This window comes from Pseudocolwellia sp. AS88 (assembly GCF_030551755.1).
Lineage (GTDB): Bacteria > Pseudomonadota > Gammaproteobacteria > Enterobacterales > Alteromonadaceae > Pseudocolwellia.
In genome coordinates, this window is record NZ_JAUPEC010000006.1 from 1 (window position 1) to 57,671 (window position 57,671).

The following is a 57,671-nucleotide window of genomic DNA, read 5'->3' on the forward strand; positions in this document are numbered from 1 at the left end:
GGATGAGGTAAAACTAATTCAGTCAACCAGCGTAAATGTTGATTAGACCAATTATCTTTTACATCACATTTTATGTTATTCCTTAAGAACAGTCCTTTAAGTTGAAACTTTGCATCTTTTAAATCTTTCATTGCGGTTTCACGAGCCCGAGATAAATCGCGTATGGCTTCGTCTTCCGCTTCAGGTACATAGATGGTTGTCAGCTCTTCTGCTTTAAATAGTTTGGCAAGTTTTGCTGCATCACGTTTATCTGTTTTGACTTTGTCGCCTGGTTTTTTAGGGATAAGGGAAGGGGCGATGATGTAGCAACAGTGCCCTAAACTTGTGAGCAGTCGATAAATCCAATAACCACAAGGGCCGGCTTCATAAATAAAATGCAGAGTAGCTTTTGGGTATTGAGATTGTAGTTGCCTTGCGAGTTTAATAAAGGCTGCTTTATTGGTGTTTATTTTACCTAACGAGTCGGGTTTAGCGCCACGTTCGTCTTTTAAAACAGCGAGTTGTGTAAATGTTTTATGAGTATCTAATCCGATAAAAATTATGCTATTGTTATTCATGCTAGCCTCCGCTTTAGTTATTTAACAAACTAATTATGGCTCTGATTTTAAATTAACCCACGATATGGAGGCTAGCGCCTCGTGGGGAGTCATTATGTCTAGGGGGCTTAAATGAGTAGCGCAGGAGCACAAGCAAATAAATTCTATGAAGAGGTATCATCGAATAAGTCTTTATGGTTTGCTGAAAACTCCGAAGGCACTGCACTTGAGTTCGATGTTAGCGAGGACAAAGTGTCCTTTCCTCTTTGGTCGTCTAAATCTCGGATTCTGAGGCTTAAAAAGTTAAACCCTGAATTGTTGTCTGAATTTACGCCAAGAGAAATATCTTGGGATTCATTCAAAGAAGTGCTTGTCCCAATACTCAAGAATAAAGATAGAGTGGTTGGCGTAAATCTTAGTGGTAAAAATATGTCCGGTTTCGATATGCCAACAGAAACCGTAATAAAACAAGTGGAGGCTTTTTTGTGAGTTCTGCTCCTAACAAAGCCAGCAAATCTGACCTCCGTAAACTGTCTTCTTTTTTGCAAAAACACGCAAAAAAGCAGCCAATTCACTCCGGCAGTTTCTGGCGGCGTTGAGGCTGTAGAATTTATAGTTTTGTGTAAAACAGGTGAAAATTAAGCTCCTGTAATGCAAAATAAGATACAAACACGAAGTGGGTAATGCATTTGATACCCTGATTTAGAGGTGTTTTTGTTATTTTTTATAAATTCTACAGCCTCGTTAGCATTCAGTGTAAATAATTAAGTATGGAGTTTTTAATGGATTTAGTAGTAAAGAAGACACTTCTTGAATTTGAAATATCAGAAACTGGGCATCAATTTGTTGAAGCAAAAATTAATGGTAAATTATTGCGTTTTATTTTGGATACTGCGGCTGGAGCATCTGTTTTAGATAGAGCATGTCTTTCCGAATTGGGCATAGAAGAAAAAACGAATAAGGAAAATGCGGGAGGGCTGGGTACTTCAGATCATGAAATGGGAGATATAGAGGTACCCGCAATTGAACTGGGTGGTACCTTGTATGAAAATCCAAGTTTTATTTCTTTAAATCTAGAGCATGTGCAAGTCGCGGGCGGAGAAAAAGGTGTCCATGGATTGTTAGGCTCCCCATTTTTATCTAAATACAAAGCAGTAATTGATTTTGGCGTAAATAAAATAGTACTTACTTCTACTTAAAACAATTAACCAACATGCTAACAACACGCCCTGAGGTGGACCGCAAGTATTAAAGCTTACTTTCCACCGCATATTTTAAGAGCGGCGAACCTTTGTTTTTCAGCGCTTCTAGATAGGTTTATTCATCATATGTCGTACTTGTTTTCCAACACCGAAATAATATTCTTAGACACTTAAATGCTAACGCTCTGATGATGGTGTTATGTGGTTTTTCTTTCGAAGTTTTCTCCTAATAATAGCTTTTGCCTAAAACGAATATGGGATGGATAAGCTATTTTATTCAATAACAATATTCGGCATAATCGCTTATCATAACTTTAGGTTAAACAGTCAATTTATATATTTTATTGTTCTTTAATTTATATAATTATTTAAGTTTCTTCCTCACTTTTTATTAAGGTAAAAATATGATCTTGTATGGCAGCTACACATCACCGTTTGTAAGACATTGTCGCATTGCTTTGTTAAGCGCTAATATTGATTTTGAACTTGTTGATACCGACTATGCAAGTAGTAGTGAAAAATCACCCGCGAAAAAAGTACCTTTTTTACAAGATGGTGATTTAACGTTATCTGACTCAAGCAGTATTTTACTGCATATCAAACAAAAGAGTGGTCAAGCGGGTTTTGTTGATGTTGTTGACTTTGATTTATACACATTAGCTAATACAGCACTTGATTCAGAAATTAATTTATTCATTCTTGGTAATAGTGGCGTTACGCCAGAAAATAACGATTACATGTTACGCCAGAAAAATCGTGTAAATGCCTGCTTAGAAGAGCTTAATACAATAATAAGTTCAACAGATATTACTGATCATAAATACTCTGACGGACAACTTCGCTTAGCGTGTTTGTTAGCTTGGGGTGTATTCCGTAATCGCTTTTCACTAGAAGAGTTTTCAGCTTTAAATGAGTTTTTATCAACGATTAACACTTGGGAGTTATTTGACGCAACAAGTCCCGATAAAACTAGCTAGTTAAGCTTTAAAGTAAAATTATGAAAAACGAATATAAGCTACACTTGTGTTCGTTTTTTTGTATTTTATCTCATGAGTTTACAAGGCTTGTAATGATTTTAATCTAAGATTAATTATCTTCAATAATATTGCTTAAGCGCCCATATGGATTACTCGCATATAATTGATTTTTACTGGGAATAAAATAAAGGCTTTTTTACGTCAAAAACTGGCGATTAAAACCACTCAATCCTTGTGATATTATAACGTTTGTTATAATATCACACCAAAATTACACTCAGTAAAATTTTGCTTTGCTAAATCGACTTTTTGAATCATCAAATACAACACAGCACATTAATATGCGTCAGGTTTTTATACCTGTGCTATTGGTTATTGCTATGCTGTTTTCTTTTGTTATTCATGCAGAGCATTTAAATTTAGTTAAATCTGATGTAGCGAGTAATGCTGAGCAAAATTGTAATTTATGCCAGCAGAATATAGATAATATTGATAATAATGTTGAAATACTTCAACAATTAACCTTTTATTATTTGTCTTATTCACCTCAAATTTATGCTTTTAGTTTTCATTTAAATAACTCTGTTACACCTCCTTTAAGAGCACCTCCTGTTTATTCATAAAAATTACCAATCGAATACGGTAATTATCTGATAGTTTTAATTTTTTCCATGTCAGTTTATGTGACATGTTAATACCAATTTCATAATTTTTTAAAACTTATTACACCGAAGTTATTAACTATATATTAGCTTTCAATGCTAATAGCATTTGTTTTTGAATAGTTAAGTGCGGTGTTTAGTTTCTATTTTTAATAAAAACATTATGAACGTGGTGCATTATTAATTTTTGAGTTCACAGGAACACCCAATGACAATATTTAACAAAACAACAACGGCTTTTAAGCTTTCATGCTGCACTATAGGTATGTTGGTTATACCTCAAACTTTAGCGCAAACTATTTCTGGAACAGTCGTTAATGCTCGTGGAAAGCCCGTTGTAAATACTGAAATTAGTATTAATCATACAAATAAAAAAGTTCTTACCAATGAGCAAGGTGGTTTTGAATTATTAGACCTTGAAGCAGGTGAATATGAACTTCATATTGCAGCGAAAAACTACAGTCATTTCTCAGAATATGTGACGGTTAAGGCGAAAGATGTCTCAGATTTAGTTTTTACTTTAAACAACAGTGTTATGGAAAATATTGATGTTTACGCAACACCATTACATGCATCTTCTATTGAATCAGCATTACCGATTAATGTTTTATCAAGTGATGAGCTTCGATTAAAGCAAGCTTCAACATTGGGCGATACCTTAAAAGGTGAGTTAGGTATTCATTCTAGCTATTATGGTCCTGTTTCAAGTAGTCCTATTATTCGCGGTTTAGATGGCCCACGTGTGATGATCACACAAAATGGTTTAGATGTTGGTGATGCGTCACGTGTAGGTCCAGATCATGTTGTTTCTTCAGATGCCAGTACAGCAACACAAATTGAAGTGTTACGTGGTCCAGCAACTTTATTTTATGGTAGTGGTGCTATTGGCGGTGTAGTGAATGTTGTTGATAATAGAATCCCTACAACTACTGACAATCAGGTAGATTATCTTGTTAAACATAATGATGTGGCTGACGAGAACGAAGCATCTATTAATATTAATACAGGTGTTGAGCTTGATAATGATGCTGCAGTTGCTTTTCATGTAGACGCTTTTTATCGTGAATCTAATGATTACAATTTACCTTCTTCTTTCAGTGCAGAAGAAGACCATGAAGAAGAGGAAGAGCATGATCATGAAGAGGAACAATCTGATACTTTAGATAACTCTTCTTCAAGAGCAAAAGGTTTTACTGTTGGCTCTAGCTATATTGTTGATAATGGTTTTATTGGTTTTTCTTACGGTTATTTAGATCGTAAATACGGACTACCTGGTCATGAACATCATGAAGAAGAAGGTGAAGATGAACACGAGGAAGAAGAGCATGAAGAAGAAGGTGAAGATGAACACGAGGAAGAAGAGCATGAAGAAGAAGTTTTTAGCCAAGTAGAGCAAGACAGATATCAAATTCTTAGTGACTTAACTTTTGATAATAAATGGATTCATCGCCTTTCTAGTAAAATTGCATACACTGATTATATGCACCAAGAATTTGAAGATGGTGAGGTAGGTACAACATTTAAAAATAAAATGTTTGAATCACGCTTCGATTTTTATCATTCACCAATTGATGATTGGAAAGGTGCACTTACATTACACTATAAAAAATCTGATTTTGAAGCCATTGGTGAAGAAGCATTCACACCTCCATCAAAAACAACAATGTTGGCACTAGCTTGGTTAGAAGAAAAGCATTTTGATGATGTTTTAGTGCAGGTAGGTGCACGTGTTGAGCATATAAATCTTGAGGCTGGAGCTTTAGATAACACACTTACATTATCTGACGAACTAAGTGATCAATCTTTTACACCTGTAAGCACATCTTTAGGCGTTGTTTGGAATTACACTCAAGGATATAACCTAGGCGTATCTTTTGGTTATTCTCAGCGTGCACCTTCAGCAAGTGAAGTGTTTTCAAATGGTGCTCATATTGGTACAAGTACCTTTGAATTAGGTGCTTTATATCAGGTGAATGGCACAACAGGTCAAGTTGAACTATCTGGCAATGACATCGACCTTGAAACAAGCTTAAGCGCTGATTTAACTTTCAGAAAGTTTGAAGGTGATTTTGGTATTGTTGTGAGTGCTTTTTATAATCGAATAGATGATTACTACTATCAACGTAACACTGGGTTCACCAGTGAAATATTTGAAGAAGAAGATCATGACGCAGATGATCATGAACATGAAGAAGATGCTTTCGATATTTATGCTTACGAACAGTCAGATGTAGACTTATATGGAATTGAATCAGAGTTGATCTACCAAGTAACACCTAACTTTACGGCTAAAGTGTTTGGTGATTATATTCGCGCTAAATTAACTTCAGGTGATAATTTACCTAGAATTCCACCATTACGTATCGGCTCTGAACTTAGCTATACGGGAGAGAAGTTTTCAACAACATTAACTGCTCAACGTTATTTTGACCAAAACAAAATAGCCGAAAATGAAACATCAACTGACGGTTACACTATGATTGATGCAAACATTAATTATTATGTAGATGGCATAGGTAATGACTTTGTTGTGTTTTTAAAAGCGGATAATATTACTGATGAAGATGCCCGTGTTCATTCATCATTCTTAAAAGACAGCGTACCATTACCTGGAAGAGGCATCAGCTTCGGTGTAAGAGGTAGCTTCTAGTTTTTAACTTTTAGCACTGGATCTAGTTCTAAAAATCGACTTTATCTACAAGAATAAAAACACTATTTAAAGGCTCAAAACCATAAGATGATTATGTGTTTGAGCCTTTTTTATTGTGATTATAGAAAAGGTTCAAAATAAACAAAGTAATTGAAATAAATGAAAGTTAAATAGAGTAATAGCGTTCATATTGTTTATATGAAGCTAAGCTTAAAGTTAGAATTGGTTTAACCATTATCTGCTAATGCGTAACAGTTTGTGAGGGTAAATGTACAAAGAAAACAGAGTTTCGGTCATTATCCCCGCGCTCAATGAAGAAGAGGCTATTAGTGTTGTTATCAACAAGCTAATAGCATTAACCGTTGATACAATAAAAGTCATTGACCATATTGTTGTTTGCGATAATGGTTCTATAGATAATACGGCTCAAATAGCGAGAGATTTAGGTGCCACAGTTGTTAGCCAAAATAGCCCCGGCTATGGGATTGCTTGTTTAACAGCAATGTCAGTTTTACCTAGTTGCGATATTGTACTTTTTGTTGATGGTGATGATTCTTGCTTTGCAGAACAAGCTTTACCATTATTAAGTGCCATTGTGGAAGGAAATGACTTAGCTATTGGGTCAAGAACGCTGGGCAATATTGAGTCAGGTGCTTTAACTAAACCTCAAGTGTTTGGTAATTGGCTGGCAAGTTATTTAATTACCTTGTTTTGGCAGCAAAAAATTACAGATTTAGGTCCTTTTAGAGCTATTCGTTTCACATCCCTTGATATGTTAAATATGGAAAACAAAACATTTGGTTGGACAGTAGAAATGCAAGTTAAAGCTATTATTTTAGGTATGAAAGTAATAGAGAAGCCTGTTGATTCTAAAGTACGCATTGGTGAGTCAAAGATCAGTGGTACTATCTCAGGTTCAATTAAAGCTGGCATTGGTATATTGTCGATGATAGCTAAACTGTATTTTACTCAATCATACATTAGAGCTCCTGTGCTAAAGGTGAATAATAAGAGTGGTTATGAATAACTAATGGGCAAAAGCCCATTAACCAAAACCATAATTTAAACCAGTATTTTAGATTTTTATTATTAGGGTAATCTGACTATCTCACTTCAATCATCGAACATCTTACATTCTGGCGAATCAACACTGGTTCTTTTTTGTAAACGCCCCAAATTAAATCAAGGTAAACAACGTTTAGCTGAAGGTACAAATGCAAATAGTGCTTTTGAAATTGCTAAAGCCTTATTAGTTTGTGCGATTGAGGATGCAAAAAATTGGCAAGGCTCTGTTGTTATAGCTTGTTCAGATGAGATTGATATTGAATGGGCGCAATCTCTGATAAGTTATGCGGATGTGATCCCTCAACTACCAATATATCAACAAGGAAATTTAGGTGAACGCTTAAATTACGTTGATACAAAGCTACGTGCTAAAGGACATCAACAATTAATATTTATTGGAACAGATGCTCCTATACTGAACTCTCAACATTTTGAATCAGCATTAATAGCATTACATGCTAATGATATTGTTTTAAGTCACGCCGATGATGGCGGGGTAATTATTATGGCTAACAAAACTCCTTGGCCTGAATTGAAAACACTACCTTGGAGTACAGATGAATTGTCTGTCACATTATCACAGCTATGTAAACAACATAGACTGTCAGTTAAATATAGCCTTCCTGGCTATGATGTGGATTATGTTGCTGATCTTCAAAAGCTACTCTTAGATTTAAAAACAGATAAGCGACCAGCTAGACAAGCCTTATTAAATAAAATAAAGGCGCTTGTTTATTGAAGTAAACTCTTCATTTTAGGTTTATTTCTATACCATTGTATAAATAGAAATAAAATGGGTGGAAGAAATTGTAATGGTATAAAAACATCGTTAAATAATTCTGTTTTATTAAGTTCATTTAATGGATAACGCAAATTATACAAGGGTAATAACATTGTCAGTGATAGCAGAGGTAAACTAGGTTTAACCGCTAACAAAGGTAAGAACCAAATTAAATACCAAGGGTATCCAGTAGGAGAAAGTAAAAATAAACATGTAATAATAACTAACCAACTTTTAATGAGTTGTTCAATATGCTCGCAGCTATTTTTTAGTTGAAATATAACGAGTAGTGATATTATTCCACCTACAATTAAACGAGCTAATTGTTGAGGATCTCCAAAATAATATGCAAAGTTTTCATCAAAATAGATCAAGCTGTTTTCAAGTAATCCAAATAAAAAACTATTTGTACGCCAGTATTGAGAATAGTTCATTAATCCAGACTGTTCGTTTGTATAACTCAATAATTGTGGAATAAGCACTACGATTAAAGTCAAAAGACATGGGAGTATAGCGACTAATAACTCTTTAGGTTTTGTTAGCAGAGGTCTAAAAAGAGAAGGTATAAGTAAAATTGGCCATACTTTTACACCTACAGCCAGTGCTAATGCTAAGCCAGCAAAACGATAATTTTTTTTCGCAGCCAATAACAAAGCCGATAAAAGTAAAGGAACAAGTAAGGCATCCATATGCGCAGCATTAATCGTTTCTGTTATTAATAACGGATTTAGCCAATATATCGCACTCCATATCATGGGTTTATTCATACATTTAAGTAATTTAACTAATAGAAAAAAGCTAATAATTTCAGAAATTAGTAATAATGCTCGCCATACAATTAAACTAAAAGGCTCGATAACGTAACTTAAAGCAAATACGGCTTGTGTGACAGGTGGATAGATAGTGCGTATATGTGGATAAGCAACACGTTCCATTAAGCTTTGCTCGGCTAAAAAATGTAAATCTGGATGTGCGTCTTGCTCTTTATTTTCTAAACCTAATATATTATTGCGGTTAGGTGCTGATTTTTTTAAAGCATCTTCAGGCGCATAGTTATAAGGATTTAAGCCATGAGTAGTTAAACTACCATCAAAAAAATATCGGTAAAAATCATCTTCATAAATAGGAGTTGATTGTAAAAATACAAGACGCAGCACTAAGCCAATAAAAAAGAGTGGAACAAGATTAAATGTTATTTTTTTTAGTAATATATTTTTGATGATAACTAAATAAATAAGGCCAGCGATAACGAGCAAAATCACAATTAGTAGCGTTGGCCTTTTTAATATAGGGATCAAATATTCAAATTGAGTTGAGAAGGCCTGTATTGTTAATAATACAAGCCCTAAAATACTGATTAATAACCAAGCGTATTTTTTGATGGTTAAATTCACTTTCTATTGAAAGGGGCGAGTATTACGAACCGCCACCAACATACGAACCAGCACCACTACCAACAAAGCCAGATGATTGTCTTGGTCTGCGTTCGGCGATTGTTGACCAACTAAACTTATGAGAGTCATCCACTTGTACGACATCTTTTAATTTGTCAGCAGAACGACCTTGTGCATATTTATGTAAATGTTCAATCAGCAGTTTGTCATCTCCAGCAAACAAACGGTCTTTATTCCAAGCATATAAACTAGATACTTTTACTTCATCATTACTGATTTTTACATTATTTTTATTCGCAATAAATTTAGATGCGATGCCCGCTAATTGCGTAAACACCGTTGAGCCTTGAAAAGCTTCTATACCCAAATTAGGCGAGCCTTTTGTACTATAAAAAATTCCATAGAGTACAAGTGGATCTTGCCAGTAGCGTAAAAGTATTTGCTGTTCAATCTCTTCTAATGAAAGTTGTTGGTTTTCAACAGTTAAACGTTTTTTAGCCCATTCTTTGCCTGGATTACCTGGTTGTCCACGGAGTTTCTTTAGTTTTTTGGCTAAACGATTGTCGGTTGATATCATTTCAATAACGGCAATGTTATGTAAGTTTAACCAATAGGCTAATTGTTCATTTTTATTAAGTAAGCTAACAGGGATTTTTTCTAAATATTTTCGATAATTTACAATGTAGTCTAAAGCTCCACCTTTTGTTAGGTAATAAGCCATTTTGGCATTATTACCATCTTCTACCGTTAAAAATTTAAGAACTTGTGACATTGGAGTATGATTTATAACACTAGTTTCTTCAGGATTATGTGTTTCCCATCTGTCGTATTCAGAAGACAAAACGGTAAAAGATGGAATGGCCACAAAGCTTAAAAGCATTATGACTTTTTTTACTGCAAGGTTATTTATAAGTCGCATATTCATACTCTATTTATCATTACTTGACTAAAAGTGTATGGAGATTATGAGTAAACTTCTATACTGTATTTATAACAATTTCATCACATTTTTGTTTTATGGTTGAAGACTAACATCGATTTAAGCTATTAATTCATCATGTCCTAATCTTCCTATTTTCTATTTCTCTAGGAAATATTCGTAAAGAGCTAATACATGATGTTAAGTATTATTATTCCCACCTTAAATGAAAGCAAAACGGGTTATTTAGCTCAAATACTACAGTCCTATAACCATTTACAGAACTGCGAAATTATTTGTGTAGATGGCGGCAGTGTTGATAACACGTTAACTATTATTGCTGCTGCTGGTGTCCGTGTAATTAAAACCAATATAGCTTCTCGAGCGGGTCGACTTAATGTGGGTATTCTTCATGCTAATGCAGATATGATTGTATTACATCATCCTCGCAGCATTCTTGATGTTAAAGGCGTAGAGTGGCTGATTAAGCAAAAAGAAAGCTTAGTTTGGGGAGCTTTTACTCATAAGTTTGCAATGAAACATTGGTTACTTAAATTTACTTCTTGGTATTCAAATCATATTCGTGGTGATAAACGTAGTGTTTATTATCTTGATCATTGTTTATTTGCCTCAAGAAAATTGTTATTAGAAGTAGGTATGCTGCCTGAAGTGGATATATTTGAAGATACTGAATTGTGTTTACGGCTTAGGGAAAGATCAAAAGGCACGCGATTATCTTTTATTAGTGAAACATCGCCGGTTCGTTTTCAATCAAACGGCATTTATATCCAAGCGATAACTAATCAATACATGAAATGGTTATATTACTTTAAACGCTCAGATACTAAGATCAACAAACAGTATGAAAAAGGTATTGAGCTTAATACTCAATATCAAAACACTAGGATTGAAGGTCAGCACTTAACAAAAGATGATGGCATATTTAAAGCTTTGCGATAGCTATATGATATTGATATGTAAAATCGCCATGTTATTAGCTAGAACGTATAAGACTCAAAACCATAGATTATTATGAGCTTTGAGCCTTATTTTTCATTAAAAAACTGGCCTTCTATAATAATTAAGCTTTTGCTAAAGCTTGTTCAATATCGGCAATAATGTCGTCAATATATTCAATTCCAACTGAAATACGCACTAAGTCTTCAGAAACACCTGCTGATTTAAGCTCTTCAGCATTGAGTTGACGATGAGTTGTTGAAGCAGGGTGACAAGCTAATGATTTAGCATCACCAATATTTACTAAACGTAAGATCATTTCAAGCGCATCAATAAATCTGCCTCCAGCTTCACTGCCACCTTTAATGCCAAAGCTTAAAATACCTGAAGATTTACCACTGGTGATTTTATGACATAAATCGTTATATGGGCTGTTTGGTAGGGCAGCGTAATTTACCCAATTTATTTTGTCATGATTTTGTAAATAGTTAGCTACTTTTAAAGCATTCTCACAATGACGCTCCATACGTAAACATAAAGTCTCTAGGCCTTGCATAATTAAAAATGCACTATGAGGAGAAAGAGCTGCACCCGTATTACGAAGTGGTACAACACGACAACGACCAATATAAGCGGCAGCGCCTAAAGCTTCTGTGTAAACTACATTGTGATATGAAGGATCTGGTTCATTCAACATAGGAAAACGTTCTTTATTAGCTACCCAATCAAATTTACCTGAATCAACAATTATTCCACCAATACTTGTTCCATGGCCGCCAATGTATTTAGTGAGTGAATGAATAACAATATGAGCACCAAGCTCGATAGGACGACATAACACAGGGCTTGCTACTGTGTTGTCTACAATAAGTGGTACGCCATGTTTATTGGCTATTTTAGCTAAAGCTTCTAAATCAACAATATTACCAGCAGGGTTACCGATTGATTCACAAAAAACTGCGCGAGTGTTGTCGTCAATTAAGTTTTCAAATGCCGCTAAATCATCAGCAGAAGCAAATTTAACATTTACCCCTTGTCTAGGAAATGTATGAGCAAAAAGGTTATAAGTGCCGCCGTACAGTTGGCTAGTACTTATAATGTTATCGCCCACTGAAGTAATAGCCTGAATAGCATAAGTAATAGCTGCCATGCCTGAGGCTACAGCTAATCCCGCCAATCCACCTTCCATCGCTGATACACGTTGCTCTAGTACATCCGTTGTTGGATTCATGATACGTGTATATATATTGCCTGGTACTTTTAAATCAAACAAATCAGCGCCATGTTGAGTGTTATCAAAAGTGTAAGAGGTGGTTTGATAAATAGGAGTAGTAGCTGCTTTGGTAGTGGCTTCTGACTCATATCCGTGGTGTAAAGCTAAAGAGGCTAATTTCATTATATATTCCATTTTTAGTTATAATAAATTGGGGATATATTTATAGCACTTATTGATAGTTTGTTGAATTATCGTTCGATTTTATGAAGATGTTTTGTGACTTTAAAGATGCCAAGGGTAAGGTTAGATCTTAATTTTATAGTGTATTTGCGTATTCTTTACATTGTTTTAGCAATTTTAAAAAATCCCCTAAGTCTCTATCAAAACCACTATCAGGAAGGTAAAGGTGATATCCATAAACCTGATTTAATTGCTCTGTTCTAAAAAGCCAAGCGGCGATAGGGCCTTTGTAAATCTTATGATTTAAGGTGAAAGGCTCAAAGCTAATAAGACCACTCTCTAATTTTATTTCATTATTTCTTGCGGCTAATATCAATAACTCTCGTTGTTCATGGATTAATTTATTAGCTAGACGAGGTGATATATTGTCAGCAATTAGAGACATGTCTTTAAGCTTTATTCCAATATAAGGTAAGTCTATTCTTTCAAAAATGGTGTTAGCGCTGGGTTGCCCGAAGCGTACAATGCTTTCCCATTTGAGCTTCCAATTGCCATTTCTATGATGAAAGTACAGTTGCTGGCGAGTTAATTTATAACTGATTTCTGGTTCTGAATATTTCAAAAAACCTGTTAATAGCACAATCGAGCAAGTTAAAAATAACAACATTAACTGTATTTTATACTCGTCCCAGTACAATAAGTTAACGAACATACTAACAAAAATTAAAATTACACCTAAGCAAATAAGAAAAAGCCCATTATTCTTAGTTTTAGGTTTGATTGTTATTTGTTCTTCTACTGGGTTTTGCAAGTAGATAACCTCAATACATTAAGTTTATGATTCTAGTATAAACACTAAATTGTGACTTGAGTTTTTCAGTACAATACCTTGCTTAAAAAGTAACTTATGAAGATTTTTTTGATAGTTTACTTCTTCAACTTTTGCTTGAGCTAAGTTTGTCTCGGTATCAAAAGTACAGTGCACTAATAAGCTGTTAGGAAAATTATCATATTTAACGGTGTAGTTAACATTAACAAAGCCTGTTAACTCTTCTGATAATGATTTTACTTTTTCTATTGTCGCAATTAATCTATTTTCGAGTTTTTGAGTCGTTTGAGAATGTTTTATCTTTTTAGGTTTTTTCATTGTTTGGATTCTTAAATTAGGAACTATGATTTTATAAGGATTAACGTTATGAGTTTAAAGGTTAAGGCGCTATAAAGCTTGAACCATTTTCTTTATTTTAACGGCTTTTTCAAAGTGATCTAATTTCTCAGTCATAATCCACCAGGTTGCAACTTCCATTAGTTGTTGTGGATCTGTATTTTTGTTTTTAAAAAATGCGTAAAATGACAAACCTACATTGTCACCTTTCTGTTGTATCTTTTGCTCACATACATCAATAATCTTTGCTTTAATAGATTCATTCATAAGGGTTATTTGTTCTTATATTGTATTTTAAAAAGATTTTAATTTTTAATCATCACCGCTAACAATAATATATTCAATAAAAACAATTATATTTAAAAGAATATGTATTTATTCTTGATAAATGCTTTTAAAAGAGCAGCAATAATCTACAAATACTGGTAAACTCCGATGCCATATTTAGACCCAATACATCAGAAACTCTTGTTGTAAAAGGCTTAATGTAAACCGTTTTAGTATGATGCTAATTTATATATTCCTAAAAGCAATAAGAAATATATTAATATAATTATCCGTTATATTTTAATCTGTTATCTTAGTCGGTAAATATGTGTAGTTAGTTTATGCGAAAGTTATTCCATTTACGTCAAATTATATTTTTTCGCTGTATATGTTGATGTAAGAAATGCAATAAAATCGATAAAATTATTTCTCTGGAGAAAACATGAAATCAAAATCAGATATAGGTGTTGTTGGCTTAGCCGTTATGGGCGAAAACTTAATCCTTAATATGGCAAGCAAAGGATTTACAGTAACAGCATTTAACCGTTCATATAGTAAAGTAGAAAACTTTATTAATGGTCGTGCTAAAGATAAAAGTATTCGCGGTGCTGATTCAGTTGAAAGCTTGGTGGCTTCTTTAGAAACTCCTCGTAAAGTTATGCTTATGGTGAAATCTGGCCAACCAGTTGATGATTTTATTGAAACACTTGTTCCTCTTTTAGACGAAGGCGACATCATCATTGATGGTGGTAATAGCCAATATGAAGATTCAAATCGTCGTACACATTACTTACGTGAAAAAGGTCTTCTTTACATCGGAACGGGTGTTTCAGGTGGTGAAGAAGGTGCTTTATTAGGTCCATCAATTATGCCTGGTGGTGCCAAAGAAGCATGGGAACATGTTAAGCCTATCTTCCAAGGTATTTCAGCTAAAGTTGCAGACGAAAATGGTGACTTAACTGTTCCATGTTGTGATTGGGTTGGTGATGACGGTGCAGGCCATTTTGTGAAAATGGTTCATAACGGTATCGAATACGGTGATATGCAACTTATTTGTGAAGCTTACATTTTAATGCGTGACTTACTTGGTATGTCTGCTGATGAAATGCAAGCCGTGTTTGCTGATTGGAATAAAACAGAATTAAGCAGCTACTTAGTAGAAATTACGGCTGATATTTTAGCGTATAAAGAAGACGGTAAAGCCTTAGTTGAAAGTATTCTTGATACCGCTGGCCAAAAAGGTACAGGTAAATGGACAGGCGTTACTGCGTTACATTTAGGTGTTCCATTAACACTTATTGGTGAAGCTGTATTTGCTCGTTGTTTATCAGCCATTAAAGAAGAACGTGTTCAAGCGTCTTCAGTAATTTCTGGTCCAACGCCAGTATTTAATGGTGACAAAGCGGCATTTATTGAAAGCTTAAAACAAGCATTGTTAGCTTCTAAAATTGTTTCTTATGCTCAAGGTTACGCAGTAATGCGTGAAGCTGCTAAAGAATACAAATGGGAATTAGATTGTGGCGCTATCGCGCTAATGTGGCGTGGTGGTTGTATTATCCGTTCAGTATTCTTAGACAACATCAAAACAGCATTTGATAAAAACGAAAACTTATCAAACTTATTGCTTGATGATTACTTCAACGGTGTTGTTAGTAATGCACAGCAAGGCTGGCGTGAAGTTGTAGGTACTGCTGCTATGCAAGGTATTTCAGTTCCTTGTTTATCTTCAGCACTTAGCTACTTTGACGGTTACCGTACAGCGAATTCTCCAGCGAACTTATTACAAGCACAACGTGATTACTTTGGTGCTCATACTTATGAACGTACTGATAAGCCACGCGGTGAGTTTTTCCACACAAACTGGACAGGTAGAGGTGGTGACACTTCTTCAACAACTTACGACGTATAGTTAATAACGTTAGACGTTGAAAAAGGTTCAAATAAAAGCTGAGTTTATCTCAGCTTTTTTGTGCCTAAAATTTATGTTCTGAGTCATTTTACTTTGGCTGTATTTCATGTTCTTTTACAATTTAAGACTTAAATTACATTCGATAAAGAAAGTTTTATGCTATATTCACTTTATAGTACTTAGAGTATTTTACCCATGGAATTAAACCTTTTAGACATAATTAAGCTTGGCCGTAAATACATCAGCCTTTGGCCTGAGCGTATTGAACTCGCCCAATACTTTAAAGATTACCGCACCGTTCAAACAACGCGTTTTGCATGTAAATATTTACCTGCAATGGCGGTTTTTGTTTTTATTATGCAATTGTATTTCGGTGGTTATGAGCTATTACCGCAGGCTTTAGTGTATGGGTTGTTTATTTTAAGTATGCCGGTACAGGCTTTGGTGGTTTCTGGCGTAAAAGCAGATAAATACCTACCTCCAGCTTTAGCGTCTTGGTACAAAGAAGGTGTCGCTAAAATTAATCAAAATGGCGGAGATATTAAACTTTCGGTGAACAAACCTCGTTATATCGACTTAGCTCAGCTATTAAATATTACTTACAGCAGTATGGCAATAAAGTAATGAGTGAGTAATCAGTTATTTGAATTTATTGAATGAGCCTATAACCTGTTATGGGCTTTTTTGTTTTTATAACATGTTTTCCAGTCTATTTCTTAAATCTGATATACCATAATGCTTAATAGCTAGAGGAGTGGTGGGGGACATATGAGCGTTGCAATCGTCATTTTAGGCCACATTAATGATGAACTAGGTCAACTGTCGGCTATTGCAACGTTAAGGTGTGAAACGGCTTTGACTGCTTTGTCTTTTATGAAGAAAACACGTAACGTTAAAATATTATGTACAGGTGGATTTGGCAAAAGTTTCAATACAACGCAAATTTCACATGGACAGCATCTTAAAAATTATCTCAGGAATAAAGGTGTGTCCAATTCAGTATTTATAGATGTGGCGTTAAGTACTTATACTTTGGAAGATGCGCTTTTGTCCAAGCCTATACTAGAAAAAGACTTAATTCATCATGTAGTGTTAGTGACGTCTGATTTTCATATGGAACGTGCGAAGTTAGTATTTGAACATGTTATACCTAATATTAAGTTCACATACGCTGAAGCGATAACATGTATTGGTGAGTCGGTGTCACAACAAGAACTAACACGTTTAATAGAGCATGAAAAACAGGCAATTAAACGTGATAGGTATTGTTGTTAAAATAGTTTACGACTTAACATGTAGAATCTACAGATTAGATCTTTTGGTATAACCTAATTTGAAAATCTGCTTGGCAAGAAAAGCTCTGTTTGCTTTTAAGTTCTTCAATAACTTCAGTTGAGGCTTTGAATGCAAACGGTGTCATAGAAAGTAAGTTAATAATGTCGTCAGAATTATCGAAATCCATGGTGTAATTTAATTTTTCTTCGCTAATTAAGGCTAGATGTTCAATCGGATCTTTTGACGTATCGTGTTCTTTAGCATCAATGTATATCAACGATTTTAATTCTATTAAATGTTTTTCTGCTGGCGTTACCGTAAGCAAATAGCCTTCATGTTGTAATACTCGACTAAATTCATTTTCTAAAATAGGCGCGTAAATCGAGTTTATCCAACCAATCGAATTATCAGCAAAAGGTAAGTGAGATAAGGTTCCTACACTGAAATTACAATCTTTATAACGCTTAGCCGCAATTTTTACTGCCGATTTAGAAATATCGATACCGTAAACTTGATTGTTTTCGCTTTTATATTGATGAGTATAAAAACCTTCACCACAGCCAGCATCAAACACGTGCAGGGTATTTTCAGCATATTGCTGATATAACGACATTAATTTATCGATTAACGGCTGATAATACCCATTATCTAAAAATGCTCTACGTGCATTTACCATCTCAGTGTTGTCGCCGGGCGATTTAGAATGTTTATGCTGAACAGGTAAAAGATTTACATAACCTTCTTTCGCTTCATCAAAACAATGGTTGTTGCTGCATCGATAAGTTTTGCCCGTTAGTAATAAGTTATCATTACATAAAGGGCAAAGGTAATCAGCTGTGGCTTTATTATTGGTCATGTTTATTGATAACTACTCAAATGTCGACCAAATAGGCGCATGATCAGACGGTTTTTCTATACCACGTAATTCGTAATCTATGTCTGATTCAACACAAGTTTTAGCTAGCTCTGGGGTTGCCAAAACAACATCGATGCGTAAACCTCGGTTATCAGGAAAACCTTTTGAGCGGTAATCAAACCACGAGTATCTTTCTTCACGCGTAGGATGTAATTCTCTAAAGGTGTCTTTAAAGCCCCAATCCATTAATGTTTTAAGCCATTCACGCTCTTCTGGTTGGAAGCTGCACTTACCTGTTTGTAACCAACGTTTTTGATTTGATGCGCCTATACCAATATCTAAATCGGTAGGTGATATATTAATATCGCCCATCACTACAACATTTTCATCAGGCGTGTGATGTTCATTTAGGTAAGTCATTAAATCTTTATAAAATTGACGTTTGTACGGGTATTTAGTTTCGTGCGAAATGTTGTCGCCTTGTGGGAAGTAACCATTTAGTACAGTTACTTTCTCACCTTTTTCATTGGTGGTAGTCACCATGATCATTCTTTTTTGTGCTTCTTCGTCATCAGTAGGAAAACCTTTTTGCACGCTATCTGCGGGTTTTTTACATAACATAGCAACGCCGTAATGGGCTTTTTGACCATGAAAATAGACTGAATATCCCATGGCTTCTACATCGGCTAACGGAAAAGCTTCATCATGAACTTTAATTTCTTGTAAACCGATAATGTCAGGTTGATGCTTGTCGATAATAGCTTGTAATTGATGTAAACGTGCGCGAAGGCCATTGATATTAAAAGAGATGATTTTCATGAATTTTACCCATAGTTAACTTGCCGATAATGCTAACAGAACTGGTAAAGTGATGTGAATATTAATTTGATCTTTTTATTATTTATTTAATCTAAAATATAAACAGTAATTAAAAAAGCCACATATTACTTATTATTGATTTTAGTAACATGTGACTTAAAATTTTCATTTACGTTAAAACTTATACTCTTAACGCTTTCTCCCCACGGGCGATACCTACACAGCCTGAACGAACAGATTCTATGATTTCAGTTTCGTTACCTAGTGTTTCAATGAAAGCATTAATCTTATCCGCATTACCCGTTAACTGAATAGTATAAATTTGCTTACCGATATCTATAATTGAACCTCTAAAAATATCAGTAATACGTTTAACTTCAGTACGCGACTTATCGTTCATGGCTAATACTTTTATTAATATAAGTTCACGCTCAACATGTTCACGATCCGTTAAGTCAGTCACCCTTATTACATCAATAAGTTTATTTACTTGCTTAAGTATTTGCTCCAGCACTCTGTCGTCGCCACGTGTTGCTATAGTAATACGTGATAGTGAATCGTCTTCAGTTGGAGCAACGGTTAAGCTTTCAATGTTGAAAGCGCGTTGTGAAAAAAGACCAACAATTCGTGATAATGAACCTGGTTCGTTTTCTAATAATATTGCTAGGATACGACGCATTATGCTTTAACTCCTTTTTTCAGCCACATTTCATCTATTGCACCTGTTTTAATTTGCATTGGGTAAACATGCTCGAGTTCGTCAACTAATACATCAACAAATACTAAGCGATTTTTAATAGCGAAGGCTTCTTCAAGTTTTGAATCTAGTTCACTTAATTCATTAATCTCGATACCTATATGACCATATGCTTCTGCTATTTTAATAAAATTAGGTAGTGATTCCATGTAAGATGAAGAATGTCGACCACCATAAATCATGTCTTGCCACTGTCTTACCATACCGAGTGAACGGTTGTTTAAAGTAACAATGACTACAGGTAAGTTATATTGCAAACAGGTTGAAAGCTCTTGGATGTTCATTTGAATTGAACCATCGCCGGTAATACAGATCACATGCTTATCTGGAAAGGCTAATTTAACCCCCATAGCTGCAGGTAAACCAAAGCCCATAGTACCTAAGCCACCTGAGTTGATCCATTGTCGTGGTTTGGCAAACGGATAATATTGCGCAGCAAACATTTGATGCTGACCAACGTCTGAACATACGTAAGCTTCACCATTAGTTATGCGGTACATAGATTCAACCACATGTTGGGGTTTGATTTTTGCGCCTTTTTCTTCAGGTACATAACTAAAGCTTTTAGCGGCACGCCATTCGTTTATTTGTGCCCACCATGCTTTTAAAGCGTCTTCATTAGGTTGGTAATTGGTTTCTTTTAATTCATCAAGTAATTGTTGAATAACAATATCCACTAAACCAACAATAGGTACATGAGCATTTATTGTTTTAGATATAGATGTAGGATCGATATCAACATGGATGATTTTTGCATTCGGGCAGAACTTTTTAACATTGTTTGTTACGCGATCATCAAATCGAGCACCTAGCGCTAAAATCACATCGGCATTTGCCATGGTTTTATTCGCTTCTAAACTTCCGTGCATGCCTAACATACCAATAAAGTTTTCATGTGTGCCTGAAATGCCACCTAAACCCATTAAGGTATTTGTAATAGGGGCTTTTAAAGTTTCAACTAATTCGGTAAGTAGTTCTGAAGCATTGGCGATAACAATTCCACCGCCAGAATAAACAACAAGCTTTTTAGCTTCTGAAATTAACTTCGCTGCTTTTTTAATTTGTTTAGGGTGCCCTGTAACTGTTGGGTTATAAGAGCGCATATCAACATTGATATTGATTGAGAATTTGGCTTTTTTCTCTGGGATTAATAGGTCTTTTGGTAATTCAACAACAACAGGGCCAGGACGACCTGAATTAGCTATATAAAAAGCTTTAGCGATAATATTAGGGATGTCTTCAATTTTACGACAGTTAAAGCTATGTTTAACGATAGGGCGCGAACAACCAATAATATCGGTTTCTTGGAAAGCGTCATCACCAATAAGTGTCGTTGCAACTTGACCAGCCAAAACAACCATAGGAATAGAATCCATATAAGCTGTAGCAATACCTGTAACACAGTTTGTAGCGCCCGGGCCTGATGTTGCAAGTACAACTCCTACTTCACCTGTTGCGCGTGTGTAACCGTCTGCCATATGAGTTGCTGCTTGTTCGTGGCGTACTAGGATATGTTCAAAATCATCTTGCTGGAAGATAGCATCGTAAATATCGAGTACTGAACCACCGGGATATCCAAATACATATTTAACATCAAGTGCGGATAGTGCTTTAACTACCATTTCAGCACCTGTATATAGCTCTGTTGTCATATTATTGCCCTTTGTCTGGTTTTACATTTGAAAAGTTATAAATAATAAAAAACCCTCGGTCTAAGTAAGAGCGAGGGTTTAATAATAGTGTGGTTTATTCATTATATTTTTTACACTAAAAAGCCTCGCGATGGTCTGACAACCATAACGACTTCGAGGACAACATTGTGTGATTTTTTTAATAACATAAATGAATTTTCTGTTTTGCGTTATTTATTGTCAACGCATTTTATTTGAATAAACTGTGACTGTATTTTTAAAGGGTTTGTACTAAAGTGTCAATAGTTAATTATTATTTTAAGTGCTTGTAAAGAAATTTCACCAATAGCGTTAGAGTTTATAAATTATTAAGGCGTTATACTTCAACTAACTCTAGCCTTTAGTATTTGCTTATTCTGTATCATGATGAATGAAGGATTAAGGTTTTTTATTTTGTAATCATATGAATGAAAGCATTGAGTGGGCGGTCTTATAATAATATTAGACATGAGTATTATTGTTTATTTTGCATGTATGTTACTTATTACAAAAAATATTGAGGAATTGAATTGAATATTCGACTTATATTATCTGGCGTTGTGTCATTTGTTTTTTATTTTGGTTGGGCGTATTGGGCAAATAGTGCAGATGATATTCCTGAGTCAGTAACGCTTCAGGCTGCTTTGGTTCAAGGTTTATACAGTGGCTTTGTAACTTTGTTTTTTACTTTTATTTTAGAAAAAGTGGTTAATAAGTACCGAACTAGTTGTGTTTCGTTAGCTTTTGTTACACCTATTTTATGTATGTTTCATTCTAAAACACCGCAAAATATTGCGATTCGACAAAGCTTTAATAATGCGATCACATTGTCAGCGTCGTATTTGGAAGATAAAAAATTAGCAGGGACTTTGTTTGCACCTATTGTTCCTATTGCGGTGCAATCCAGTTTGGTATTGTTAGTGAATATTATTAATCAAACACCTAATTTATTGTTAACGGTTGCACCAAGTATTCTTTTTACTACTTTATATGCGTATACCTACATGTTTGCGCTACTTAAAAAGTAGATAGAGATATAACTGGAAGAAGTTATTTATTTTTGTGTGGAAAGCTTATCTACAGTTGCAGAACAAGCTTGTAAAAACATATCCATAAAATATTTAACTTCTGGCATGTCTTGCTGTAGCTGTTCTATCTTTTTACCCAAGCGTTCTTCAACGTGATCAAATTCATGATTTTGATGGTTTAATTCATCAATCGCTTTTATATAAGCCACCAGAATGTCAGCGGCTTTCACTATGCTTTTATATTCTGCTTCAACATTGTCTTGCACAATCAGATCAGCAAAAATATCTTGAAACTCTTCAGGTAAAGACGCTAAACATTCTTGCTCAGCAAGGTATTCTATCTTTTTAAATTCACGGGCGATTTCAGGGTTAGCATATTTGGTTGGGCTAACAATATCACCGTAACGAGTCTCGCTAGCTTCATGATATAAGGCAACCGTTGCTACTCGGTCTGCATTCACACTGCCATTAAATTTTTTATTTTTAATGACAGCTAATAAATGAGCAACAATAGCCACTTGGTGAGAATGCTCAGCAACGTTTTCAGGTTTTACACAAAACATTAAAGCCCATCGTTTGATGAGAGGCATTCTGAACATCCAAGCTAAAAACGTACTTTGCATGATTTTCCTATAGTTGGCGGTAAGTACTAAAGAAGTTCTTCAACTTAGCCATGGCTTGAGTTAGCTCATCAGTATGAGGAAGGAAAACTAATCTAAAGTAATTTTTTTCTGTAATATTAAAAGCACTACCATGAACCAGTAGTATTTTTTCTTGCTTAAGTAGATCTAGTATCATTTTCTCATCATTTGTAATATTGAACTTTTCAGCGTCAACCTTAACAAATAAATAAAGAGCACCCATTGCAGGATTACATGATAAACCATCAATCTCGTTAATCAATTTGTGAGCTAGATTACGTTGTTTGATAAAACGTCCATCATCTTTAATCAACTCATTAATACTTTGATAGCCGCCTAAAGCTGTTTGAATCGCATGTTGGCAAGGAACATTGGCGCACAGGCGCATTGAAGAGAGTATATTTAACCCTTCTAAATAATCTTCTGCGTGGAGCTTAGGTCCTGTGATCACCATCCAGCCAGCTCTGAATCCTGCAATACGGTAATTTTTAGATAAACCACCCATTGTAATAGTTAATACATCTTGAGCTAAGCTCGCTGTAGGGATATGAACAGCATCGTCATATAAAATCTTATCGTAAATTTCATCACTGAAAACAATTAAACTATGCTTTCTAGCAAGCTCTAAAATATCGAGTAATACTTCTTTTGAGTAAACAGCGCCTGTAGGGTTGTTTGGATTTATTAATACAATGGCGCGTGTGTTGTCATTAATTTTACTTTCCATGTCAGCGATGTTTGGAAACCATTGGTTTTCTTCATCACATTTATAATGAACAGGAACACCACCTGATAATGCTACTGCTGCTGTCCATAAAGGATAATCAGGTGCCGGAATTAACACTTCATCTTCATTGTTAAGCAAGGCCTGCATTGACATAACAATGAGCTCACTTACACCATTACCAATATAAATATCATCAACATTAACGTCTTTAATATTGTTTTGTTGGAAATATTGCATAACAGCAACACGTGCTGAGTAAATACCTTTTGAATCACTATAACCTTGGGCTGTTGGTAGGTTACGAATTACATCTTTCAAAATATCATCAGGGGCTTCGAAACCAAATGGGGCAGGGTTACCAATATTTAGTTTGAGAATTTTATGGCCGTCGTCTTCTAATCGACGAGCTTCTGCCGCTATTTGTCCGCGTATTTCGTAACAGACATTTTTTAGCTTTGATGATTTATTGATTTTTTTCATTAATGCGATTCTTCTCGAAAATTTGATGTAATTAATAAGTGAGATTCAAAAAAATTATTTTTGATATTCTTGGCTGAAAAAATAATATCTAAAGTTTAACAGACCCTTAGATAATCTAATTATTATAGGCGTTTGTACAGTAAAAATTCAGATTAGTTTTATAACATTAAATAAGTACTTATGTATTTAATGTTATTAGAAGATATTAATTTTCCATGAGGAAGATTTATTCGATTTGAAATGAATTTAATAGAGAAATGGTTTATTGATAATTATTATTTATAACTAAGTAAACGTAAGTTATTAAATCCATGATCTCGAGTTGAGATTAAGTAATCTCGTTAGAAAAATAAAACTTAGCTTTCGAATAACTTGGAAGGGGAGGGATGAAAAACAACTTAAAAAATGTTGTTTTGTTTAGCGCAGTCTTCAATAGCCTTAATAAGCTTATCTTTATCGTGATAATGTTTTATTTCATCACTTTGTAAATCGTGATAACACACACTGACTTTATCAGAGGTTACTGACTTATCTTGGCAAATAACACTATCTATAGGTAAACAACCTAAGTTTTCTTCTATCCAATCAAGCTTTTCATCTAATGTTAAACTTGCTGAAGGGCTTTTCTCTGCAACAATGTTTTCAATAAACATGCAATGACCTTTACGATCTCTTAATGCATTAGAAATGTCTCTAACCAGTAGAGGAGGGATGATGCTTGTTAAAAAGCTGCCAGGACCTAAAATAATTAAATCTGCATTCTCTATAGCTTCAATACAAGCAGGTAAAGTTTTAACTAAAGGTGCTAACATTAAGTTCTTTGGCATAATCGGCATTTCATCAACTGAAAGTTCGCCAACACGGCATCTACCTTCAGGGTAAAATGCCATTAAGTCTGTTGGTGTTTCAGACATAGGCAATACGGCTGTTTTTACACGAAGTATTCGTCTTACTAATTTAATCGACTCAATAGGGCTAGTGTGAATTTGACCAAGAGAATACAAAATTAGATTTCCAAGGTTATGACCACCTAATTCATCAGCACCATTAAACCTAAAATCAAATAATTGACTACCTATAGAATCTTTATCTACTAATTGAGTTAAACAATTGCGCAAGTCTCCCCATGCAATAGAGCTGCTGCGTTTTCTTAAACGGCCTGTAGAACCACCATTATCTGTAGTGGCAACAATTCCTGTTAATTGATTACCTAAGAAAGAAAAAGTTGAAAGTACGCGACCTAGACCGTGACCTCCACCAATAGCAACAACATTAAGATTTTTTAACGACATAGAATATTTCTATAAAAATAAGTACAAAAAGATTACCTGTAATTATATAAAAAAGAAAGGAGAATAAGTTGTAGGGCAAGCTATATAAGCTTTATCGTTCAATTTTAGGTCGTTAATCACAATTCAGTCTATAATGTATTTTCGAAGAGAGTGATAATTAACCATTACAATTCTCTTTATATTCAAAATTTAAGCAAGTTGTTTGTTAAGTGAACGCTTAAAGCAAATAGTCATAAAAATACGCTTTTTTTATTAAAAAAGTGTTGACACTATCGGGGTCGCTGCTTAGAATGCGCCTCGCTTTCAACAAGTCCTTAACGTTCTTGTTTGATGCGTAAAGTTATAAGGTATTAGGCCACTTTATAGTTTTACAAAAGCGGGGCTATAGCTCAGCTGGGAGAGCGCTTCGCTGGCAGCGAAGAGGTCTGCGGTTCGATCCCGCATAGCTCCACCAAGATTTAATTGTTTTGTTGAAGTTTAACGAAATAGTAAAAATAAAAAGTTAGTGTCTTATGAATTTATTCATAGCACTGAAATAATAAAGTAGGAATATTTACTTTATTACCAAGTTTTAGTGTCCCTATCGTCTAGAGGCCTAGGACACCGCCCTTTCACGGCGGTAACAGGGGTTCGAATCCCCTTAGGGATGCCAACTTTTTAAAAGAAATGAGTATGTGTTTTTTGACACTCACTTTAAATGTGTAATATATTTTGCAACTCACTAGGCTAGAGTTTCTTTACAAGTATATTTACGTTAAGCGTTTTAAGTTATTGTGTCCCTATCGTCTAGAGGCCTAGGACACCGCCCTTTCACGGCGGTAACAGGGGTTCGAATCCCCTTAGGGATGCCACTCATTTTTATAGTTACAATACAAGTTTAATGGTTATTTTAGACACAAAGTATTAAAGAACTAATATTGTTGTTTAGCTCACTAGGCTAGAGCTAATGTAAATAATAATATTGTTAGGTTGTTTTATATGTTTATATTGTGTCCCTATCGTCTAGAGGCCTAGGACACCGCCCTTTCACGGCGGTAACAGGGGTTCGAATCCCCTTAGGGATGCCACCATTAAATTAATACAAGTTTTCTTGTATGTGTAGAGTAATAGATAGTAACTACTTGATTTAATTTTTAATTAGTTAACAAGTTTTAGTGTCCCTATCGTCTAGAGGCCTAGGACACCGCCCTTTCACGGCGGTAACAGGGGTTCGAATCCCCTTAGGGATGCCACTTATTCTGCTTTGCATATTAAGTGTAAAAGTGAAATAAACAAACCGACTTTTGTCGGTTTTTTTATGCCTAAAATTTGATGATTTACACGTTTTTTAGTTTGTATCATTTAAATTAAGTACTCAAATTATTTATTCAAATCCAATCAGCCAGTTTAAACCATTAAAAGGTTATCAATAAAGTTAGCTCTTTAACTGCATTTTAAATTACTCCTATAAAATATCCTGAGTTCTCTTTGACTTTTTCTATATAAAATATTTTTGTAAATAGGGGGGAGGGGATAAACTTAATTAAAATTAATAGTTAAGGGCAAAATGGTTTGAAGTGATTTACTCTTAGCGAGTTCTTTTAAATTAATTTATGAAATGGCATTAGTTTGGAGACTAGCTTTTTATGATAAGTTGCTCAATAACATAAACGTAAGTTTAATTGAGCAACTTATCATTGCTTTCTATTCTAATAGCTTTCTTAAATCTTCTCTTACTATATCTGCAATAATTGGTTGAGCTTTAGCATTAGGGTGAATACCGTCGGCTTGCATTAGGTCAGGTTTAACCGCAACAAATTCTACAAAGAAAGGGATTAGCTTAATAGACTTTTCATTTGCTACTGTTGAGAACACTTCTTCAAACATTTTTGTATATCTAGGGCCATAATTTGGTGGAATTTTTATTGAAAACATCGATACAGGAATGTTTTTACTTTTCGCTATGTCGATCATTTGTAACAAATTATTTTTAATAAGTTTAGGTGGAAAGCCTCTTAAGCCATCATTTCCACCAAGCTCTATGAGTAAATGATCAACTTTATTTTTGTTTAATATGCTCTCTAGCCTAGATAGACCGCCTGTTGTTGTTTCTCCACTGATGCTAGCATTTACTATTTCGTAAGGGGCATTTTGTTCTGTGAGTTGCTGATTGAGGAGGTGTACCCATCCTTCATTTTGTTGCATACCATAACTTGCACTAACACTATCACCTAAGAGTAAAATAGAATCTTTAGCAGAGGCTGTTGTAACACTTAGCAGATAACATAAAAATACTAACGTAAATATTGGATGTTTTTTCATGAAGGTAAATTCCGAATCTATATTAAAAGTCAATGGTTTAACTAAGTCTGTTCAGCTAGAAGGTAAATCACTATCATTATTACAACCTGTAAATTTACAAGTTAATGCAGGAGAAACATTAGCGATTGTTGGCTCTTCTGGCTCAGGAAAAACAACGTTATTATCCATTCTCGCGGGGTTAGATGTACCAACCTCGGGTGAAGTTTATATTAAAAACCAACCATTACACCAGTTTAATGAAGAACAACGCAGCCAAGTACGTGCTGAACACGTTGGTTTTATTTTTCAGCAGTTTTTACTTATTAATAGTTTAACGGCTCTAGAAAACGTTATGTTACCTGCTGAGTTAGCCAATATTGATAACGCGAAAGAGAAAGGTATGAAACTACTCGATCAAGTCGGCTTATCTGGCAGATTAGATCATTTTCCTTCTCAACTATCTGGTGGCGAACAACAACGTGTTGCTATCGCCAGAGCTTTTATTTCTCAGCCTGATATTTTATTTGCCGATGAACCTACGGGTAACTTAGATACAAAAACAGGTAAATATATTGCAGATTTGCTTTTTGATTTAAATACTCGACTAGGAACCACCTTAGTTTTAGTCACTCATGATCCTAAACTTGCCGCTCGATGTAATCGACAAGTAAGAATGGACAGTGGCGTTTTATCTGAAGTTATTGACGAAACACAGACGCAAACACAACAGAATGTTGAAAGTACGATTAACAGTGAAAATGAAAAGAAAGCAGACAATAAAGACGTTGAGCTAGGAGAGGGGCAAACATGTCCAAATTAACAAGCTCAACTTGGTTTAAACAATCTATACGATTATTGCACCACGAGTTACGCAAAGGTGAACTTACTATCGTATTTTTAGCGATTGTACTTGCTGTTGCTACTGTTTTTTCTTTAACCGGGTTCTCTGATCAAGTTAAACAAGCATTAACCACTAATAGCGTTAATACTTTAGCGGCTGACCGTGTTTTAAGAACAAGTACACTTATCCCTGAAGAAATTAAAGCTGAAACTGAACGCTACGGCTTCGATTTTGCTCAAAAAGTTCAGTTAAAGTCTATGGTGTTTTCAAGCGACAACATGCTATTAACTGACCTTGATATTGTTACAAGTGAATATCCCTTAAGAGGCGATTTATTAATATCAAAATCAAGTGATTTACAAAATCCTATTGCAGTTAAATCTCCTGCTGTTGGCGAGGTTTGGGTAGACCAAGGGGTTTTAGGGCGCATGGATACTGCCATCGGTGAACAAGTTGATATTGGTGTGGCTTCATTCACTATCGCTGGGGTTATCGTTAATATTCCTGATAGATCTTTCGCTAGTGTGTTCTCTAATCCTACCATCATAATGAATATTGCTGATTTAGATAAAACAGAATTAATTCAACCAGGCAGTAGAGTATTTTATAAATACTTATTTGCGGGTGATAATGATGATTTAATCGAATTTGGTGAGTGGGTAAAACCTAAGTTAAATGAATCTCAAGACTGGGTTGATGTTAAGTCGAGCCAAAGTCGAATTGGCAGAACCTTAGATACAGCCGAAAAATTCTTATCGTTAGCTAGTATGTTGGGTATTGTTTTAGCCGCTATTGCTGTTGCTGTTGCCAGTCGTCGTTACGGACAACGACATAAGCCAACCGTTGCTGTTTTTAAAGCGCTAGGCGCAACCAATAAACATATTCAAAAAGTGTATGTATTACATTGGTCGTTATTAAGCGTTATTAGTATTTTAACGGGGTTACTTGTCGGTTATGGCTTATTGCAACTTGGAGCTATGGGCATAGAAAAGTATTTATCGCTAACTTCAAGTTCGCTGACATTACGTCCGTTTACTATTGCTGTAGTTACAGGTTTAATTTGTGCTGTTGCTTTTGCTATTCATCCTATCTCTAAGTTAATAGCAACATCACCAATTGCTGTAATTAAAGGCTTTGAAGAAAAATCATCAAGTAAATTGAACGTTTATCAAACCATTCCATTGTTGGCTCTATTTTTATTACTTTATATTTTTAGTAATGATTTAGTGATGAGTGCATCTTTACTGTTTGGTGGCATAGTCGTTTCTATTATTCTGCTATTTGTTGGTAAGTTTTTAATGGGGTTAGGAAGAACCGCTGGAACCAAAGCGGGTAAATCTATGCATTTAGCTTTTGCTAATTTGAAGCGAAGAGCCAACGAGAACAGCGTTCAACTAGTTAGTTTTACTCTAGCTATTCAATTACTGTTACTTATCACTGTAATGAAAAGCTCTATTTTATCTGAGTGGCAGCAACAAATGCCTGAAGGTACACCCAATCATTATTTAATAAATATAACGAATGAAGAAGTACCTAAAATAGCGGACTTCGCTGCAGAAAATGACATTCAAACGCAAGGTTTTTTCCAAGTATTTAGAGGCAGACTATCAGCCATTAATGGTGAGGCTACCGTTAAAGTAGATAAAAAGTCAGATAAAGCTGATGAAGAAGCAACTGAAGGGCGTAGAGGTGTTGGCAGAGAGTTAAGCCTAACTTGGCAGGAAGAGTTATCGCCACTAACAGAAGTCGTTAAAGGTCAGTGGTGGGATATCGGAGATGAAACACCGCAAGTTTCTGTTGAAGAAGATATTGCTGAAAGATTAGCAATTGAACTGGGTGACCAACTCACTTTCACTATTGGTTCTGATGAATTTACAGTACCTGTAACCAGTATTCGCGATGTTAATTGGCAAAGTAGGCAACTTAATTTTTATATGATATTTAACAAGTCGACTTTTAGTGAAATAGACAGCACGTCAATCTCAGCTTGGCGAGTAGCCGAAGAAACTAAACCTTTGATGTTCGACTTTTTGTCTCAGTATCCAAGTATTTCGATTATTGATATTGATGCCATCATGAAGCAGTTAACCAACATGATTGATCAAATGTCGATTGCGATTGAGCTTATTCTTGTGCTGGTTGTACTTGCGGGTAGTTTAGTGTTGGTTGCTCAAGTACAAGCGAGTATGGAAGAAAGAGAGCGAGAACTTGCAATATTAAGAACATTGGGTGCTAAAGGCTCATTATTACGTAATAGTGTTTTATTTGAGTTTGTTGCTTTAGGTGCTATTGCAGGATTAATGGCAAGTATAGCAATGGAAATTGCAGTGTTCTTTTTACAAACACAAGTGTTTGATATGGACTTTAGTTTACATTTCGAGTTTTGGTTAATTGGTATAACTGCTGGTGCTGCTTTTGTTGGTATTATTGGTATGCTAAGTTGTTGGCGTTTATTGAATTTATCGAGTGTTACCTTGATAAGACGCACAATGTAAATGAAAAATAAAACAGCTTTTATTTTATATAAAAGCTGTTTTATTAGTTTAATTATATGTGTGTTATATATGTTTTATATTTCTATAAGATTATTATTAACAGAGCTGTTCAAGCCTAAGCTCTAAAATTGAATAAGCTCTAAAGCTGAGAAAAACCTAAACTAAAACTTTCTTGAAATATTCAAACTAGCTTGACGACCTGGGTTTTCAAAACCTACACCTTCTTCATGGTCACTATCAAAAGTATTTTGCATATTTATTCGGACACTTGTTTTATCATTTACAGCCCAACGAGCCGATACATCTAATTGGTTAAAACCTTCCAGTTCAATCATACCTGTAGGGATAGAACTATCATAATAACCTTCATTCACCACAAATCTACTTGTTAAACTAAACGTCTCGATAGGGCGGTAAGTTAGTGTAATACTGCCTTTCCACTCTGGTCGTCTTCGAAGAGTTACATCTTGTTCAAATGTATCTATTTTAGTATGTGTTACCTGTGTAGCCAGATTGATTTTTTCAGATAAAGGAAGCTTTAGCTGTGCTTCTAAGCCCTTAGCTCTTACTTTTGAACGGTTAACATTTATAAACGCAATAGGATCAAAATCTACAAGGTTTGAATAGGTATTTTGATAAGCACTTAAACGAAGTTCTCCGTCGGTAAATACTTTACTTTGCAAATTGACTTCAATGTTTTCACTTTCTTCCGGTTTTAGCTCGCTGTTACCCACAAATGGATGCGCTAAAGCAAAAAAGCTTGGTAGCTTAAAACCTTTACTTACATGAGCTGATAAAGAAACAGCTGGATTCAGCTGATAACTAACAATGATTTTATGAGTATTCGCTTGTAACTTATCGGTTTTATCATGTCGTGCACCCAGCAGTATATTAAGTTGATCGTTGGGGTTAACAGCTGCTTCAGCAAATACGGCTCGCGTTTGACGATCTAGGGCATAATCTGCAGGTACAGGAGCACCAAAGTCGATAATACTTTGCATTTCTCCTTCTTCATCAGACCATGCAATACCTAGTGCTAAATCAACAATATCTGACGCTGTATAGTGACCAACAGCGCTCACATCAAAGCGATCGTAGTTACTGTTACTATCGATAGCTGGTACGCCGTCTAAAACTCCCGTTGCGATACCTGGATTACTTATGTCTTCTTCTCGTTGAGCCCAAGCAGCTGAGAAATTAACATTAAATTTGTTATCTATTTTTTGTTGGATATCTGCTTTTAGGCTGTTTTGAGTAAACTCCCTTGTTTCAGGCGTACGGATCACAGATAAACGATCACCACCGCTATCTTCAGGGAAGCTTGCACTTTTGCCTTGGCTATAAAACCCACCAATTTGCCATTGAGTATCTGAGTTGGCGTACGATTGGATTGAGGTAATCAACTGTTTACGCTTAAACTCGTCACTAAACGTATTATCGTCACCATCTTGTACCGATGCACTAACACTTAATTCAGCTACATCTAACACGGGAATTGCGAGTTTCACACTAGCACCAATACTTTGATCTGCACTAACCGTTAAACTTGCTTGACCTATTTCTCCTGGTTGGAAGCCTTTGGTTTTAATGCTAACAATACCAGAGAGGGCATCCGTACCATATACACTTGAAAAGCCGCCATAGAATACTTGAATACTCTCGACTAAAGCAGGGTCTATACTCGCTAAATCAAATGCGCCACCACGGCTATTCGTTGGGTCATTCACTTTAACGCCATCAATTAATATCACGACAAAATTTGGATCGCCACCACGAATAGATAAAAAGGTTAAGCCACCAGCACCGCCTTGTTGGCTAATATCTATGCCTGCTTCACCACGTAACACATCGGCGATGCTATTGGTTGCGAGTGCATCTATGGTCTCTTTGTTGATAGTGATAGAGGGAATGGCTCCCATTAATACGCTATTTTCAATATGAGTTCCTTCAACTGTAATATTTTCAATATCTTGAGCAAAAGCAGAATGAGATGAATAAAAAGCTAAACAAGCTAAGAATAAAGGTGATAATTTATTTTTCATGGGTAATTTAGGGTTCCATTTTATACTTGAGTCTATAGATCTATAAGGGGAATGTTTTATTGGGTTTAAAACCGGTTAAATCAGTGCGAGCATTGATAAACATTATTCTATTAATAAAAAACACGAGTTATTAGTTCCAATATAATTTATGTATTAACAAGATTTTGTCTGTAATAAGCCGATTCTTTTTGAATGAACTAAAGAATCTGTACTTGTTTGAAATTTATAGTGGATTATTGGCTGTTGGAAGGATTAACTTTAATTCCCAGACACTGACTTGTGTAACATCAACATACACTAATAGACCTTAGTGTCTATATTGCCACAACTAGAAATTCAGAAATAATAAATATTAAGTGGTGGATTAATCATAATTATCCTTTGTAAAGTATGCATATTGAGGTCTGAAGGGTATACTCTTATCCATTATTGTTTAAGAATAAAACAAGGCTTCTCATGAGCTTATTAGAAAAGACTGCAAAAATGAACTCTCAAGGTGTTGTAAAAGCCTTACTTGTTACTGCTTCTCTATTTGTTGTGTTAGCAGGTTTAAAAATAGCGGCAAATATTGTCGTACCTTTTTTATTATCTATCTTTATCGCGATTATCTGTAATCCTCTCATTGTTAAAGCTGCCAAATATAAAATACCTAAACCTATCGCTATTGTTGCCATTATAGCGACTATTTTGATGTTGGTTTTGCTGCTTGGTGGACTTGTTGGGCAATCAGCGCAAGAATTATCAGAATTATTACCTCAGTACAAAGCGCAATTGAAAGAACAGTTTGTTTGGTTAACCTCAAGACTTGCTGAGTTTAATATTCATATTTCTTCAGATGTTCTTATTGAGTATTTGGACCCTAGTGCTGCTATGGGATTTGCTGCAAGTTTATTAAGTGGTTTAGGTGGAGTAATGGCTAATCTGTTATTAATCATTATTACTGTCATCTTTATGTTGTTTGAAGCTCCTTCATTGCCACGAAAAATTCATCATGCGCTAGATGATCCTGATATGAAAATGAACCAAATTGATCGTTTTTTATCTTCAGTGAATAATTACCTCGCGATTAAAACCTTGGTAAGTATTGCTACTGGTGTTTGTGTATCTTTAATGCTTTGGTTATTTGGACTTGAGTTTTATCTGCTGTGGGGTGTGTTAGCGTTTCTTTTAAACTATATTCCCAATATAGGGTCAATGATTGCTGCAGTACCAGCCGTGTCTCTAGCTGCGTTACAGTTAGGATTAGGGCCAGCAGGTGCGATTGGCTTAGGTTACGTAACGATTAATATGATAATGGGTAATGTTATAGAGCCTAAATATTTAGGAAAAGGCTTAGGTTTATCAACTCTCGTGGTATTTTTATCGCTAATTTTTTGGGGATGGCTTTTTGGTACGGTAGGAATGTTGTTATCAGTTCCGTTAACAATGATCATCAAAATAGCATTAGAAAATTCTGAAGAAGGGCGTTGGTTTTCTATTTTATTAGCTAACGAAACATAAGACCTTAAGTTAACAAAAAGAGAGCAGGCTAATACTTATTAGCCTGCTGTGGTGTTCAGCTACAATCTCTTAAATTTTATTGATTTAAGCTTTAAGCGAATACACTTTTTACCTTCCCAAATACTTTGCTCATTAAGTTTTCACTTTGTGGAGCTTCAATATATTCATAAGGTGTTTCTAATAATGTTAAACGTAACGAGAGGGTAGAACCATGACCCCAAGGCCATAAAAGTGAAACAACACTTTTTTCATTCTCCGATGGAGAGTTTGTAAAAGCGCGTTGATCTTTTACAAGTTTTGCGTAATTACCTAATTCTAGAATAATGGAATTAGGTGCATATTTGATAGACTTTCTGTTCCATTCATCAGCATAGTATTTATTTAATATAGCGACAACTTGCTCAGTTTTACCGCTTGCAAATTCGGCTAATAAAACATGTTTTTCTTCTTCCCAGCGCCAAACCAATAACTCACCAAACAACTCTATTAAAGGCGTTGCTGCAATTCTAATCTCTTGTTCTGTATATGACATTGTTTTCACTTAATGACTATTTTGTTATTTATTAAATCTTTCTTCTAACCACTGATTCATTTCATCACTAGATAGAAAGCTCCATGCAATAAATCTGCTTATTTTATTACCTTGTTCCATTTTTATTACTTTAACTTGGTTACAGTTTGCTTTTTTAAGTGCTAACTGAAGTGGGCGAAGGTGATCTTTTTTTGAGACTAAACAAGTAAACCATAAAACTTGAGATGAAAAAAGGCGACTTTCTTTGATCATTTTATGGATAAAGCTAACTTCTCCCCCTTCACACCATAATTCATTGCTGGTGCCACCAAAGTTTAATTGACTATTGTCACTAGACTCATTAGCTTTATTTTGGTTCAGATTATTCCATTTACGTTGCGAACCTTTTGTAGCTTCTGCTTCTGAAGCATGGAAAGGTGGGTTGCATAAGGTTAAATCGTACTTTTCGTTTTCTTTAATGACACCATTAAATATTGAATGTTTAGATAGCTGTTTTCTTATTTCTACTTTGTTCATCAAAGAATTATTATGTTGAACAATATTTTGTGCCGATGTGATTGAAAGAGCATTAACATCGGTACCAACAAATTCCCACTGGTATTGAGAAGCGCCGATAATAGGATAAATACAATTTGCCCCAGTGCCTATATCTAAAACCTTGATGGCTTTATTATGGGGGATTTTATTGTGATTTGTTTCTTTTAATAAATCGGCTAAGTAATGAATGTAGTCAGCCCTACCTGGAATAGGTGGACATAAACTTCCCTTGGGGATATCCCAAAATGAAAGTCCATAATTGGCAATCAATAAGCTTTTGTTGAGCAATAACACTGCTTCATCATTTGAAAAATCAATGGTTTCATTATTATATTGATTGGTAAAAACATACGGCTTTAATTCAGGCGTATGAGAACATAACTCAGCAAAGTCATAATTGTTTTTATGCTTATTTCTTGGGTGCAGTTTATTTTTAGAGACCGTTGGTTTAGTAGCGTTATCTATTGAATTATTGATAAAGTTCTACCCTTTAGAGCCAGTTTTGAAGGTACCATTTGATAAAAATTGCACGGTTTCTTTTCTTTTCTTACCAATTAAAATTGTACCGTCATCCATAAACAAAAAGTTTTTCCAACAACGCTTGAAGGTTGCCCAAGTTGTTTCAATAACATTATTTCGGGCACTGCAAAAATAAACAACAGTATTATTATCCCATGTAATATGTTCTAGAATGAGCTCAGGTAATTCTGTTCTATCACTATCCCAATCACGTTCCCAATTTGCTGTATCAATCCAGTTTGCTTGGTTAAATGCCCAATCACCTTTTTTGAAAAAGTCGGGATGATCAACTTGTTTGCTAATAAAAGTATCCCATAAGGTATTTGCTCGGGTGACTTGCATAGGTTTAATTTTATTTAAGTCGGCAGGGGCAAGGGGTAAACTTTTATGTTTAAAAATCCAAGCATTTTTTAATTCTTCAAGAGGGATATAGTTCATAAGGTTTTATTTTTAAGTGGGTACCGAGCAATTAATCAGCTTAGTATTATACAGACATTAGAGTAAACTGTTAATGAAAGTCTGATTTGAAAAATAGGTATAAAAAAACCAGCAATTAGCTGGTTTTCTTTTTAATATGTAATGACTTAATATTTGTAATTACAATTAAACGTTAAATCTGAAGTGAACCACGTCACCATCTTTAACTTTGTATTCTTTACCTTCTAAACGCCATTTACCTGCTTCTTTAGCGCCAGATTCACCGTTAAATTCAATAAAGTCGTCGTACGCGATAACTTCAGCACGAATAAATCCTTTTTCAAAATCGGTATGTATAACACCAGCAGCTTGAGGAGCTGTAGCATTTTGCTTAACGGTCCATGCTCTTACTTCTTTTACACCAGCAGTAAAGTAGGTTTGTAAGTTAAGTAAAGAATAACCTGCATTGATAACACGATTAAGTCCAGGTTCTTCTAAACCAAGATCTGCCATAAATTCAACACGGTCTTCATCATCCATTTCAGATAATTCGCTTTCAATTTCTGCACAAACGGCAACTACAATAGCGCCTTCGTTGTCAGCTATCTTTTGTACTTGATCTAGATATGGATTATTTTCAAAACCATCATCATTAACATTTGCAATGTACATTGTAGGTTTAATGGTTAAAAAGTTAAGGTAGTCAACAGCTGCCTTTTCTTCTTTAGATAAATCTAAAGAACGCACCATATTACCTTCTTCTACATGCTTTAATATTTTTTCTAATATAGGCATTTCAAACTTAGCGTCAGAATCTCCGCCTTTAGCTTTTTTAGCTAAACGGAAAATTGCACGTTCGGCTGTATCCATATCAGATAAAGCTAACTCAGTATTAATTACTTCAATATCATCAAGAGGGCTGATCTTATTGGCAACATGAATAATATTGTCGTTATCAAAACAACGAACTACATGTCCAATAGCATCTGTTTCACGGATGTTAGCTAAGAATTTATTACCTAAACCTTCACCTTTTGATGCCCCTGCAACTAAACCGGCAATATCAACAAATTCCATTGTAGTTGCTAATACACGCTCTGGTTTAACTATCGCAGAAAGTGCATCTAAACGAGGATCAGGTACAGGAACAACACCCGTGTTTGGCTCTATGGTACAAAAAGGGAAGTTCGCTGCTTCGATACCAGCTTTGGTTAAAGCATTAAAAAGGGTAGATTTCCCAACGTTTGGTAAACCAACGATACCACATTTGAATCCCATGAGATTATTCCTATTAAAGTTTGAATGCTGTTTTATGTTTATTCTATAACTGATTATTTACCGTTATAGAAAATAAATTTATTATAGTGCTTTGAAAGAATGTAAACGATTTTGAGCTTTTTTCAGATCGTCTTTTTGCCATATTTCAAAGCAACGACTTGCTTCGTCAACACATTGGTCAATTAAGCTTTGCTCGTTCGCTGGCGCTTTGCCAAGCACATGTCCTGTTACGCGATCTCTATGGCCTGGATGGCCAATGCCGAGGCGTAAACGGTAGAATTCTTTATTATTAGCCATACGAGCAATTATATCTCGTAAGCCATTATGGCCGCCATGGCCTCCGCCTTTCTTAATTTTACAAACACCAGGTTCCATGTCTAATTCATCGTGTGCTACAAGAATATCTTCTACGGGGATACGATAAAAATTAGCAAGGGGTGCAACTGCCTGACCACTTCGATTCATGAAAGTCGTGGGAATAAGTAAATGAACAAGTTGTTCACCTATATAACCTTTACCATAAAGGCCAAAGTATTTTTTTTCAGGTCTTAAAGATATGTTGTAACGAGATGCAAGTTCTTCTACAAACCATACACCGGCATTATGGCGGGTTTTAGTATATTCGGGGCCTGGATTTCCCAGGCCCACTACTAACTGAATAGTCATCTAAGGATAAGTCCTAAGAATTATTATTCAGCAGCGGCTTCTTCAGATGCAGCTTCTTCATCTTCATCAGATGAACCTTTAGGTGCATTTAATGAAGCAACAGCTTGGTCATGGCTTTCACCTTTAGCAAGCTCATCAGAAGTAACGCCTTTAGGAAGAACGATATCTGATAAATGTAAAGTGTCACCAACTTCTAACGTACTAAGATCAACTTCGATGAACTCAGGTAAGTCAGCTGGTAAACAAGTTACAGCGATTTCGTTTACAAGATGAGAAATTACACCACCTTTCTTAACTGCAGCTTCTTCGTTTATGAAGTGAATAGGTGCGTTAGTTTGAACAGCGTGAGTTGCGTCAATGCGTAAGAAATCTAAGTGCATTACAACTTGCTTGAACGGGTGACGTTGCATGTCTTTAATTAAACACTCAACTGGCTTGCCAGCAATGTTTAATGTAATAACTTGCGTGTAGAATGCTTCTTCTTGTTGTGCACGAAAAACGTTTTTGTGCTCTAAAGTTAAAGAAATTGGATCTTTACCTTCACCGTATAGAATTGCTGGAACTTTGTTCGCGTGACGTAGGCGGCGGCTCGCACCTTTCCCTAGGTCTGTACGTACTTCAGCATCTAAAGTTAATAAATCAGTCATATTATACTCTTTATAAAATAAGTTAATTAGGTGTTATTTTTTGCGACCAAAAATAACGATATTCCTTTTATATATAAATGATGAGTGTTCATCACCTAAAAAAGGCGCGCAATAGTAACATTTTGAATAGGGCAAAGCCAAGCTTATATAGAAGAAAAAGTGCCTTTATGGTGTACTTTGTCAATAACAGTATTAATTCATCTGTTTATTGGTTTTGAATATAGTAATTAATAAAGTTAATACTTGAACTTGTAGCAATGTAAAAATACATTGCTGAACTGAGTATTATTAAAACCCAGAGCTAAAAAAAGCGCTTAACGCGCTTTTTAAATTCATATTTGATTTGATAACTTACTTATCATCAAACATCGCTGATATTGATTCTTCATTACAAACACGACGAATAGCTTCTGAAAGCATACCGCTTAATGTAAGTTGGCGAACAATACCAATAGCTTTAATTTCATCAGTAAGAGGAATTGAGTCAGTTACAACCAGTTCATCTAACATTGAATTTTTAAGATTCTCAACAGCGTTACCCGATAAAACTGGGTGAGTAGCATAAGCAATAACACGTTTAGCACCATGTTCTTTTAATGCTTCAGCTGCTTTAGCTAATGTTCCGCCAGTATCAATCATGTCGTCAACAATAATACAGTCACGACCAGCAACATCACCAATAATATGCATAACTTGAGCAATGTTAGCTTTTGGACGACGTTTGTCGATAATAGCTAAATCTGCATCATTTAATAGTTTAGCAACAGCACGAGCTCTTACTACACCACCAATATCTGGAGATACAACAATAGGATTGTCTAATTCACGGTTTTTCATATCTTCCAATAAGATAGGCGTACCGAATACGTTATCTACTGGTACATCGAAGAAACCTTGAATTTGTTCGGCATGAAGGTCTACCGTTAATACACGGTCAACACCAACACTTGAAAGGAAGTCAGCAACAACTTTCGCTGTAATTGGTACACGAGCACTGCGTACACGTCTATCTTGGCGAGCATATCCAAAGTAAGGTATAACCGCAGTTATACGACCCGCAGAAGCTCTACGTAATGCGTCAATCATAACGATAAGTTCCATTAGGTTATCGTTAGTTGGAGCACAAGTTGATTGAATTATGAATACATCCGCACCACGAACATTTTCAGTTATTTCAACACTAATCTCACCATCACTAAAACTTCCAATTTTCGCTTCGCCAAGAGTAATGTAAAGGCGGTTAGCTATTTGTTTGGCCAGTTCAGGGGTGGCGTTACCCGCAAATATCTTCATGTCAGGCACAGAGTGTTCCTCAGAAACTTTTGACATTAAAATTACAACGCTGCATTTAAATAAATGTCAGCAAACTATGTTATTCAACCAGAATTGTGGTTAAGCATTAAAATTCTTATTATTCATTGGCTAAATTATTTATAACATCAATAAGTGGAGATTGATTAATGCCTTTAGCAACAAAAGATTCAACACCTTCAGGAAGTTTAGATTGTACCGCGAGTGCCTCGTTTTCAGAGTTAAATCGCGAAAAAATACAAGCACCTGTACCAGTCATTCTTGACGGCGCGTATTCTACCAACCAAGCCAGTAGCTTGGCAACCTTAGGATAGTTTTTTATTACGATAGTTTCGCAATCGTTATGGCAGCTTTGGATGTTTATTTGCTTAGTTACATCGCTACTTGTGTTATTTAATAGGAGTTTAGGTGTATTTCTTACTAGCTCAGCCGAACCAAATACATCTTGCGTTGAAATGCTGCAATCAGGTTTAGCAACTAAATACCAATGCTCATCAGGATTTATTGGCGTTAGTATTTCACCTATACCTTGAGCAAAAGCAGCATAACCGTGAATAAATATGGGAACATCTGCACCTAAAGCTAAACCTAGTTCCGCTAATTTATTAATAGGTAAGTTGATTCCCCAAATCTTATTTAACGCTAATAAAATAGTAGCAGCATTCGATGAACCACCACCTAAACCTCCGCCCATAGGCAGTATTTTATTCATTTTTATTTTAACGCCACAGTTAAAGCTTACTTGCTCTTGTAATATTTTTGCTGCTTTGTAGATCAAGTTATCAGTATTTTTTACACCTGCTATAGGCGTTAAAATATCAATATCTTTATTTAAGTTATTTGTGCTCAGCTCAATGGTATCGCCATAATCTAGAAATTGAAATACGGTTTCTAGTTCATGATAGCCATTAGGTCGTTGACCCACCACATGTAAAAATAAGTTAAGTTTAGCGGGAGATGGAAATGAAATAAAAGTGTCTTGGCTCACTATTTGGCTCTCTATATAGTCCAATCGTTAATGGCGATATTAATGGTTAAATCAGCTGAGGTTATTTTGATTTTATTAGGTAAAGTTATTGTTATATCGCCTTTTTGAATAGTTTGATAAGAAGAATACTGAATTAACCAATGATAACCATTGTATTGGCTGGTTAAAGTCTTAGGTAATTGAGACTCAGGACTGAAGGTAAAAGAATCATTGTTATTATAAGGAATAGCTTTTATCCAATATGATAGTGCTTCAGTTGGGAATCTCATATCAATCAAAGATTCAATTAAACTATCTAAGTTTTCATCTTGATAAGATTCACCGTCAACTTCAATAGTATGCATACTGTCGACAGAAGTTAACTTAAGAACATTAATGCCTAGGTAAGTAGTTAAATTTAATTGTTGGTTAGTGTTTGATTTATTCCAGAATAGAGAAGCACTTTTTCGTTCTACACTATTAATAAAGGCTATTTTGCCTTTAACTTGCCAAGTTGTTAATTGAGCTAAGGTTTTTTCTCTTTTCAGGATATCGCTTGTGTAGCCTGGTTTTATATCGTTAATAGGTTGAGTTGTCGTACAAGCTGACAGAAGAGTGATCAACACAAGAAACAAAAAGTTGAATTTGTTAGCTAAGTACCTAGATGAAAAGTAGAGATAAGAGTAAAACTTGTTATTAAGCACAATAGCCGACCTGAATAGATTAACCTGAATTCGTTAAGTATATTTGACCACAAATAGGAAGGTGCTTTCAATCAATCTCTATCTTTCGTAAAATTACTTTATTATTTAATCATATTTCGCTGTTAATTTGAGCGTTTGATTAAAGTCATCGATTTTTAAATTCAAATAAGCTTTATTAGTTAGCTATAGCTCAGCTTTATAAAAGTATAATTCAAAAAATTAATAACTAATATCACTAAAATATGGCGCAAATTTAGTGCTGATTAGTTATAATATAAAACTATTATATTTTTTATCTTAGTGTTTCATAAAAAATATAAATGTTTTTCTACGAAGCAGAAGATACAAAAATTAATCAAACTTTCTAATTAAGGCCTTAATAAATAGCGTTATGTCTATTGTTGCTGTTGGTATAAATCACAAAACTGCTCCTGTATCGGTTAGAGAGAAAATCTCTTTTAATCCTGATGCATTATCTACTGCGCTTCAAAGTATGCTAAATACAGTGAAATGCAAAGAAGCCGTTATTTTATCAACGTGTAACCGCACTGAATTATATTTAGTACAAGATGAAGCTCTAGATATAACCCAAGAACGCCTTATCAATTGGCTTGAGCAATACCATAATGTTCCAGCCTCAACTATTTTACCTAGTTTATATGTACACCAAGGCCAACAAGCCGTTAATCACATGATGCGTGTTGCTTGTGGTTTAGACTCTCTCGTTTTAGGCGAACCTCAAATATTAGGTCAAATGAAACAAGCATATGGCCAAGCTAAAGCTGCAGGCTCTATGGCTTTAGTGATGGATCGTTTATTTCAACGCACCTTTGGTGTTGCTAAACAAGTAAGAACAGAAACTGAAATAGGTGCAAGTGCCGTTTCAGTTGCCTTTGCATCGGTTAATTTAGCTAAACACATCTTTGCTAATTTAGAAAAAGTTCGTGTATTACTGGTTGGCGCTGGTGAAACAATTGAGTTAGTGGCTAAGCACCTTTATGAAAATAAAGTTGGCAAAATAACTGTAGCTAACCGAACTATTGCAAGAGCCGAAGTAATGGCTGAAAAGTTTGGTGGTAAAGCGATTACTCTGGCTCAAATACCAGAGCAAATGATCCATTCAGATATTGTTATTACTTCAACGGGTAGTACATTGCCGTTGATTGGTAAAGGTATGGTTGAAGGCGCTTTAGCAAAACGAAAACATCAACCTATCTTTATGGTAGATTTAGCTGTACCGCGTGATATTGAAGAACAAGTTGCTGATTTAGAAGATGTCTTTCTTTATACCGTTGATGATCTACAAAGCATTATTGCCAAGAATATGGAAAACCGTAGGAAAGCGGCTGTAGAAGCTGAAAGTATTGTTAATATTCAAGCTAATAGTTTTATGTCTTGGTTACGAGGTTTAAATACTCAAGATACTGTGGTTAGTTATCGTAAACAGTGTTTAGAAGAACGTGATCAACTACTGAAAAGAGCGCTTCTTCAGCTAGAGAGTGATAAAGATCCGGCAGCTGTGGTCGCAGAGTTAGCAACTAAACTAACCAACAAATTTATGCATGCTCCAACAAGTGCTTTGCAAAGTGCAGCGCAAGGTGGAGAGTTAGACAAACTTATTTATTTAAGAGATATTTTTGATATAGATAAAAAACCTTAGCTACTTTCCTTATCATAATATTTGTTTTTGTTTAAAAAACATGCAAACCATCGTACATTTACTTAATTTTCGTGATAAAAAATTTACTGTCAGTTTGAATAGCACTAGAATACTGCAACTTTAGCTCGACTAAATTTTCCCAATAAAAGAATAATTTAATGAAAAACTCAGTTTATCAAAAGCTTGAAATTATTTCTGAACGTTTCGAAGAAGTTCAAGCGTTACTTTCTGATCCTGAAACAATCTCAGATCAAGAAAAGTTTAGAGCCTTATCTAAAGAATTTTCACAGTTAGAAATTATAACTAACGCTTTTAATGCCTATAAAGATGCTGTTGACGATTTTGAAACAGCAGAAGAAATGCTAAAGGATGATGATCCTGATATGCGTGATATGGCACAAGAAGAATTTAAAAGTGCTAAAAAAGCGGTAGAAGAAAAAACTGATGAGCTACAAATTTTATTACTACCAAGAGATCCTAAAGACGATAATAACTGTTTCGTAGAAATACGAGCAGGTGCTGGTGGTGATGAAGCGGCTATATTTGCGGGTGACTTATACCGCATGTATACACGTTATGCTGAAAAGAAAGGTTGGAGAATCGAATTAATGAACTCTAACGAAAGTGAGCAGGGCGGCTTCAAAGAAATTGTTATGAAAGTTGACGGCGAAGGTGTTTATGGACACATGAAATTTGAATCGGGCGGCCATCGTGTACAACGCGTACCTGAAACAGAATCTCAAGGTCGCGTACATACATCTGCTTGTACCGTTGTTGTAATGCCTGAAATACCAGAATCTGAAGCGATTGAAATTAACAAAGCTGATTTAAAAGTTGATACTTTCAGAGCATCAGGTGCAGGTGGACAACACGTTAACAAAACTGATTCGGCTATACGTATTACGCATATACCATCAGGTGTTGTTGTTGAATGTCAGGATCAACGTTCACAACATAAAAACAGAGCACAAGCTATGTCTGTTTTACAAGCGCGATTACAACAAGCTGAAGATGAAAAACGTAGAAGCGAAGAAGAGTCTTCTCGTCGTAACTTAGTGGCAAGTGGTGATCGTTCTGAACGTATTCGTACTTACAACTTCCCACAAGGTCGTATGAGTGATCACAGAATCAACTTAACTCTTTATCGTTTAAATGAAATTATGGAAGGTAATTTGCAGTTGATCATGGAACCTATCATGCAAGAAAACCAAGCTGATTTATTAGCTGAAGTTTCTGATTAACTTGTTCATCTGTTTAATCAATAAAAGACCTTTCAATGCTAACTGAAAAAAATAGCATAAAAACGCAAATAGAGTTTGGTACTGCATTACTTGAAAAAGTATCTGACAGCGCCAAGCTCGATTCTCAAGTCTTGCTTAGTTTTGTTTTAGATAAAGAAATAAACTACCTATACACTTGGCCTGAAAAATTACTAACCGAAGACCAATACATTTCCTATTCCTCTTTACTTCAAGAACGTTTATTAGGTAAACCAATCGCCTATATTACAGGCATTAAAGAGTTTTGGTCTTTACCGTTTTATTGTGATGAATCTACTTTAATTCCGCGTCCAGATACCGAAGTACTCATTGAAATAATTTTAGAGGAAGTAGAAGAAAATATAGAGTCTAAGTCAAATAGCATAAGTTGTATTGATTTAGGTACCGGCACTGGAGCAATAGCACTTGCCTTAGCGTCTGAAAAACCTAAGTGGGATATTGAAGCGATTGACTACAATAAAAATGCTGTTGCCTTAGCGCAAAGAAATGCCAAGCATTTAGCTATTAATAACGTTAATATTTACCAAAGTGATTGGTTTTTAAGTGTAAGCACAGATAAACGCTTCGATGTTATTATTAGTAATCCACCTTATATAGATGAAAACGATATTCACTTATCTCAAGGTGATGTGAGATTTGAACCTTTAACTGCCTTAGTTGCCGAAGACCAAGGATTAGCTGATATCACTAAAATAGTGAATCAAGCTATACCTTATTTAAAGCAAGGTGGTTATCTATTCTTTGAACACGGTTACAACCAAGGTGAAGCAGTGAGAAATATTATGCTGGCATCAGGTTTTAGTAAGGTTCAAACAATACAAGATTACGGTGAAAACGACAGAGTAACCTTTGCTACTTTTCACCAATAAACTCATTGATTTAAATGGCTGATTGAAAAGCTAGTTAGTTCAGTGATTAAACGACAAAATTCAATTTAGATTAATAATTCAAACAATAATCAAGGATTTCCATGAAACATTTACATATGACATTGGCTTTACTTAGTGTTCTTTTATTTACATTACGTTTTGCTTGGTTACTAATGAACTCTGATCAACTTAATAAAAAATGGGTGAAAATCGCACCACATGTTATCGACACTTTCTTATTAGCTATCGGTATCGGTATGGCAGTTAAATTATCAATTAATCCATTTGAACAGTTATGGTTAGGTGAAAAAGTTCTCGCTGTTGTTGCATACATTTTTACTGCTTTTTATACCTTAAAACTTGCTAAAAATAACACCATGCGAATTATTGGTTATTTAGGTGCGTTAGGCTGGATCATGTTAGTGGTAAGAATTGCGATAAGTAAAGAAGGCGTTTTCTTTTAATCAACCCTTTTAAAACCGCAAGTTTCCCCCATATAACATATATAAAATGAAACAAGCCTAAAGTGTATGTAGTTGTTTAAAGTAACTATATACACGGTAAACCTAACTAACGGAAAAATATAACTATTTTGAAGAACGAATTGTTGTTATCTGAATTGCAATCAGACGAAAAAAGCTTGCTAGATCTATTCTTGTTAGTCGAAGAATTTGTGTTTGATACAAGTAATACGTCGATTCAGAACATTGAAGATATTATTGAAAGCTGTCAATTAGCAATTTCTGACGTTGAAAGTCCATTAGAAAAAGTGGAAATTCTAATTAACGAATTGTTTGTTGAGCATATGTTTATCGATAAGCAAAAAGCCTTTTGGCCTGTTGTTACTTTTCAAATAGAAACCGCAGTGGATTACCGTGTGTTAGCTCCAACCCTTAAGGCGGTTATTCTGCAATATGTAGTAGAACGCTGTGACTTTGAAACCGATATAGTTTTCTTGCCTGATAACACCATGATCAGAATATCATGTGATGATCATTACGCTATTATATTTGACCCTGTAACTGGCGAATCTATTGATTGGCACCAACTTGATCACCGTATGGATGATTTAGAAGGTGATCCAAGTGAATTGGAGTTATTGCCAATAGAGCAAAGCGCTTTAATTATTGAGCATCTAACAGCACTTAAGAACTCACTTATTAAAGAGGGTGGCTTTAACCAAGCGCTCAAATGTGTCGACTTATTGATTGGCCTGCGTCCTGAAGATCCCTTTGAAAGAAGAGACCGAGGTTTTTTATTACATCAATTAGATTGTTTTAAAGTGGCGTATGACGATTATCAATATTTTGTAGATCAGTGTCCTAAAGATCCTGCGGCGCAGTTGTTAAAAATTCAGTTAGAAAAAATAACTGTTGTCGATAACGTACTTCACTAATTAAAGTGTAGTGCGTAGTTACTTTATCTTATTACAAACATAAGTTGGATACTTTATGCTACAGGAAGTTGTAAATGAAACCGTTGTATTAAACGACCCACTTATTACAAACGATGCGACTATTCTTGGTTTTATAGCCATTATGCTCGGTGTGATCTTTTATACCGCCAATAGTAGTCATCATCTTTGGAAAAAATTTTACGGTATAGTTCCCGCTGTATTACTTTGTTATTTCCTTCCTTCACTTTTGAATACTTTTGGTGTGATTAATGGTGATGAATCAAACCTTTATTATGTTGCATCTCGTTATCTTCTTCCTGCTTGTTTAGTATTACTCACCCTTAGCGTTGATCTAAAAGGGATAGCTAAATTAGGCAATAAAGCGGTTATTCTCTTTCTAACGGGTACATTAGGCATTGTTATTGGCGGGCCTATTGCCTTACTTATTGTTTCTAGTATTTGGCCTGAATTATTAAATGTTACCGGACCTGAAGCTGTTTGGAGAGGCATGACAACGGTTGCTGGCAGCTGGATTGGTGGTGGTGCTAATCAAGCTGCAATGAAAGAGATATATGGTGCAGGTGATCAAATATTTTCTGCAATGGTAACGGTGGATGTAATCGTTGCAAACCTTTGGATGGCGGTATTACTTATTATGGCTTCCAAAGCTAAAAGTATTGACGCAAAAACAGGCGCCGATACCTCTGCAATAGAAGCTCTTAAAAATAAAGTAGAATCTTTTAATGCTGAACATAGCCGTATTCCTCAATTAACAGACATCATGATAATCCTCAGCATCGGTTTAGGTGTTACAGGTTTTGCCCATTTATTTTCAGATAATATAACCCCTTACTTTATTGCTAATTATCCCGATTTAGGTCGTTTCAGTTTTCATAGTAAATTTTTCTGGATGATTGTGTTTGCAACAACCGTTGGCCTAATTTTATCGTTTACCAAAGCAAGAAACTTAGAAGGCGTAGGTGCATCTAAAGTTGGTTCATCTTTTTTGTATATTTTAATTGCTACTATAGGCATGAAGATGGATATACGTATGATTCTTGATGCACCTGTTTACTTCATTTTAGGCGCTATTTGGATGCTGATTCACGCTGGTTTAATGCTTGTTGTTGCGAAATTGATCAAAGCGCCATTGTTTTATATGGCTGTAGGTAGCCAAGCAAATGTAGGTGGTGCAGCGTCTGCACCTATTGTCGCATCATCATTCCATCCATCACTTGCACCGGTAGGCGTACTTCTCGCTGTATTAGGTTATACCGTTGGAACTTATATGGCATGGCTATGTGGACAAATATTACAAAGTATTGGGTAAATCATTTTGAAACTTGTGTAAACTGATGTCGATTTTACACATTAAATACTACAATTTTTCATACTCACATTTATATACATAATTATTAAGGATCAAAAATGGCGTTATCGTCTATCCAACTAAACAATATTAATATTTCTAACGATCAACCGTTTACCTTATTTGGTGGTATGAACGTACTTGAATCGCGTGATTTAGCCATGACTATCGCTGAACATTACGTAGAAGTTACACAAAAGCTGAATATACCTTACGTATTTAAAGCATCTTTTGACAAAGCTAACAGATCATCAATTAACTCTTACCGTGGTCCAGGTTTAGATGAAGGTTTAAAAATCTTTGAAGAAATTAAATCTACATTCAATGTTCCAATTATTACCGATGTACATGAATGTCACCAAGCACAGCCTGTAGCTGAAGTGGTTGATATTATTCAATTACCAGCATTTTTAGCTCGTCAAACTGACTTAGTTGTTGCCATGGCGAAAACCAATGCCATCATCAACATTAAAAAACCACAGTTTTTAGCGGCACATGAAATGCGTCATATTATTACTAAGTTTGCTGAAGCTGGTAATGAGAAAATGATCTTATGTGAACGTGGCAGCTGTTACGGTTACAACAACTTAGTTGTAGACATGTTGGCGATGGACGAAATGAAAAGCTACGCCCCTGTAATTTTTGATGCGACTCATGCATTACAAAAGCCAGGTGGTAGAAGTGACTCTGCCGATGGTAGAAGAGCACAAGCTTCTCAATTAGCTAGAAGTGGTATGGCAATTGGTATTGCAGGTTTATTTATTGAAGCGCATCCTGATCCTTCTCAAGCTAAGTGTGATGGACCGTGTGCATTACCACTTGATAAACTTCAACCTTACTTAGAACAAATGAAAGCGATTGATGACGTTGTTAAAGGTTTTGAACCTTTGATTACAGGCTAATACGCAGATTAACGATAGTTATTGAGTTTTAAATAAAAAATAAAAGGGTGATAGAGAAATCTATCACCCTTTTTTATAAGTTTGAAATGCTAAGTATCAGTTTTTAATATTATAAATATAAAGTTCAAATGTTAGAACTTTATAGATGCGCTATTAAGCAACTTTTACTGAAGTTTTACGGCGTTTAAAGCCAGCTAAAGCTACCATACCAATAGCAAATAAGCCTGCGCTTGCTGGTACTGGAACTTGTACTTGATTAACCGTAATACGCGCTACTTCGAAACCTTGTGCAGTAAAGTCAGCAGCAGCTTGATCGATTGAATAACCTGCCGGTGTATTACCGCCAAAAATAGATAAACCACCTGCTAAAACAGTTAAACCAGCATGTTGGCTAATTACACCATTTTCATCTTGTCTTTCTTCTGCATCAGCACCTGCTAAGAAAGGAGCGCCATAACCTCTGTTTAATTCAGTACCTGAATCCCAAACATCAGAGCCTAATACTAAAATATCTAATCCAACAAATTCATTGTTCATATCAAATAATGAATAGGCTGTTCCGCTGTCGTTACCTATAAACGCATCATTTGTTGGTATTAGCATTGATAAGAAACTGAAATAGCCACTATCTGTTGCGTTTATTTCAAATATACCTGAAGTTGCAGATTCGCCCGGTTCGAATACTGGAGCGCCAGCAAAGCCGTCAGGAGCTAATATAGCGCCTTGTTCACCATTAGTATTACTCGCAGTAAAGTCAGCCATAACACCAGAAACATCGCCATTTTCAGCTAAAGCTTGTAAAGAAGAAGATGAAGAAGCACCAACATCGAAAGAGTCGAAAGTACCGTCATGAAAACCAACCCAAACAGGTGTTAAGGCTAAACCACCGGCATTAAATAAGTTACTTACTTCTACTTCAACCATTGCTGCTTGTGATGCACCAGACAACAAAGCGCTTGCTGTTAAACTGGTTAATAATGCTTTTTTTATTATTTTCATATTAAATTTTCCCCAAAATATAAATTGTGCTAATTACAATTAATTAGCATTTCATTTACATAATAAGAAACAGTTATCACAGAGTTATCACGAAGTCATAACAAAAAGCTCAAGATATACCGTGCAAAGAGTTATAATCATGGATTGCGTCTTTTAGATTGTTAAGTTTTAACTTAATCTTTCATAATTAAGAAAAATTAAGCATTATCTCATTACGTTACTGGAGAATTGTGTGACCTTATTGTTTGTTGTTATTTTATCAACATTACTTGCTGGGCTAGGTATGACAGCCGGGGCTGCGATAGCCTGTTTTAAAATGCGTTGGATAAATAATGAGGTACAACATGGCATTGTTGCTTTTGGTGGTGGCGCTTTATTGTCTGCAGTTGCTTTAGTATTAGTACCAGAAGGTATGAAGCACACTACGCCATTTACAGCTTGTGCCTTTTTTATATTGGGTGGCTTATGTTTTATGTTTTTGGATATATTTCTTAAAAAACGAAATACGCCAGCCAGTCAACTTGCCGCAATGGTTTCTGACTTTATTCCAGAATCAATAGCTTTAGGCGCTGCTTTTGCAACAGGTAGTAATGGAGCATTTTTACTTGCGGGCTTAATTGCTTTGCAAAATATCCCTGAAGGCTTTAGTGCGTATCGCGAATTAAATGAATCACCATCTTTTAATACCAAAAAAATACTTATTATATTTACTCTTTTAGCTTTTTTAGGTCCTGTTGCTGGGGCATCTGGTTATCTTTGGCTTTCCGGATCTCCTGTGATAATCGCGTGCATTATGTTGTTTGCTTCAGGTGGAATTCTTTACTCAATATTCCAAGATTTAGCTCCTAAAGTTATATTGAAAAATCACTTAGCACCACCTATGGGGGCAGTATTAGGCTTTGTATTTGGCATGTTAGGTTTTATGCTGACTGCAGCCTAATTATATTTAACCTCAACTCGGGGTAATGGATTTAATTACTTATTGATTTATTAAAGTATCGATTAACTTTATCTGAATTAAGCACAAAAAAGCCTTAATTCTCTCAATGATGAAATTTATATAGAGAACAATTATGACATATCCAATCAAAGGGTCTTGCCAATGTGGCAACATCACTTACACATTAAAAGCCAAGCCTAAAAAAGTTATGGCTTGCCATTGCCAAGAATGTAGAAAGTTATCAACCAGCGCGTTTAGTATTACAACCGTTGTTGAAAGTAAAGATATAGAGTTTAGCGGCACTTTAGATGAGTGGGTTCGTATAGCTGATAGCGGTAAGAAAAATCACGCTAAGTTTTGTACAGGTTGTGGTAACAGAGTTTATCACTACAACCCAAATGACTTATCTAGCATCAGATTAAAGTTACAGCCGGTCAATGTAACAGACGACACTATTTTTCAACCCAGTGTTCATGTGTGGGTAAGTGAGAAGCTAAGTTGGTTTGTTATTCCTGAAGGTATGCCGAGTTTTCCTGGTCAGCCTTAATATAGCTTTGCTGTTTTATTAATGTTTGCGTGAAATAAAGTTACCGTTCCTATAAAAGAGAAAGACCACCATAAATATGGTGGTCTTTTGGAATTTACATTATGTGCTAAGTCACAAAGGTTAATTCAGAACAATTAGAGTTAACTGCTTAAGTGTTTCAATTCCTGAAGATCTCGCCTTAATTTTTTAAAAGCTTGTCATGAGGAATTCGTTATCAGAAATTAACAAACCTTTTACAGCTTAGATTATTTACCTAAAACATTGGTTGTTGTTTTTTTAGCTGTTTTTGCCGCTTTTTTCTCTTTTGCGGTTAATAATGGTTTCTTTTTAGCACTTTTCTTGTTGTCTTGTCCTTTACTCATGATATTTCCTTTAAAGGTTAATCTATTGAACCTGAAGACGGCTTTAGCCAACTCAAGGACTAGGGTTACGCAGTGCTTTATATAAACCGAAGATACGTAACAATATCAGTATGGTCTTATACAAGCGTAATAGATATGACTTTATTGTGATTGATCAAGATATCTTTAAGCAACCAGCAACTGAACCTTGCAAGCCTAAAGTACTAGGTATATAGGTTGCAGGAAAAAAGGTGTATTTGGCAAAAAGATTTAAAGTGAAGAGAAGTATTTAACATTTACTTAAATAGCTAAAACATAAGAAGAGTGACTAACGTTTGTTAGTCACTCTTCTTATGTTTAAAAGTGAAAATAATAGGGTTAAAAATACAGGTTAACTAACTTATTTTTTTGAGTAATTCTTTATATGCTTCGCTGTGTTTATCTTGTGCTTGGCAAACACTCAATACGTCATCAATAAAATGCTTTAAAGCACGCGCTTCTATTTTCTGAATTAATAACTGCTGTTCACTTGTTAGCATGTGGTACATAGTTGCAGCACCAAAGTCGCCAAATATAATATTGGCTTCATCATCAAACAGGGTGTTATGGGCATACAAATCACCATGAGAAACTTGGTTGCTATGTAAATGTTCAAACACCTCTTGCATCTGCGATACAATTTTACTTATTTGCTGAATACTTAACGTAAAGTCAGCAGGAAAAGTATCTCGAGTGCAGCTTTTCAAAGAAGGAGGTAAACCTAAGTTATTATATCCTTCAGGAATCAAACTCATAATAAGTGCTAAGTAACCCTGTTCGTTCACTTGTGCTAATGATCGAACAATATTCTTGTGATTTCCTGTTTTTAAACACACTTGTAGTTCATCTTTTGGGTAACCATCACTGGTTATTTCACCTTTAAAAACTTTAACTGCAATCTCTGCTGGAAACTGTTCTTGGGCTTCTTTCCATACGGCACGTGAAATAACACCTGATGCGCCCCGACCAAGTTCGTTCTGCAAAATATAACTTGATGATGCCACTACAGGAACTGAAGCTTGAGGGCTTTGTTTATGAATATCATCTTTATTAATATGTGTTTCAGTAAGTTCAGAATTATTAAGTTCAGAATTACTAAAAGGGTTACCTGAAAAAGCCAGCCAAGCAAGTTTAGGTAATTGTAATAAGTGAGTAGGGCATCGAGTTAATTGATTAGCTGAAATTCGAACCAACTCAAGATTTGTTAGTTTTGCCATGGATAACGGTAATTCAGTTAATTGATTACCTGCCAGCATAAGTTTTTGTAATTGACTACATTCACCTAAAGTATCAGGTAAAACTTCAATACAATTGTCCGTTAATATTAACCAGCGTAAATTTTTCGGTAAGGCACTTTCAGGAACGGTTTTAATTTTATTAGCTTTAAAACCAATCATCTCTAAATTTTCACATTGCCCAAGTACTTCAGGCAAAGAGGTAAAAGGATTGTCTGAGGCAAATATAATTTTCAATTTAGTTAATTGTACTAACTCTTTTGGTAACGAGGTTAATTGATTATTCGATAAATCTAACACCTCTAAGCTGTCTGCCAAGCTTAAAATTTCTAAAGGAAACGAAGTTAGGTTTTCAGAAAGTGCTAAACGTTTAACGCCCAGTAAGTCACCATTTTTTAATTGAGATAGAGTCTGCATAGAGATTTTGCCGCTTATAGATAATTATCGCGGTGTAGTTTACTTCAAGCGAAAGTTTAATGCTTAATAATTTCCATTAACTCTTGTTTGGCTTAAATAACTTTTAAAATGGTTTCGGTCAGTTACCACGAATCTTGATATAATCTTATCAATAGAAAACATCAGCTCAGTAATACCAAAGCGTAAACAGGATATATAACATGCATTCAGCAATGCAAATGAACAAAGACGATCTCAGAAAAACCAAACCTAGTAGAGATGAGTACCTCCAAAAGCCCAAACTTCCATTAATTGTTGTATTAGATAATGTAACCAACAGCTATAACATCGGCTCGTTTATTCGATTAGCGGATGCTTTTGCCATAGAAAAAATTATTGTTTGTGGCGAACTGACTATCTCGGATAAGAAATTAAGAAAAGCCTCTCGCAACGAAGCGAAATGGGTAACCGTTGAATACAGCGATAGCACCACTAACAGCTTACAAACCTTATTAGATGATAACTATACGGTATTTAGTGTTGAGCTTTGCCATGAATCTGTTGATTACAAAGAAATTAGCTATCCTAAAGCGAGTGTTTTGGTATTAGGTAATGAACGTAAAGGTGTCAGTGAAGCCGCATTAAAATTAAGCCATCATCAAATACACATACCCATGTTTGGCATGGGAAATTCTTTGAATGTTTCAACGGCTGGTGCGATTGTTTTAGCTGAATGTGCCAGCCAAGTGCGCAAGTTAGGTTAATAACCACCTCTCAATAAAAAATTAAGATTAAAAAAACCTATTAAAAAGCCTCTAATTACATTGCGTAAAAAGAGGCTTTTGCTTCGAAGAGTTAACTTATTTAACTTTACTTCAATTTAGCTTAATTTAGCGTGTACGAGTAATAGTAATCTTTGCTGTTGGGTTGTTCCAACGATGACTTTCATCTAACACTGAAGTACTTAAACCTTCCAAACTTGCGTCTGTAACATTCGCATTTGAAACAATACCTCTGTGGAAGTGAACACGGTCAAACAAATCATCACGAGCCGCATTAAAACCAGCTGCAGCTCCACCGCCACCAGCAGCACTTGCCGCAGGACCCGGAACTGTAGAAGCTGACTCAAGGTTTGCTTCTGTACCAGCATCCCATGTAGGTGCCATAAATGAAGTCGATTGACCCACAGTCATGCTACTTACGTCCATAGCATTTAAGCCAGTAAAACCATCGTTTGTATTACCTAACATGCTAGCAAAGCTAAGACGTAGGTTATCAACATCAAGATCCGGTACTATTAAAGTAGCCGTTGAACTTGTAGAGCGAGGGTTTGTACCGCCACTTGTTGTAGTTGAATCTAAGTAATTAGCTGAAGCACTTGCTTCGCTTATTAACATTACTGGATCAGCAGCTTCCGCTAACATTTCAATACCAACACTGGCAACTTCGCCATCGGTAAATGCGTGGTAGCCTGGTTCATGTAAAATAACAGCCGCAGGACTCATTGGTTGATTGTAAGTTAAGTTAGTAAAATGCACTGTGTAAACTGCTGAGTTACCATTTGTACCCGGAGCACCATCTTCACCATCAATACCGTCTATTCCATCGATACCGTCAGCACCATCTGCACCGGCAGGGCCAACAGCACCTGTAGCACCAGTGGCACCTACAGCACCGTCATCACCATCGAAGGTACAAGCGGAAGTTATAGTAACTAACATTGCTAGTAAGCTTACTTTGAATAATTGATTTTTCATATTGAGTTTCCTTCGATTAAGACGCTGGAACTGTAATAGTTACACGAGCAACAGGGTTTAACCAACGGTGAGCAGTTGAATCTAAATCACTTGCTCCGCCTGTAAGGCTAGTATCACCTAAAATACCTCTGTGAATATGAACTGGGCCATCTGTACCATCTTCAAGTTCACCATTTTCTATTAGAGCACCAACACCTGTACCACCATCACCTAAAGGTACTGGAGACGCGCCAACACCAGCAACACCTGGTAAACCATAGCCGCCTAAAGCATTACCTGTTCCAGCTTCTACAACGTCAGTACGTGTACTGTTTATTTCGTCATTTAATTCTGTACCAGCATCATATGCGTGTAATGTGTAAGAATAAGTACCTGGTGTTGTTGGAATTTCTATACTATCTAAGCCAGCAAAAGCATCGTTCGTAGGAACTAACATAGTTAATAGTGATAAGTAAGGCTTATCCATAGTATCGAATGGGTAACTTAAAGAAGCAGATGGACCTAAAGTGCCACCAAATCTGTGCCATGTGTTAGCACCGTTATCTGTATCAACAGGACCAAGCTCAGCTTCAAAGTTTTGGCCACTAGAATCTGCATTTTGTGCATCATCAATAACACCAGCTTCAGCTAACCATGCAAGTGCAGTAGATGCATCTTGACCTGGTTCAAAAGCATCGTAGGTTGCATCATGAGCAATAACTAAACGTGGAGTAAATGTTTGAGCGTGCGTTAAGTTTGTTATTTCTACATCTACTACAACTGCATTTGCAGAACCTGATGCTGCCATTGCTAAGATTGCAGCAGAAGCTAGTTTTGTTAATTTCATATTGTTTTCCTTTATAATTTGGGGAGTGCTAGTTGTTGAACTGGCTACAATATAAATTTTGCCTTGAAGGAATACCTCACGAAGTTATCACAATTTCATAACAAGTAATTATTTTGTTTTATTTCATGGGTTTATAGTTAAAATTATTTTAACTAAATATTTGGTTAATATTTTTTGTGGGTGGAGTAAGTAGTAACTTCACTTAATAATTTAGGGTTTATAACCAAAGGAAAGGGGTATTACCGTTTTGCATTTATGGCTTTCGCTAACATCATAACGACATAGTAGGCTTATAATTAAGTAGTAGTACTTAGTTATGTGTAGTGAGATAGGAGCGGGGATTAAATAAATCCCCTTAAACTGGAAAGGTCATACTCTTAAATTGCGCTAATTAAACTTATAAGCCTCGTTGCCATTCTTGTCTAAGAGGAATATGTGCTGATTTGTCTATCGCCATTTGTACAGTGTTAACTAGCGTTGCTTTGTCTTTACCTAACACACCTTTTAATACTAAATAGTTTGAAGCGTGGTCTGATCTAAAAATCGTTTTTTCTAACTCAAGTTCAGACAGTAATAATTTCATTTCTTGAAACAACTCTTGTTGATCTAACAAGCGAAATGGCAGATGGTTATTTTCTACAAAGTTTTTAGCAAAACGTTCTTCACCTAAAGGGAAGCTAACCACTAAGGTGGATAAAAAGTCTGGCTGAGCTGCATTCATTAATCGAGCTGAATTTATCGCATGTTGCTTTGATAATTCAGGGCCGCCTAAACCATTTAAAATCATCACTGAGCTTTTCATTCCGGCTTGCTTGATTTTATTTAAGGCGATTAAAGAGCTTTCGTAGGTTTCACCTTTTTCAATTAACTGTAAAACCTCATCATCGCCACTTTCACAACCCACATAAACTAAGGTTAAGCCTAAAGCGCGTAATTCTGTTAATTGTTCTACGG

Annotated in this window: 55 protein-coding genes and 5 tRNA genes (1 of these 60 running past the window's edge); 30 read left to right on the forward strand and 30 right to left on the reverse strand. The window is 35.4% G+C overall.

The genetic code is table 11. The features are described from left to right. Positions 1-557 (reverse strand): transposase (locus Q5N69_RS05870; protein WP_304367933.1); only part of this gene is annotated, 557 nt, incomplete at its 3' end. 111 nt (positions 558-668) lie between these two features. Here Q5N69_RS05870 and Q5N69_RS05875 point away from each other — a divergent pair. The 7 genes from Q5N69_RS05875 (at position 669) to Q5N69_RS05905 (ending at position 7,831) form a co-directional block, all read left to right on the forward strand. Then, positions 669-1,025: a DUF2750 domain-containing protein gene (locus Q5N69_RS05875; RefSeq protein ID WP_185234710.1), complete on the forward strand. Its 357-nt coding sequence runs from the start codon at positions 669-671 to the stop codon at positions 1,023-1,025. A 293-nt stretch (positions 1,026-1,318) separates the two neighbouring features. Beyond that, positions 1,319-1,735, forward strand: coding sequence for an aspartyl protease family protein (locus tag Q5N69_RS05880; RefSeq protein WP_304367934.1), 417 nt, complete (start codon positions 1,319-1,321; stop codon positions 1,733-1,735). A 407-nt stretch (positions 1,736-2,142) separates the two neighbouring features. Further along, positions 2,143-2,715: a glutathione S-transferase family protein gene (locus tag Q5N69_RS05885; RefSeq protein WP_304367935.1), complete on the forward strand. Its 573-nt coding sequence runs from the start codon at positions 2,143-2,145 to the stop codon at positions 2,713-2,715. A gap of 341 nt (positions 2,716-3,056) precedes the next feature. Beyond that, complete coding sequence (locus Q5N69_RS05890; protein WP_304367936.1) at positions 3,057-3,338, forward strand: hypothetical protein; 282 nt, start codon at positions 3,057-3,059, stop codon at positions 3,336-3,338. Between the two features lie 247 nt (positions 3,339-3,585). Next, positions 3,586-6,027, forward strand: a complete 2,442-nt coding sequence (locus Q5N69_RS05895) for a TonB-dependent receptor (RefSeq protein ID WP_304367937.1) — start codon at positions 3,586-3,588, stop codon at positions 6,025-6,027. Between the two features lie 268 nt (positions 6,028-6,295). After that, entirely contained in the window at positions 6,296-7,054 is a 759-nt protein-coding gene (locus Q5N69_RS05900) for a glycosyltransferase family 2 protein (protein WP_304367938.1), read from the forward strand. Between the two features lie 234 nt (positions 7,055-7,288). After that, positions 7,289-7,831 (forward strand): DUF2064 domain-containing protein, encoded by a 543-nt coding sequence (locus tag Q5N69_RS05905; RefSeq protein ID WP_304368088.1) that lies wholly within the window; start codon positions 7,289-7,291, stop codon positions 7,829-7,831. Here Q5N69_RS05905 and Q5N69_RS05910 read toward each other — a convergent pair. Further along, positions 7,825-9,267, reverse strand: a complete 1,443-nt coding sequence (locus tag Q5N69_RS05910; RefSeq protein WP_304367939.1) for a glycosyltransferase 87 family protein — start codon at positions 9,265-9,267, stop codon at positions 7,825-7,827. The genes Q5N69_RS05905 and Q5N69_RS05910 overlap by 7 nt on opposite strands. A 22-nt stretch (positions 9,268-9,289) precedes the next feature. Beyond that, the gene (locus Q5N69_RS05915) at positions 9,290-10,186 is read right to left on the reverse strand and encodes a DUF547 domain-containing protein (protein WP_304367940.1); all 897 of its coding nucleotides are present in this window, start codon (positions 10,184-10,186) and stop codon (positions 9,290-9,292) included. Positions 10,187-10,381: 195 nt separating this feature from the next. Between Q5N69_RS05915 and Q5N69_RS05920 the strand changes: the two genes are divergently transcribed. Further along, complete coding sequence (locus Q5N69_RS05920) at positions 10,382-11,146, forward strand: glycosyltransferase (RefSeq protein WP_304367941.1); 765 nt, start codon at positions 10,382-10,384, stop codon at positions 11,144-11,146. Between the two features lie 121 nt (positions 11,147-11,267). Here the strand turns inward: Q5N69_RS05920 and Q5N69_RS05925 are convergent, their stop codons facing one another. The 4 genes from Q5N69_RS05925 to Q5N69_RS05940 form a co-directional block, all read right to left on the reverse strand. Next, entirely contained in the window at positions 11,268-12,539 is a 1,272-nt protein-coding gene (locus tag Q5N69_RS05925; RefSeq protein WP_304367942.1) for an O-acetylhomoserine aminocarboxypropyltransferase/cysteine synthase family protein, read from the reverse strand. Positions 12,540-12,675: 136 nt separating this feature from the next. Next, positions 12,676-13,350, reverse strand: coding sequence for a DUF2982 domain-containing protein (locus Q5N69_RS05930; protein ID WP_304367943.1), 675 nt, complete (start codon positions 13,348-13,350; stop codon positions 12,676-12,678). Positions 13,351-13,374: 24 nt separating this feature from the next. Then, complete coding sequence (locus Q5N69_RS05935) at positions 13,375-13,686, reverse strand: hypothetical protein (protein ID WP_304367944.1); 312 nt, start codon at positions 13,684-13,686, stop codon at positions 13,375-13,377. Positions 13,687-13,755: 69 nt separating this feature from the next. Next, on the reverse strand, positions 13,756-13,971 hold the full coding sequence (locus Q5N69_RS05940) for a DUF6500 family protein (RefSeq protein WP_304367945.1): 216 nt from the start codon (positions 13,969-13,971) through the stop codon (positions 13,756-13,758). Positions 13,972-14,413: 442 nt separating this feature from the next. Between Q5N69_RS05940 and gnd the strand changes: the two genes are divergently transcribed. The 3 genes from gnd to Q5N69_RS05955 all read left to right on the forward strand — a co-directional run bounded on the left by gnd (position 14,414) and on the right by Q5N69_RS05955 (position 17,155). After that, complete coding sequence (gnd, locus tag Q5N69_RS05945; RefSeq protein ID WP_304367946.1) at positions 14,414-15,880, forward strand: decarboxylating NADP(+)-dependent phosphogluconate dehydrogenase; 1,467 nt, start codon at positions 14,414-14,416, stop codon at positions 15,878-15,880. A 195-nt stretch (positions 15,881-16,075) separates the two neighbouring features. Continuing rightward, the gene (gene yfbV, locus Q5N69_RS05950; protein ID WP_304367947.1) at positions 16,076-16,504 is read left to right on the forward strand and encodes a terminus macrodomain insulation protein YfbV; all 429 of its coding nucleotides are present in this window, start codon (positions 16,076-16,078) and stop codon (positions 16,502-16,504) included. Positions 16,505-16,648: 144 nt separating this feature from the next. Beyond that, positions 16,649-17,155: a YdcF family protein gene (locus Q5N69_RS05955; protein ID WP_304367948.1), complete on the forward strand. Its 507-nt coding sequence runs from the start codon at positions 16,649-16,651 to the stop codon at positions 17,153-17,155. Positions 17,156-17,189: 34 nt separating this feature from the next. Here the strand turns inward: Q5N69_RS05955 and rlmA are convergent, their stop codons facing one another. The 4 genes from rlmA to Q5N69_RS05975 form a co-directional block, all read right to left on the reverse strand. Beyond that, entirely contained in the window at positions 17,190-18,011 is an 822-nt protein-coding gene (gene rlmA, locus Q5N69_RS05960; protein ID WP_304367949.1) for a 23S rRNA (guanine(745)-N(1))-methyltransferase, read from the reverse strand. 12 nt (positions 18,012-18,023) lie between these two features. Then, positions 18,024-18,830 carry an exodeoxyribonuclease III gene (xthA, locus tag Q5N69_RS05965; protein ID WP_304367950.1) on the reverse strand — a complete coding sequence of 269 codons (807 nt, stop codon included), beginning with the start codon at positions 18,828-18,830 and terminating at the stop codon, positions 18,024-18,026. 181 nt (positions 18,831-19,011) lie between these two features. Next, positions 19,012-19,509: an acetolactate synthase small subunit gene (gene ilvN / locus Q5N69_RS05970; protein ID WP_304367951.1), complete on the reverse strand. Its 498-nt coding sequence runs from the start codon at positions 19,507-19,509 to the stop codon at positions 19,012-19,014. Then, entirely contained in the window at positions 19,509-21,239 is a 1,731-nt protein-coding gene (locus Q5N69_RS05975) for an acetolactate synthase 3 large subunit (RefSeq protein ID WP_304367952.1), read from the reverse strand. Before Q5N69_RS05975 ends, ilvN begins: the two co-directional genes overlap by 1 nt. A gap of 548 nt (positions 21,240-21,787) precedes the next feature. Between Q5N69_RS05975 and Q5N69_RS05980 the strand changes: the two genes are divergently transcribed. Continuing rightward, on the forward strand, positions 21,788-22,285 hold the full coding sequence (locus Q5N69_RS05980; protein WP_304367953.1) for a hypothetical protein: 498 nt from the start codon (positions 21,788-21,790) through the stop codon (positions 22,283-22,285). A gap of 26 nt (positions 22,286-22,311) precedes the next feature. On the opposite strand, the gene yfbR is transcribed toward Q5N69_RS05980, so the two are convergent. The 3 genes from yfbR to yvcK form a co-directional block, all read right to left on the reverse strand. Continuing rightward, entirely contained in the window at positions 22,312-22,908 is a 597-nt protein-coding gene (yfbR, locus tag Q5N69_RS05985) for a 5'-deoxynucleotidase (protein ID WP_304367954.1), read from the reverse strand. A 7-nt stretch (positions 22,909-22,915) separates the two neighbouring features. Next, positions 22,916-24,133, reverse strand: coding sequence for a pyridoxal phosphate-dependent aminotransferase (locus Q5N69_RS05990; RefSeq protein WP_304367955.1), 1,218 nt, complete (start codon positions 24,131-24,133; stop codon positions 22,916-22,918). Between the two features lie 398 nt (positions 24,134-24,531). Beyond that, positions 24,532-25,425 (reverse strand): uridine diphosphate-N-acetylglucosamine-binding protein YvcK, encoded by an 894-nt coding sequence (yvcK, locus tag Q5N69_RS05995; RefSeq protein WP_304367956.1) that lies wholly within the window; start codon positions 25,423-25,425, stop codon positions 24,532-24,534. 378 nt (positions 25,426-25,803) lie between these two features. Between yvcK and Q5N69_RS06000 the strand changes: the two genes are divergently transcribed. The 5 genes from Q5N69_RS06000 (at position 25,804) to Q5N69_RS06020 (ending at position 26,657) form a co-directional block, all read left to right on the forward strand. After that, positions 25,804-25,879 (forward strand) — tRNA-Ala (locus tag Q5N69_RS06000). A gap of 122 nt (positions 25,880-26,001) precedes the next feature. Next, a tRNA-Glu gene (locus tag Q5N69_RS06005) sits at positions 26,002-26,077 on the forward strand. Positions 26,078-26,200: 123 nt separating this feature from the next. Beyond that, positions 26,201-26,276, forward strand: a tRNA-Glu gene (locus Q5N69_RS06010). A gap of 140 nt (positions 26,277-26,416) precedes the next feature. Next, positions 26,417-26,492 (forward strand) — tRNA-Glu (locus Q5N69_RS06015). Positions 26,493-26,581: 89 nt separating this feature from the next. Continuing rightward, positions 26,582-26,657, forward strand: a tRNA-Glu gene (locus Q5N69_RS06020). A 451-nt stretch (positions 26,658-27,108) separates the two neighbouring features. Here the strand turns inward: Q5N69_RS06020 and Q5N69_RS06025 are convergent. After that, positions 27,109-27,726 (reverse strand): arylesterase, encoded by a 618-nt coding sequence (locus Q5N69_RS06025; protein WP_304367957.1) that lies wholly within the window; start codon positions 27,724-27,726, stop codon positions 27,109-27,111. Between Q5N69_RS06025 and Q5N69_RS06030 the strand changes: the two genes are divergently transcribed. Next, positions 27,725-28,525, forward strand: coding sequence for an ABC transporter ATP-binding protein (locus Q5N69_RS06030; protein WP_304367958.1), 801 nt, complete (start codon positions 27,725-27,727; stop codon positions 28,523-28,525). The two genes, Q5N69_RS06025 and Q5N69_RS06030, sit on opposite strands and share 2 nt — an antisense overlap. Continuing rightward, positions 28,513-31,041: an ABC transporter permease gene (locus tag Q5N69_RS06035; RefSeq protein ID WP_304367959.1), complete on the forward strand. Its 2,529-nt coding sequence runs from the start codon at positions 28,513-28,515 to the stop codon at positions 31,039-31,041. Before Q5N69_RS06030 ends, Q5N69_RS06035 begins: the two co-directional genes overlap by 13 nt. Positions 31,042-31,202: 161 nt before the next feature. Here the strand turns inward: Q5N69_RS06035 and Q5N69_RS06040 are convergent, their stop codons facing one another. Beyond that, on the reverse strand, positions 31,203-33,083 hold the full coding sequence (locus Q5N69_RS06040) for a TonB-dependent siderophore receptor (RefSeq protein WP_304367960.1): 1,881 nt from the start codon (positions 33,081-33,083) through the stop codon (positions 31,203-31,205). Between the two features lie 456 nt (positions 33,084-33,539). Here Q5N69_RS06040 and Q5N69_RS06045 point away from each other — a divergent pair, with 456 nt between their 5' ends. Then, positions 33,540-34,583, forward strand: coding sequence for an AI-2E family transporter (locus Q5N69_RS06045; protein ID WP_304367961.1), 1,044 nt, complete (start codon positions 33,540-33,542; stop codon positions 34,581-34,583). Between the two features lie 91 nt (positions 34,584-34,674). Here Q5N69_RS06045 and Q5N69_RS06050 read toward each other — a convergent pair whose 3' ends face one another. The 9 genes from Q5N69_RS06050 to lolB all read right to left on the reverse strand — a co-directional run bounded on the left by Q5N69_RS06050 (position 34,675) and on the right by lolB (position 42,080). Continuing rightward, positions 34,675-35,115, reverse strand: a complete 441-nt coding sequence (locus Q5N69_RS06050; RefSeq protein ID WP_304367962.1) for a hypothetical protein — start codon at positions 35,113-35,115, stop codon at positions 34,675-34,677. A gap of 24 nt (positions 35,116-35,139) precedes the next feature. Then, entirely contained in the window at positions 35,140-36,117 is a 978-nt protein-coding gene (gene rlmF / locus Q5N69_RS06055) for a 23S rRNA (adenine(1618)-N(6))-methyltransferase RlmF (protein ID WP_304368089.1), read from the reverse strand. Positions 36,118-36,135: 18 nt separating this feature from the next. After that, positions 36,136-36,609 (reverse strand): DUF2947 domain-containing protein, encoded by a 474-nt coding sequence (locus tag Q5N69_RS06060; RefSeq protein ID WP_304367963.1) that lies wholly within the window; start codon positions 36,607-36,609, stop codon positions 36,136-36,138. Positions 36,610-36,774: 165 nt separating this feature from the next. Continuing rightward, positions 36,775-37,866 (reverse strand): redox-regulated ATPase YchF, encoded by a 1,092-nt coding sequence (gene ychF / locus Q5N69_RS06065; protein WP_304367964.1) that lies wholly within the window; start codon positions 37,864-37,866, stop codon positions 36,775-36,777. Between the two features lie 81 nt (positions 37,867-37,947). Beyond that, a complete protein-coding gene (pth, locus tag Q5N69_RS06070; RefSeq protein WP_304367965.1) occupies positions 37,948-38,532 on the reverse strand; it encodes an aminoacyl-tRNA hydrolase in 585 nt (194 codons plus the stop codon). Between the two features lie 23 nt (positions 38,533-38,555). Continuing rightward, positions 38,556-39,179, reverse strand: a complete 624-nt coding sequence (locus Q5N69_RS06075) for a 50S ribosomal protein L25/general stress protein Ctc (protein ID WP_304367966.1) — start codon at positions 39,177-39,179, stop codon at positions 38,556-38,558. Between the two features lie 351 nt (positions 39,180-39,530). Further along, positions 39,531-40,481, reverse strand: coding sequence for a ribose-phosphate pyrophosphokinase (locus Q5N69_RS06080; protein ID WP_304368090.1), 951 nt, complete (start codon positions 40,479-40,481; stop codon positions 39,531-39,533). Positions 40,482-40,590: 109 nt separating this feature from the next. Continuing rightward, entirely contained in the window at positions 40,591-41,478 is an 888-nt protein-coding gene (gene ispE / locus Q5N69_RS06085) for a 4-(cytidine 5'-diphospho)-2-C-methyl-D-erythritol kinase (protein ID WP_304367967.1), read from the reverse strand. A gap of 11 nt (positions 41,479-41,489) precedes the next feature. Further along, positions 41,490-42,080, reverse strand: coding sequence for a lipoprotein insertase outer membrane protein LolB (gene lolB, locus Q5N69_RS06090; RefSeq protein ID WP_304367968.1), 591 nt, complete (start codon positions 42,078-42,080; stop codon positions 41,490-41,492). A 472-nt stretch (positions 42,081-42,552) separates the two neighbouring features. Between lolB and hemA the strand changes: the two genes are divergently transcribed. The 7 genes from hemA to kdsA all read left to right on the forward strand — a co-directional run bounded on the left by hemA (position 42,553) and on the right by kdsA (position 49,637). Next, the gene (gene hemA / locus Q5N69_RS06095) at positions 42,553-43,821 is read left to right on the forward strand and encodes a glutamyl-tRNA reductase (protein WP_304367969.1); all 1,269 of its coding nucleotides are present in this window, start codon (positions 42,553-42,555) and stop codon (positions 43,819-43,821) included. A 158-nt stretch (positions 43,822-43,979) separates the two neighbouring features. Continuing rightward, entirely contained in the window at positions 43,980-45,062 is a 1,083-nt protein-coding gene (prfA, locus tag Q5N69_RS06100; RefSeq protein WP_304367970.1) for a peptide chain release factor 1, read from the forward strand. Between the two features lie 35 nt (positions 45,063-45,097). Continuing rightward, complete coding sequence (gene prmC, locus Q5N69_RS06105) at positions 45,098-45,970, forward strand: peptide chain release factor N(5)-glutamine methyltransferase (RefSeq protein WP_304367971.1); 873 nt, start codon at positions 45,098-45,100, stop codon at positions 45,968-45,970. 101 nt (positions 45,971-46,071) lie between these two features. Further along, complete coding sequence (locus Q5N69_RS06110; protein WP_304367972.1) at positions 46,072-46,434, forward strand: SirB2 family protein; 363 nt, start codon at positions 46,072-46,074, stop codon at positions 46,432-46,434. A gap of 128 nt (positions 46,435-46,562) precedes the next feature. Next, positions 46,563-47,366 carry a tetratricopeptide repeat protein gene (locus Q5N69_RS06115; RefSeq protein WP_304367973.1) on the forward strand — a complete coding sequence of 268 codons (804 nt, stop codon included), beginning with the start codon at positions 46,563-46,565 and terminating at the stop codon, positions 47,364-47,366. A gap of 55 nt (positions 47,367-47,421) precedes the next feature. Next, positions 47,422-48,696: a DUF819 domain-containing protein gene (locus tag Q5N69_RS06120; RefSeq protein ID WP_304367974.1), complete on the forward strand. Its 1,275-nt coding sequence runs from the start codon at positions 47,422-47,424 to the stop codon at positions 48,694-48,696. Positions 48,697-48,794: 98 nt separating this feature from the next. Continuing rightward, entirely contained in the window at positions 48,795-49,637 is an 843-nt protein-coding gene (gene kdsA, locus Q5N69_RS06125) for a 3-deoxy-8-phosphooctulonate synthase (protein ID WP_304367975.1), read from the forward strand. Between the two features lie 153 nt (positions 49,638-49,790). Here kdsA and Q5N69_RS06130 read toward each other — a convergent pair whose 3' ends face one another. Beyond that, on the reverse strand, positions 49,791-50,636 hold the full coding sequence (locus tag Q5N69_RS06130) for a spondin domain-containing protein (RefSeq protein ID WP_304367976.1): 846 nt from the start codon (positions 50,634-50,636) through the stop codon (positions 49,791-49,793). Between the two features lie 232 nt (positions 50,637-50,868). On the opposite strand from Q5N69_RS06130, the gene Q5N69_RS06135 reads away from it, so the two are divergent. Both Q5N69_RS06135 and Q5N69_RS06140 read left to right on the forward strand, forming a co-directional pair. Beyond that, complete coding sequence (locus Q5N69_RS06135; RefSeq protein ID WP_304367977.1) at positions 50,869-51,576, forward strand: ZIP family metal transporter; 708 nt, start codon at positions 50,869-50,871, stop codon at positions 51,574-51,576. A gap of 133 nt (positions 51,577-51,709) precedes the next feature. Further along, complete coding sequence (locus Q5N69_RS06140) at positions 51,710-52,123, forward strand: GFA family protein (protein WP_304367978.1); 414 nt, start codon at positions 51,710-51,712, stop codon at positions 52,121-52,123. A 736-nt stretch (positions 52,124-52,859) separates the two neighbouring features. On the opposite strand, the gene Q5N69_RS06145 is transcribed toward Q5N69_RS06140, so the two are convergent. Then, the gene (locus Q5N69_RS06145; RefSeq protein WP_304367979.1) at positions 52,860-54,155 is read right to left on the reverse strand and encodes a leucine-rich repeat-containing protein kinase family protein; all 1,296 of its coding nucleotides are present in this window, start codon (positions 54,153-54,155) and stop codon (positions 52,860-52,862) included. Between the two features lie 200 nt (positions 54,156-54,355). On the opposite strand from Q5N69_RS06145, the gene Q5N69_RS06150 reads away from it, so the two are divergent. Continuing rightward, entirely contained in the window at positions 54,356-54,898 is a 543-nt protein-coding gene (locus tag Q5N69_RS06150) for a TrmH family RNA methyltransferase (protein ID WP_304367980.1), read from the forward strand. Between the two features lie 126 nt (positions 54,899-55,024). Here Q5N69_RS06150 and Q5N69_RS06155 read toward each other — a convergent pair whose 3' ends face one another. From Q5N69_RS06155 to Q5N69_RS06165, 3 genes are all read right to left on the reverse strand, one after another. Beyond that, positions 55,025-55,891 carry a spondin domain-containing protein gene (locus Q5N69_RS06155; RefSeq protein WP_304367981.1) on the reverse strand — a complete coding sequence of 289 codons (867 nt, stop codon included), beginning with the start codon at positions 55,889-55,891 and terminating at the stop codon, positions 55,025-55,027. Between the two features lie 16 nt (positions 55,892-55,907). Then, positions 55,908-56,717 (reverse strand): spondin domain-containing protein, encoded by an 810-nt coding sequence (locus tag Q5N69_RS06160; RefSeq protein ID WP_304367982.1) that lies wholly within the window; start codon positions 56,715-56,717, stop codon positions 55,908-55,910. A gap of 397 nt (positions 56,718-57,114) precedes the next feature. Beyond that, positions 57,115-57,671: the 3' portion of a radical SAM protein gene (locus tag Q5N69_RS06165; RefSeq protein ID WP_304367983.1), read on the reverse strand. The gene runs 346 nt beyond the window's last position; only the last 557 of its 903 coding nucleotides appear in the window; its start codon lies beyond the right edge, outside the window; its stop codon occupies positions 57,115-57,117.

What these genes read in the sequence shown, in the direction of transcription:
- Q5N69_RS05875 (WP_185234710.1), top strand. Translation starts at nt 669, where the DNA reads ATGAGTAGCGCAGGAGCACAAGCAAATAAATTCTATGAAGAGGTATCA.
- Q5N69_RS05880 (WP_304367934.1), top strand. Translation starts at nt 1,319, where the DNA reads ATGGATTTAGTAGTAAAGAAGACACTTCTTGAATTTGAAATATCAGAA.
- Q5N69_RS05885 (WP_304367935.1), top strand. Translation starts at nt 2,143, where the DNA reads ATGATCTTGTATGGCAGCTACACATCACCGTTTGTAAGACATTGTCGC.
- Q5N69_RS05890 (WP_304367936.1), top strand. Translation starts at nt 3,057, where the DNA reads ATGCGTCAGGTTTTTATACCTGTGCTATTGGTTATTGCTATGCTGTTT.
- Q5N69_RS05895 (WP_304367937.1), top strand. Translation starts at nt 3,586, where the DNA reads ATGACAATATTTAACAAAACAACAACGGCTTTTAAGCTTTCATGCTGC.
- Q5N69_RS05900 (WP_304367938.1), top strand. Translation starts at nt 6,296, where the DNA reads ATGTACAAAGAAAACAGAGTTTCGGTCATTATCCCCGCGCTCAATGAA.
- Q5N69_RS05915 (WP_304367940.1), bottom strand. Translation starts at nt 10,186, where the DNA reads ATGCGACTTATAAATAACCTTGCAGTAAAAAAAGTCATAATGCTTTTA.
- Q5N69_RS05920 (WP_304367941.1), top strand. Translation starts at nt 10,382, where the DNA reads ATGATGTTAAGTATTATTATTCCCACCTTAAATGAAAGCAAAACGGGT.
- Q5N69_RS05925 (WP_304367942.1), bottom strand. Translation starts at nt 12,539, where the DNA reads ATGAAATTAGCCTCTTTAGCTTTACACCACGGATATGAGTCAGAAGCC.
- Q5N69_RS05935 (WP_304367944.1), bottom strand. Translation starts at nt 13,686, where the DNA reads ATGAAAAAACCTAAAAAGATAAAACATTCTCAAACGACTCAAAAACTC.
- Q5N69_RS05940 (WP_304367945.1), bottom strand. Translation starts at nt 13,971, where the DNA reads ATGAATGAATCTATTAAAGCAAAGATTATTGATGTATGTGAGCAAAAG.
- gnd (WP_304367946.1), top strand. Translation starts at nt 14,414, where the DNA reads ATGAAATCAAAATCAGATATAGGTGTTGTTGGCTTAGCCGTTATGGGC.
- yfbV (WP_304367947.1), top strand. Translation starts at nt 16,076, where the DNA reads ATGGAATTAAACCTTTTAGACATAATTAAGCTTGGCCGTAAATACATC.
- Q5N69_RS05955 (WP_304367948.1), top strand. Translation starts at nt 16,649, where the DNA reads ATGAGCGTTGCAATCGTCATTTTAGGCCACATTAATGATGAACTAGGT.
- rlmA (WP_304367949.1), bottom strand. Translation starts at nt 18,011, where the DNA reads ATGACCAATAATAAAGCCACAGCTGATTACCTTTGCCCTTTATGTAAT.
- xthA (WP_304367950.1), bottom strand. Translation starts at nt 18,830, where the DNA reads ATGAAAATCATCTCTTTTAATATCAATGGCCTTCGCGCACGTTTACAT.
- ilvN (WP_304367951.1), bottom strand. Translation starts at nt 19,509, where the DNA reads ATGCGTCGTATCCTAGCAATATTATTAGAAAACGAACCAGGTTCATTA.
- Q5N69_RS05975 (WP_304367952.1), bottom strand. Translation starts at nt 21,239, where the DNA reads ATGACAACAGAGCTATATACAGGTGCTGAAATGGTAGTTAAAGCACTA.
- yfbR (WP_304367954.1), bottom strand. Translation starts at nt 22,908, where the DNA reads ATGCAAAGTACGTTTTTAGCTTGGATGTTCAGAATGCCTCTCATCAAA.
- Q5N69_RS05990 (WP_304367955.1), bottom strand. Translation starts at nt 24,133, where the DNA reads ATGAAAAAAATCAATAAATCATCAAAGCTAAAAAATGTCTGTTACGAA.
- yvcK (WP_304367956.1), bottom strand. Translation starts at nt 25,425, where the DNA reads ATGTCGTTAAAAAATCTTAATGTTGTTGCTATTGGTGGAGGTCACGGT.
- Q5N69_RS06030 (WP_304367958.1), top strand. Translation starts at nt 27,725, where the DNA reads ATGAAGGTAAATTCCGAATCTATATTAAAAGTCAATGGTTTAACTAAG.
- Q5N69_RS06025 (WP_304367957.1), bottom strand. Translation starts at nt 27,726, where the DNA reads ATGAAAAAACATCCAATATTTACGTTAGTATTTTTATGTTATCTGCTA.
- Q5N69_RS06035 (WP_304367959.1), top strand. Translation starts at nt 28,513, where the DNA reads ATGTCCAAATTAACAAGCTCAACTTGGTTTAAACAATCTATACGATTA.
- Q5N69_RS06040 (WP_304367960.1), bottom strand. Translation starts at nt 33,083, where the DNA reads ATGAAAAATAAATTATCACCTTTATTCTTAGCTTGTTTAGCTTTTTAT.
- Q5N69_RS06045 (WP_304367961.1), top strand. Translation starts at nt 33,540, where the DNA reads ATGAGCTTATTAGAAAAGACTGCAAAAATGAACTCTCAAGGTGTTGTA.
- Q5N69_RS06050 (WP_304367962.1), bottom strand. Translation starts at nt 35,115, where the DNA reads ATGTCATATACAGAACAAGAGATTAGAATTGCAGCAACGCCTTTAATA.
- Q5N69_RS06060 (WP_304367963.1), bottom strand. Translation starts at nt 36,609, where the DNA reads ATGAACTATATCCCTCTTGAAGAATTAAAAAATGCTTGGATTTTTAAA.
- ychF (WP_304367964.1), bottom strand. Translation starts at nt 37,866, where the DNA reads ATGGGATTCAAATGTGGTATCGTTGGTTTACCAAACGTTGGGAAATCT.
- pth (WP_304367965.1), bottom strand. Translation starts at nt 38,532, where the DNA reads ATGACTATTCAGTTAGTAGTGGGCCTGGGAAATCCAGGCCCCGAATAT.
- Q5N69_RS06075 (WP_304367966.1), bottom strand. Translation starts at nt 39,179, where the DNA reads ATGACTGATTTATTAACTTTAGATGCTGAAGTACGTACAGACCTAGGG.
- hemA (WP_304367969.1), top strand. Translation starts at nt 42,553, where the DNA reads ATGTCTATTGTTGCTGTTGGTATAAATCACAAAACTGCTCCTGTATCG.
- prfA (WP_304367970.1), top strand. Translation starts at nt 43,980, where the DNA reads ATGAAAAACTCAGTTTATCAAAAGCTTGAAATTATTTCTGAACGTTTC.
- prmC (WP_304367971.1), top strand. Translation starts at nt 45,098, where the DNA reads ATGCTAACTGAAAAAAATAGCATAAAAACGCAAATAGAGTTTGGTACT.
- Q5N69_RS06110 (WP_304367972.1), top strand. Translation starts at nt 46,072, where the DNA reads ATGAAACATTTACATATGACATTGGCTTTACTTAGTGTTCTTTTATTT.
- Q5N69_RS06120 (WP_304367974.1), top strand. Translation starts at nt 47,422, where the DNA reads ATGCTACAGGAAGTTGTAAATGAAACCGTTGTATTAAACGACCCACTT.
- kdsA (WP_304367975.1), top strand. Translation starts at nt 48,795, where the DNA reads ATGGCGTTATCGTCTATCCAACTAAACAATATTAATATTTCTAACGAT.
- Q5N69_RS06130 (WP_304367976.1), bottom strand. Translation starts at nt 50,636, where the DNA reads ATGAAAATAATAAAAAAAGCATTATTAACCAGTTTAACAGCAAGCGCT.
- Q5N69_RS06140 (WP_304367978.1), top strand. Translation starts at nt 51,710, where the DNA reads ATGACATATCCAATCAAAGGGTCTTGCCAATGTGGCAACATCACTTAC.
- Q5N69_RS06145 (WP_304367979.1), bottom strand. Translation starts at nt 54,155, where the DNA reads ATGCAGACTCTATCTCAATTAAAAAATGGTGACTTACTGGGCGTTAAA.
- Q5N69_RS06150 (WP_304367980.1), top strand. Translation starts at nt 54,356, where the DNA reads ATGCATTCAGCAATGCAAATGAACAAAGACGATCTCAGAAAAACCAAA.
- Q5N69_RS06155 (WP_304367981.1), bottom strand. Translation starts at nt 55,891, where the DNA reads ATGAAAAATCAATTATTCAAAGTAAGCTTACTAGCAATGTTAGTTACT.
- Q5N69_RS06160 (WP_304367982.1), bottom strand. Translation starts at nt 56,717, where the DNA reads ATGAAATTAACAAAACTAGCTTCTGCTGCAATCTTAGCAATGGCAGCA.